Raw genomic sequence first — 57,223 nt, 5'->3', positions numbered from 1 at the left:
GCAGTCCGAAGGCGCGCCGGTGCTGGCGCTCGGGCGCGGCGGTGCACGCGAGTCGATCCTCACCACGGGGCCGCGGCCGACCGGCATGTTCTTCGGCTCGCCCGAGCCCGCGGCGATCGCGGCCTGCGTGCGATCGTTCGTGGCCAAGGAGAAGTCGATCTCGCGTCTCGATTGCCGCCAGCGCGCCGGCTTCTTCTCGGCCGAGCGCTTCCGCAGCCAGTTCGTCGCGGCGGTCAACGAGGAGCTCGAGCATTTCCGCGCCGGCCATCAGGGCCGCGCGACACGGCTGATTGCGTAACGTTCGGATGTGGTGCGGGTGCAGATCATGAGGCAGGCGGGTCTTACGGAAGCCTTGTCCGGCCTCGACGCGTTGGGGCGGATCTGGCGCCGTCGCGGCGTGTTCGCCATCGTGGCCGGCGCCGTCCTCGCGATTGCGGTGATCGCCCTCGTCGTATTGCCGGTGCGCTATCTCGCCACCGCCTCGGTGATCATCGCCGAGCAGGAGCCCGGCGCCAACACCTCGGCGGCGTGGGCGCAGAAGGTCGGCGACCCCGCCGACATGGAAAGCCAGCTGCTCGTGATCCGCTCGCCGCGCCTGCTGCGGCAGATCATCTCGTCGCCGGGTGTTGCCGACGCGGTCGTCAGCGAATGCGAGCGCGGCCGCCTGCTCGGCTCGACGGATGCGTGCCAGCGTCTCAAGACGGATGTCGGCGCGTTCATCGACCACGTCGAGAGCCGTTTCAGCGTCGCCTCCGCCGGCCGCTCGCGCGTCATCAACATCTCCTATCAGTCTGGTCTCCCCGACGTCGCGCAGACGCTCGCCAACGCGCTGACGCAGACCTTTCTTGAGGACCAGCGCACCGAAGGCGCCAACAGCCGCGAGGTCGCGAGCTCCTGGCTCTGGCAAGAATTGAAGCAGCTCGACCAGCAGCTGCGCGAGGCCGACGACAAGATCCAGAAGTTCCGCCGCACCAAGGGGCTGATGCGCGGCGCCAACGCGCCGATCTCCTCGGAGCGGCTGACGAGCATCGGCCAGCAATTGTCGCAGGCGGAGGCCGCGCGGGCCGAGGCTGCGGCGCGGCTGCAGGAGATCAAGTCGGAGCAGGAGCGCGGCCCGACCGATGCGCCTTCGGTGCTGCAGAGCCGGACCATCGCCGACCTCAAGCAGCAGCTCACGACAGTGAGCGCGCAGCTCGCGAGCGCCGCCGGCGTGCTCGGTCCGAAACATCCCTCGATCCTGGCGCTGACCCGCGAGCAGGGGAGCATCCAGCAACGTCTCGTCGACGAGATGCAGTCGATCGCCGCCAGCGCCCAGAAGGCGTTCGATGCCAACACAGCGCTGGTCAATTCGCTCAAGAAGCAGATGGAGACCGCCAAGGCCGAGGCCGGCTCGGCCACGCTGGACGAGGCCTCCATCGAGAGCATGGTGCGCGACACCGAGATCAAGCGCCAGCAATATGCCGAGCTCTACAAGAAGGCGAGCGAGCTCGAAACCGAGCGGCGCGTCCTGCGCGGCAGCACGCGGCTCGTCAGTCTCGCTGAGCTGCCGAGCAAGCCGTTTTTCCCGAAGAAGATTCCGTTCCTCGCCGCCGGCATGACGCTCGCGTTGATCTTCGGTGTCGGCGCTGCGCTGCTCGCCGATCAGCTCGGCGCGCGCCTGATCAGCCCGCCCGTGCCCGTCACTCCGGAAGCGCCGGCCCAGCAGGTCGAGGCGCCCGCTGTCGCCGAAGCTCCGGCCATCGTCCCTGAATTGGCCGAGGGTGTGACCGCACCGGAGACGGCGACGCCACCGGCAGCGCCCGAACGAAGCTCTCATCTCCCGAGCGTCGCCGACGTTTCGATCCTGGCCTGCTTGCCGCGCCTGAAGAGCCTGCGCGAGATGTCGGCGCTCGGCGCGATCCTGCAAGGCCATCAACCGCTGGCGATCCCGCGCGTCTTGCGCCTCGCCTCCGAGGACACTGATTTTCAGCACACGCTGCATGATCTCGTCCACGAACTCGGTTTGAAGCGGTCCGCGCGATCGCAGCGCATCGTCGTGACCTCTCCCGATGCAGGAGATGGCAAGACGACCACGGCCTGTGCGCTGGCAGAGCACCTCGCGGCCGCAGGCCGGCGCGTGCTGGTCGTCGAGTGCGACGTCTCGCATCCCGCCTTTGCCGAGATCATGGCCCTGCCGGCAAGCCCCGGATGGCTCGGCGCGCTGGAGCGCGGGACGCCGCTCCGGGACATGATTCTGCCGACCGCGCATCCCTCGCTCGACGTGCTGCCGATTGGTGCGACGACCGGTCCGGTCGGCGACATTCTCGACGCGATCAGCCTCGACGGTCTCCTCGCTGGTCTCGATGGCTATGATGCCGTGATCGTCGACACACCATTGCCGTCGCAACGGAACGACTTCCTTGCCGGTACGGACTGGGCGATCGTCTGCGTGCGCAGTGACCGGTCGTTGATCGAGCCGGCGGTCGTGACGGTGAACAGGAGCAGGGCACTCGGAGCCCGCGATGTCGGCATCGTCGTCACCATGACCGACGTCGAGCACCGCAGCACGCCTGTGGTCCAGACCGCGCCCGTGGCAGCCTACGCCGGAGCCGGGTGATGTCGACCGAGCGTGTCCTGTTCGTCGATCACACCGGGCAGATCGGCGGCGCCGAGTTGATCCTGCTCGATGTCGTCCAGGGCCGCAAGGATTCCGCGGTGTTCCTGTTCGAGCCGGGCCCGCTCGGCAAGGTGTTGGCTGAGCGCGGCATGTCGGTCATCACGTCGCGCTGGGGCCGTGGCCTGGGGCATTTCAGACGCGACAGTTCGTGGCTCAAGGTGCTGCCGCTGTTCGGTCGACTCGCGGCAATCACCGCGGAGCTCGCTCATGTCGCACGCAAGCATGACGTCCTCTATGCCAATTCGCAGAAGGCCTTTGTCCTGTCGGCCATCGCCAACATCGCGGCACGGCGGCCGTTGATCTGGCATCTGCACGACATCATCAGCCCGGCTCATTTCGGCGCGCTGCAGCGTCGCATGCAGATCTTTCTCGCCAACCGCTTCGCGGCGAAGGTCGTCGTCCCCTCCGAAGCCGCCGCAGCCGCCTTCATCGAGGCCGGAGGTCGACGCTCTCTCGTCGAGGTCGTGCCCAATGGCCTCGCCGTCGAACCCGTGCGCGCATCGCAGCAGGAGCTGCGGCAGCGACTCGGCCTGCCCTCCGCACCTCTGGTCGGCGTCTTCAGCCGGCTCGCCCAGTGGAAGGGCCAGCACGTCCTGATCGAAGCGCTGGCCAAACTGCCGGGTGTTCACGGCATCATCGTCGGAGATGCCCTGTTCGGCGAGCAGGACTACGCGGCTGAGCTGAGACGGCTGGTCGCGGAGCTGGGCCTCGGTGATCGCGTTCACTTCCTTGGACATCGCAGCGACGTGCCGCTGCTGATGCAGGCGGTGGACGCGATGGTGCATCCGTCGATCGATCCCGAGCCGTTCGGCCGCACCCTCGTCGAAGCCATGCTCGCCGGCGTGCCGGTGATCGCCACCGATGCCGGCGCTGCGCCGGACATCCTCGAACATGGCCGGGCCGGCCTGCTCGTGCCGCCTGGAGATGCGCGTGCGCTGTCCGAGGCTTTGGACGCGGTGCTGGCTCAACCCGAGATCCTCGCGCCACAGCTCGACTACGCGTCGCGCCGCGCGCGCACCCATTACAGTCTTGCCCGCATGCTGGACTCGATCGGGCTTCTGATCCGCAACGTCGGTGCGGGAGCGGCGGTGTGAGCACGATCGTCACACCTGCCCCGTCCTCCGAGCGGCGTATGGTCGATCTCGTCGCGGACTACGATCCGCTCGGCCCGCTGTTCGCCATTCTCGCGCCGGTGCTGTCGTGGCCGAAACTGCTCGAGGACGGACAAGTCCCTGCGCGATGGAAAGGGCCGCCGGCCGTGTCGGAGGACGCCGCATGAGCGCCTCCGGTCCTTCGCTCAAGCGCTTCAGTGCGCTGCTGATCAGCGGTGCGCTGGCGAGCAAGATGCTCGGCTTCGGCCGCGAGGTGCTGATGGCGCATGTGCTGGGCGCCTCGCTCATCGCCGACGGCTTCCGGGCCGCGATGGCGGCCGTGCTCATCCCGCTTGCGTTCCTGCAGAACGAGAGCGTGCCGGCGATCATGATCCCGATGCATCGCGAGGCGCTGCAGCGGCCGGATGCCGCGCGCAGCCTCGGTGCGCTGACGATCGTCATTGCCACCGTGTCAAGCGCGGTGACCGCGATCATCCTGCTGCTGGGTGAGCTCTGGGTGAACGCCGTCGTCGGCGGCTTCTCGGCGGAGGGGCGTGAGCTCACTTTGCATTTCGTGCGCATGATGGCGTTCGGCATGCCGGCGTCCGCGGTCCTCAACGTGCTGGCGGCCGGCGAGATCGCGCTCGGGCGCACGCGGCTGACCAATGTCCGCGCCAGCCTGCTCAACGTCGCAGTGATCGGCGGAATCGGCCTGCTTGTGCTGACCGGCGACGCCTACATGCTCGCCTGCGCCTTCACCGTTGCTTTCAATGGCCTCGCCGCCTGGGGTCTGGTCTCGCTGTGGCGCGAGGGCGCGCTGAGCGTCTCCGGCCTGACCGCCGGCATGGTGATCGACAAGGGTGTCGAATTCTTCCGCCGGCTGCGCGTCCTGCTTGCGTTGCCGCTGGCCGAGCAGGGCAATGTCTGGATCGAGCGCTTCACGGCGTCGCGGCTGACGACGGGCGCCGTCGCCTCGCTGGACTACGCGCGCTCGCTGACCGAGAGCGCGCTGCTGCTGATCAGCCAGCCGCTCGGCATGGCGGTGCTGTCGCAGCATGCCCCGCACGATCCGCGCGCGCAGACCGAGGCGCTGCTGCGGCCGCTGCTCGCACTGATCTTGCCGGCCTCGGCGTTCCTGCTGGTCTTCTCGACCGACATCGTCCGCCTGATCTATTTCCGCGGCGCGTTCGGCGACGAGGCCCTGCTGCTGACCTCGCATGCGCTCAAGGGCATCGCCTGCGGCGTCTGGGCTGCGACCCTCGGCTGGATCCTGATCCGCCTGCTCAACGGCGCGGGGCGCAACGGCGTCGCCGCGCTGATCATCGTCTCTGCCTATCTCGCCAACATGGGTTTCAACCTGCTGATGCCGCTGTTCGATCCGTCGCCGGCGGCCGGCATGCAGTTGCTCGGAGTTGGCGAAGCGATCCGCAGCCTCGTGCTGCTGTCGGGCGTGGTGTTCGTGCTCGGCGATGCGCGAAAGCTCCTGCTCGTGATCGGCTTGGCCCTGCTGCCGACCGCACTGATGGCCGTGCTCGGCCTGATGATTCAGACCTCCGTGCCGGGCCTGCTGCCGCGCCTGTTCGCCGGCGGATTGGCCTATCTGCTCTGCCTGGCCTTCGCGATCGGCATCCTGCTGCCGGCCGTGGTGGGCACGGCGCTCCGCCATGTTCGTCGTACGTTCAAGATGAAGGGAGAGCTGAGTTGACCCTGTTGGCCCTCGCTGCCGCCAAGGCCATGATGGCATCCGGTGCCTTCGTCCTTCCGCTCGCCAAGGCCGCCGATCGTGTGCTCGGCCCGCGCGGCTGTTGTTTGACGTTCCATCGCACCGCGCCGGCAGAGCAGTGGGAGCGTCTGCCCAATCGCGACTTCTACGTCGATGCCGACTTTCTCGATCGTTTCCTCGGCTATGTCCTCGACCAGGGTTGGGATGTCGTGACGATCAGCGAGGCGCTGCGCCGGCCGGCAAGCGCCGAGCCGCCCGGCCGCTACGTCAACTTCTCGATCGATGATTGCTACCGCGATACGTGCGAGCTGCTGGTGCCGGTGTTCCGCAGGCACAAGGTGCCGGTGACGCTGTTCGTGACGACCGGCATTCCCGACGGCACTTTGCCGCTGTGGGCCGCTGGCTTGGAGGATGCGCTGCTGCACAGGGACCACGTCACGGTCGACGATGAGCGGATCGCGCTGTCGAGCGCCGAGCAGCGCCGCGCGGTGTTTGCGCAGGTCGCCTCGCGCTGGGATGGCCCGCAGGCCGCGGATCGTTACGCCGCGTTCTGTGCCGCCAACGCCATCGACAGCGATGCAATGCATTGGAAACATGCGATCTCCTGGGACATGCTGGAAGCGCTGGCGGGGGATCCCCTCATCGAGATCGGAGCCCACACCGTCTCGCATGCGCGCATCTCGTCGCTGCCTCCGGAAGCCGCCCTGCGCGAGCTGGCCGGCGCGCGGCTGCGATTGAACGAGCGGCTCGGCATCGACGTCCGGCACTTCGCGTTTCCTTACGGGCGCGCCGCCGATTGCGGGCCGCGGGACTTTGCGCTGGCGCGGCAGGCCGGATTCGCCAGTGCTGCGACCACGCGCAAGGGCCTTGTCAAAGCCGGGCAGGATGCGTTTTCGATTCCGCGCAACACCATGAACGGCGCGCATCGCACGCTGGCGGCGATGGAGCTGCATCTCACCGGCTTCAGCGGGACTGCAGCGAAGGTGATGGGCCGTGTCTAGCAGGGGCCGCTTGCGGATCGTCTCGATTGCGCATCCTGCCACCAGCAGCGAGGCCGGCCGGCTGCGCTACCGCCATCTCGCCTCCCGGCCCGACGTCGATCTGCATCTTGTGATGCCCGAAGTGTGGAAGGAATTCGGCCGCACCATTACCGCGCCTCACTCCAACGAAGGGTTTCCCGTCCATCGGCTTCCGATCCGGCTGCCGAACGCCGGGCCGATGAAATGGTACCTGCACTTCTATCCGGCGCTGCGCCGCCTGCTGCGCGAGCTCGATCCCGACGTGATTCACCTTTGGGAAGAGCCCTGGAGCATCGTCGCGCTGCAGGCGCAGATGCTGCGCGGCCGTGCGGCGGTCGTGCTCGAGGTCGACCAGAACATCCTGAAACGGCTGCCGCCACCATTCGAGGCGATCCGCAAATTCGTCCTCGGCCACACCGCTCACATCCTGTCGCGCAGTCCCGACGCGACTGAGGTCGTGAGGGCGCGTGGCTACACGGGTCCGGTGACCCCGATCGGCTATGGTGTCGATCTCGCGACCTTCATGCCGGCGGATGATCCGTCGAATGCGACGACCGGCTCGCCGCTGCGGCTCGGCTATGTCGGCCGGCTGGTGGTCGAGAAGGGTCTCGACGATGCGCTCGATGCGCTCGCACGGAGCAAGTCGGCGGCCACGCTGAGCATCATGGGTGAAGGTCCGCACGAGCCGCATCTGCGCCGGCGCGTGGCCGAACTCGGCTTGAGCGGGCGCGTCACGATCCAGGGCTGGGCTTCACCCGCCGCGGTCGCGGCCTTCCTGCGCGGCCTGGACGCATTGCTGCTGCTGACGCGAACCACGGACGCGGTGCGCGAGCAGTTCGGCCGGGTGATCATCGAGGCCCAGGCCTGCGCCATTCCGGTGATCGGATCAACCTGCGGAGCGATTCCGGATGTCGTCGGCGACGGCGGCTGGATCGTGCCGGAGCAGGATCCCGGCAGCCTGTGTCGGCTCATCGATGAGCTCAGCGGCCAGTGGGCGGAGCTCGCCGTTCGCAGTGAGGCGGCCCGCGCAAACGTGCTCCGGCGCTTCACCTATGATGCGGTCGCGGCGGCGATTGAAACGGCATGCCGTGCGGCCCATCAGTCGAGAACCGCATCCCGCCTCGCCCGCCCACAGCGGCTGCAGACGAATTAGCTAGGCCTTCAGCGGCAGTGCAATCACTGCGCGGCCAGGCTGTCGCTTGGCGGCATCGATCTGCTTGAGCAGCTCGATGTATTGCAGCCCGATCTGGTCCCAGCCATAGGTCTGCGCGGTCGCATGGGCGCCGTCCTGCAGCCGGCGCATCAGTGCGGGATCGGCGAAGACCGCCGCGAGCTTGGCGGCGATGTCGTCGGCGTCGGCCGCGATGCGGAAGCCGTTGACGCCGTCGTGCAGATAATCCTCGATTCCGCCGACCGGCGTTGCGAACACCGGCACTGCGCAGGCCATGGCCTCCATGCAGACCAGCGAGAACGTCTCATAGCTCGTAGGTAGCACGAAGGCATCGGCCGCCGAGTACAGCGCCGGCATGTCCGAGCGTGGGCCGGCGAAGATCAGTCGTTGCTGGGCGTTGCGCGTCAGTCTGCGGTAGGGCGCGGGATTGTCCGAGCCGACGACCAGCAGCCAGACGTCGTTGCCGAGCCGATCGAGCGCGCCGATCGCATGCGCCAGTCCCTTGCGGTTGAATTCGTGGCCGGCGAACAGCAGCAGGCGCGCATGATCCGGGATGCCGAACTCACGCCGGATCGCCTGGCCGCTGGTGGTATCGCGGTTGAATCGCGCGAGATCGATGCCGTTGGAGATGACGTGGATGCGGGCGGCCGGCACGCGGAAGAAGCGCTGCAGCTCCGCGGTGACGCGGGAGGACACCGCCACGAACGCCTGATACCGCAGGCCTCCGATCATGAATCGGTCGCGCAGCGCGACCCACAGATGCATCGGGTTGAGCATCCAGCGCCAGCTGCCGGCGGCGCGCTTCTCGGCCAGGCTCTGCGCATTGACCGCATGCACGATCAGCACGTCGCCCTTGAGACTATCGCCGTGGCTGACGACGACGGCATCGGGGTGCCGCGCCAGCGCCCGTGTCGCGGCGAGCGTGAACAGCGGCACGACCACGGCGCGGCCGATGTGCCGAAACAGTCCGCGAGTCGGAATCCGCGCCAGCCATGGCGCAACGCGCTCGACCCTTATCGTGTGTTCGAGATTGTCCGCGACGGTGCTCGCGAGCACGACGTTCGATAAACCATTCCGGCCGAAAACGCGCGCCAGCTCGATAGCAACGGTTTCCACGCCGCCCGCATTGCTTATCTCTTGAACGATCTGGACAATCTCAAACGTCATAACGGAAATCTAAGGGATCAGACATTGCGACTTCGTTCCAATCTGCTGGTCATTAGCACAGCCCTGTTAACGTTTGTCACGTCGCCATGGCCGAGCGCCGTTCGCGCCGGCGAAACGAACGCCTCGGCGTTGCGGATCGACGAGCGCATCGGCGGCGGCAATCTGGTCACGCATCTGGCCGGCAAGAGCACGCAGATCTATCAGGCGCTGCACGGTGTCGGTGCCAGGATGGGCCGAATGGATTCCTACGGCTGGCGGACGTTAGCGCGGGTGCCCACGCCGCACGACTTCGATGCCGCCATGCTGGAGGCGCACAAGAACGGTATCATGCCGCTGATCCTGCTGGAGTACGAAGGCAGCTATCAGAGGTTGGATCCGCCGCAGCCGATCGGATCCTATCAGGACTGGTTCGCCGCCGGGCAGGCGATGGCGAGACGTTTCCGTCCCGGTGGCGATTGGGGCCGCGAGAACGGCATTCCCGATTGGGGCGCAACCGTCTTCACCGCGATCAACGAGCCCGACGTGCAGGCCACGATCCCGCGCCAGGACTATCACGACGCGCTGGCTGGGCTTGCGGACGGTGTTCACAGCGTCGACCCCAAGCTGCGGGTCGTTCCCGGCGGCTTTGCCACCTGCAACTCGCATGGCGATGCGACGTTGCGCGGCTACGGTCCGGCGATCGCCGATCTGCTCGAGGACGGCCGTCTCGACGGCATCGACCTGCATACCTACTACAATGATAAATGGTATCCGATGACCCGCGGCCGCGAGTTCTCGGTGCAGACCTGCTTCGACCGCATCAAGCAGGCGATGGGGCTGAGCCGCGACATCAACTTCTACGCAACCGAGTTCAACGTCGCGCGGGCCGGCGCATGGGATAGCGAGCCGGACGCGGCGAGACTGTTTCTCAATGCGATCTGGGACCAGCTTGCGGTGGTCGGCAAGGATGGCAGCTCGCCAGTGTCCATGCTGGCGTTTCCTTGGAATCTCGGCGACACGCCCGATGTCGACGGTCTGGCCTATGCAATGGCGGCGGGCAAGGATCCCTGGACCCCGGAGGCGCGCAGCCTCGTGGTGAAGACGGTGTTGCAGCTCGCCGGTCACATGAGGATCGTGTCCATCGACCGGCGGCTGGCGCTGTACACGCTGCGCGGATCGGATGCCGATTTGATCGTGTGGCAGAACATTGCCGGCTGGACCGACCGGCCGGGCCGCGCGGTCGAGCTCGAGCTGCCCGCATGGACGCGCAGCCTCGAGGTCTGGGGCTGGGACGGGCTGCGGCGCCGCATCGAGGCGAAGCCCGGCCGCTTCTTCGTCGACGGCTTCAATGCCGATGAAACCTACATGTTTCGCGTGCCGCGGCCGTGAGTGATGACGCCAGTCGCGAGGGTCACCGTGAGGGGGGCGAGTGACAACACCTCGATGTGGTTCGCGAATCCCGTTAACTGAAAAGTAAGGTCAGCGCGACGTGGTTCACTGCCACCTGACCTTTTTACGATAATTGCAGCCGTGACAATCCCGCCGCGCGACGGGTGACGCGCTGGACCTCTCTCGGGTGATGCTGGAATGCAGCCGATCAAAAAGGCCGAGATTGCGAACGACAAGCCGGTGCCGGCGCAGGCCGTGACCGGGGTTCGCATCCGAGAGGTCCGCACGGCGGATCTGCCGGCGGTCGCTGCGCTGCTGACGCGCGGATTCGCCTTCCGCAGCGAGGCCTATTGGCTGCGCGGACTCGAACGTCACGCGGCGCGCCCGCGGCCGGCCGGCTTTCCGGCATTCGGCTATTGTCTCGACCATGGCGGCGTTCCCGTCGGCGTGATCCTGCTGCTGTTCTCCGAGCTCCACAGCGGCGGTAAGCCGATCGTCAGGGCCAATGTCTCGAGCTGGTATGTCGAGCCGGCGTTCCGTGCCTTCAGCTCGATGCTGGTGCGCGCGGCGACCCGCGACAAGACGGTGACCTATTTCAACATCACGCCGGCTCCGCACACTTGGCCACAAGTCGAGGCCCAGGGCTTTTCGGTCTACTGCAAGGGACAGGTCTACGCCGCGCTGGCCCTGTCGCGATCGCGCTCGGATGTCCGTATCGAAGAATTCTCCGAGGGCGATGTGCATGGGCTCTCTCCCGACGCGGCCGATCTGTTGCGGCAGCATGCGCAATGGGGGTGTCTCAGTCTCGTCGCGCGCGAGGCCGATGCGGCGTATCCGTTCGTGTTTCAGAAGCACCGGGTGATGAACGCGCTGCCGGTGTATCGCCTGCTGTATTGCCGGGATGTCGCCGACCTCGTGCGGCTGGCCGGCAACATCGGCCGGTTCCTGCTGCGGCGGGGCGGCCTGCTGGTGCGGCTCGATGCGAACGAGCCCGTTGCCGGGCTGGCCGGCTGGTACTCGGACAAGCGCGGACGCAAATATGCCAAAGGTCCGCATCCGCCGTGTCTCGGCGATCTCGCCTTTACCGAGGCCGCGCTGTTCGACGGCTGAGAGGTGGCAATCGATTGGGTTGCATGGTCCCGCTGCGGCGGCCGGGATACTGGCTCACGCGGTCTATCGGACCGATGTGACGGCACGCACAGTCTGGGCTTCCGGCCTGCGCCATCCTCCTGGCAAGGGAGGTGGTCATCCATGTCTTACGTTTTCGAACTCGCGCTGGCGGCGATGCTGCTGTTCTTCCTGTTCCTGCCGATCACCGATCGCAGGACGGTCATGATGAAGCTCTGCATGATCATGGCAGTCGCCATCCTGTTCACGGTTACGCTTGCCGTCCCGCATGGCGTTGCACCCTCCGCCCAGGTTCTGCGGCTGACGGCGAACTGATGTGGCGCGGGTGAGCTCGGGCCTTGCCGCTCCAGCATGAAGTTTGGACGGGGCAATCCGGACGGTACGGCTCGCAGACCGAACGGCCGGCGGTTGGCAGTCCGCCCCTCATCGTGTAGCACCGGCTGAACGTCACGCCACGCTCAGGGGATCCGGATGCCTGCTCTTGCCCATGCGCTGCTTGCCGCCCTGAAGGACCACGGCGCCCGCGAGATCTTTGGCATTCCCGGCGACTTCGTGCTGCCGCTGTTCAAGGTCATCGAGGAGAGCAACATCCTGCCGAGCGTCACGCTGAGCCATGAGCCGGCGGTCGGCTTCGCCGCGGATGCGGCCGCACGCTATCATGGCGGCCTCGGCGTCGCCGTCGTCACCTATGGCGCCGGCGCCTTCAACGTCGTGAACGCGGTCGCCGGCGCCTATGCCGAACGCTCGCCGGTCGTGGTGATCGCGGGCGCGCCCGGCGCGCGTGAGCGCGTCTCCGGTTTTCTGCTGCACCACCAGGCCCGCACCGTCGACACGCAGCTCGCGGTGTTCAAGGAGATCACCTGCGATCAGGCGGTGCTGAGCGATCCGGCCACGGCGCCGGCCCAGATTGCGCGCGTGCTGCGCAGCGCGAAGGAGATGTCGCTGCCGGTCTATCTCGAATTTCCGCGCGACATGGTCGATGCCGAGGTCGAGCCGGTGGTGCCGCTGCCGCCGCGGCGGGCCAGCCGCGAGGCGCTCGACGAATGCGTCGAGGAGATCCTCGCCCGCATCGCGCAGGCGGAGCGTCCCGTGATCGTCGTCGACGTCGAAATCCGGCGCTACGGCGTCGAGGACAGGATCGCGGCGCTCGCGCGCAAGCTGGGCCTGCCGCTGGTGACGACCTTCATGGGCCGCGGCCTGCTCGACAGGGCCGACGATGTCGTCGCCGGCACCTATCTTGGCGCCGCGGGCAACCCGGCGATCACGGAACTGGTCGAGAATGCCGATCTCGTGCTGATGCTGGGCGTCATCCTGTCGGATACCAATTTCGCGCTGTCGAACCGGGCGCCGGACCCGCGCCGCATGATCCTGGCCGCCAGCCGAGAGGTCCAGATCGGCCATCACGCCTATCGCGACATGCCGCTCGGCGATCTGATCGATGCGCTGGACGAGCGCGCGGCACCGCGGGCCGCAGCTCCCGGCCTGCCGCGGCAGCGCTCGGTCTATCCGCGCGGCCTCGCTGCCGATGGTGCGCCGATTGCGCCTTCGGACATCGCGACCGCGGTCAACGACATGTTCGATCGCCATGGCCGGATGCCGATGACCTCCGATATCGGCGATTGCCTGTTCACCGCGATGGAGATCGACAATACCGCGCTGGCCGCGCCGGGCTACTACGCCGGGATGGGCTTCGGCGTGCCGGCCGGCATCGGCGTGGCCGCGACCGGCCTTCGTCCGCTGATCCTGGTCGGCGACGGCGCATTCCAGATGACCGGATGGGAGCTCGGCAACTGTCGCCGCTACGGCCTCGATCCGATCGTCGTGCTGTTCAACAATTGCAGTTGGGAAATGCTGCGCGTGTTCCAGCCGGAGTCGCGGTTCAACGATCTCGATGACTGGCACTATGCCGACATCGCCAATTCCATCGGCGGCACCGGCGAGCGCGTCGCCACCCGGAGCGAGCTCGTCGCTGCGTTGGAGCGCGCGGTGCATCGGCGCGGACGCTTCTCGCTGATCGAAGTGATGCTGCCGCGCGGCAAGACCTCGGACACGCTGGCGCGCTTCGTGGCAGGATTCAAGTCGGCGCGCGAGCGCATGGCTCAGGGCTAGGATGGCCGGAAGGGCGCTCTGAACGCGCGGCCGTCAACCGGTTGCCGACCGCAGCACCGTCTTGATCGCGTCACGGCCCTTCCAGGCGAAATAGGTGAGGCGGCCGCCGAACGAGCGATGGCTGCGCAGCCGGTTGGAGCCGAGCACGTGCCCAACTTCTGCGGGGAAGCGCTTGACCTCGGCCTGCACCATTCTGTCGGTATTGGCCATGATGGCGTTCAGGCGCGTGCCCCACTCGGACTCGTCGATGCGATCGATGCGGACCTGGATCGCATACTCGATGTCATAGATGCTGGTTAGGATTTCCTTGGCGGTCACGACGCGGTTGTTCTTCAACGCGACACGAAGCGCGAGCCGCTTGTCCTCGAGCTGATCGAGCACCATCGGCACGGTCATGGCGTAGGGCGCCGCGATGACATCCGCGACGTTCTTCGAGCGCGCCGCCTTGGTCGCCAGCCGCAACACCTGCCAGGGCTCCTTCAGACGCTTGGCGACCAGCGTCAACGCAAAGGGCACGGCTTCCGGCTGCCTCTTGCGCAGCGCATCGAGCAGCAGCACCATCTTCTTCACCTGCGGATCGTCGAACTCAACGATCCGGTCCGGCAGCGAATCGGCGAACTTAGCGAGTTCCTCGCGGGCGCGCAGCGCCTTCAACAGCTTGACGACGTCGTCGAACACCGACGGCGAGGCCGTATAGGCCTTCAGCTTGCTGCGGACCTGCTCGATGCCCTCGGCGCGCGCCAACGTGCCTTCCAGCGACTTCGTCACCTTGGTCTGGAACGCGCTCGCGACCTGGCGGATCTCGCGCTGCTTGTCCCCGGCGATCAGGTCCTTCATCTGCGCGTTGTAGTCTCGCGCCATGGTCGGCAGCAGATCGCGCGAGATCCATTCCCAGATCGGCGTGAGGGAGCCGCGGGCAATGCGGCCCTCATTGGCATGCTCCGGCGAACCGTCGATGAGAAGCTGCTCGACGGGCATGAAGAAGTAGCGCGACGGATTGATGGTGCGGTGGCCGCCGGCGCCATTGTTGTTGCGGATCTCGGCGCGCAGCCGGGCCTGGAGGTCGGCGGATCCCGGCATGTCGACGCCGCTCAGCTCCAGCCGTTCGAGCTCGCTGAGCAGGCAGCTTCGTGTCAGCGGTGACAACCGCTGCAGGAATTCCCAGATCCGGTCGACCGGTCCCATTGGCGTCAGGCTGTCAGCTATATGTCAAGGTCGCTCGTCTCCACGGACGAGCACGGAGCTCATCGAAGCACGAAACAGTTGGTGCGAAATTAATGTCAGTAAACAATCGTAGCATTGCACGACATCGTGGACAGGCGTCGCGGCACGCGCCGGGGACGGGTCTCCCGAAGCACGGCATCACGCCCGGCTTAACCATTTCAGATTGTAACTTTTGGGAAAATTAGCGGCGGTTGCGCGAGTTGCCGGGAAAAATCCCGTATTGCTACGGACGGTATAATTAACCATGTTAAAGTTGCCGCCGCGTCAGAATGAGGCATGGCACAGCTGAACAACAGCCTTTCCGACGCTCACGCCGCACCTGCTCCGGGCGGCCAAGGAGTTAACGACCCGGACCTCCTGGCGACCCGTTCCGGCACATCTGCGCCGCTCGCGATGGGACGTCACGACGACCAGGGCACGCTTGCTTTGGCGCGTCAGCTGAACGGTTCGCTCACCGCCCTGATGCTCTACATGGAGGAAATCAAGCAGCGCAGCGACGAGATCGCCAGGACGCCCGGCGAGCGCCGGCATGTCCAGGTGGTCGTCGACAACGCGTTGCTGCAGACCGAGCGGATCTGCGCCCTGGTCAACCAGATGTCCGGCGCGCACGGGCAGTTAAGACCGCTGTCGCGGATGGTGCCGGCTCACGAGCAGGGCACGGCGCCCGCGCGACCACCCGGCCGGGCCAGCAAGTCGCTGACCCCGCGCGAACACGAGGTCCTCAAGCTGATCAGTGAGGGGCATTCGAACAAGGAGGGCGCCTTGCGCATGGGCATCAGCCCCCGCACCTTCGAGAGCCATCGCGCCGAGGCCATGCGCAAGGTTGGCGCGCGCAACACAGCCGAACTCGTTCGCGCAGCACTTCTCAACCAGATCGGATGACGGCGGACGAGCGCGAATGCCGCGCTCGCGCTTTCGACCCCCGCGGTGCCCCGCGCTGCAGGCAATGAAGATCGGCGTCCGACCGGCTCGGTCGAACGCGCTGAGCGGGACGCGGACGTCCGTGCTGTCAGAAATAATCCTCGGCGAAGGGGCGAACCCGGGAGGTCGGGCGCAGCGGCGCCTGCGCCTTGGGCGGTGCCGGCACGATCGTAATGGTCCAGCGCGGCGGTACGCTCGCTTCGTTCTCCATGACTGAACGGACGTGGCCGGTGATCGTCGATCCGCCGGATTTCACGGTCGCGGTCCGGCCGTTGAACTGCGCAATTCGGAAACGCCTGACTTCCTTCTGGTCGGCGGTTTCAAAAGTAAACATGGGACACATCTCCTATGTGACCCCGAGTCTCGCAGCTCATGATTAGTTGATTGTGAAAATCGTGAGCCGTAGAAGTACGGCGTCAACTTATTGTAAGGGAATATGAAGATCAGGTTCAGCGAATCCGCGTCGTGAAGGTCCCGTTTGCCATCTCGGTCGTCCGAGCCCGTCGCGGCGGTGCGGCGTGCGAGACGCCGCGCAGATCGGATTGCGCCATGGAGGCCTGCGGCCTCCCCCGCTTCAATATTGCAGCTCCTGGGCGCGGGCGGCGGCGTAGGCGGCCTCGATGTTGTCGAGCAGCTCGGCATACTCCTTGGCGGACAGGCGTGGCGCGCTCTTCTCCAGCGCGAGCGCGTAGGTCGCAAGCCGGCGGTACCCGAAGGTTCCGGCTGCGCTCTTCAGCGAATGCGCCTCGCGGCCGATCTTGATGCGCTCGCCGTCGAGCGTCAGCTGGCGGAGCTGCTTCAGCCGCGCATCCGTCTCGCTGAAGAACACGTCGCGGATCTCCTGCGCGGCCTCGTCTCCGATCTCGCCGACCAGCTCGGCATAGGCTTCGCGGTCGAGCGCGGCTTCGGGAGCAATTTCGGTGTCGGCGGCAATGTCGGCGGCCCTGGCATCCGGCTGGGCCGGCACCAGCGGGGCGTCTGACGCCACGGTGTCCAGCACCGGCACGGGCAGGGGCAGCACGCGCAGGATGGCTTCCACGAGCGCTTTCTTGCGGGCCGGCTTGACGACGAAGTCGTTCATCCCGGCTTCCCGGCAGGCCCGAATATCCTCCATGAAGGCGTTCGCCGTGAAGGCGATGATCGGCACGTTGGAACGGCGCTCGCCTCGCGCGCGAATGGTCCGGGTTGCCTGGAAGCCGTCCATCTCCGGCATGCGGACGTCCATCAGGATCAGGTCGTAGTTGAAGCGGCTGGCGGCGGTGACGGCCTCGGCGCCGTCGCAGGCCGTGTCGGTCTGGATGTCGAAATCCTTGAGCATCTTGGTCGCGACCAGGCGATTGGTCGGATTGTCGTCGACCACGAGGACGCGCAGCGGCCGGCCGAACGCCGCGATCCGGTTCTGCAGCGAGGTGTAGATGCCGTCGTCGTTCTGCTCTGGCACCGCGATGGTCTCGGCAATCGGCAGCGTCAGGCGGAACGAGAAGGTGGATCCGCTGCCCAGCGTCGAGGTGACCTTGATGTCACCCCCCATCTGCTCGATCAGGCGCTTGCAGATCGCCAGCCCGAGTCCGGAGCCGCCGAACCGGCGGCTGATCGAATTGTCGGCCTGGACGAAGTTCGCGAACAGCGAGCCGATCTTGTCGGCGGCAATGCCGATGCCGGTGTCGGTCACCGTCCATTCCACCGTCGCCTTCTCGTCATCCTTCTCGATGCCGCGCGTCGTGACGACCACTTCGCCTGACGAGGTGAACTTGACCGCGTTGGACACCAGGTTGAGCAGGATCTGGCGAATGCGGCCGGCGTCGCCGACCAGCGCCGGCGGCACGGCCGGGTCGTTGACGCTCCTCAGCTTCAGGTCCTTGGCGGAAGCCCGCGGACCGATGATGCTCAGCGTGTTGTGGACCAGGGCCTCGGCGGAGAACGCGATGTCCTCGAGCGAGAGCTGGCCGGATTCGAGCTTGGAGAAGTCGAGAATGTCGTTGAGGATCTCGAGCAGATTGTCGCCGGCATTGTGGATCGCCACCACCGAGCGGCGCTGCTCGGGATCGAGATTGGTCTCCAGCAGCGTCGTGGCGAGGCCGAGCACCGCGTTCATCGGCGTGCGGATCTCGTGGCTCATCATCGCGACGAAAGTGGACTTCGCCGCGTTCGCGGCCTCGGCGGCCTCGATCAGGTGCTCGTGGCGTTCCCACCAGCGTGAGATCAGGACGGCGGCCGCGAACACGGCCATCGCGCTCACCAGGGACACGATGACCAGAAGCGTCGCCATGTCGCGCCAGGCCTTCAGGACGTCGTGCTCGAACACCGACACCACGATCATCGCGGGATAGTTCGGCAGCATCTTTGCCGCCCGCCGGCGCATCTCGCCGGTTCGTGCGGAGGGTTCGCGCAGCACGCCGCCGGCCGACAGTGCGCGCTGACCGAAGCCGGAGGTCGGCTTGCCGATCTCGCTCGTGGGCGGAAAATGCGCGAGCAGCGTACCGTCCTCGCGGATCAGCGACACCGCGGCATCGAGACCCTGCGCGGTGGAGCCGAAGAAGTTCTCCAGATAGGGCACGGACATGGCGCCGAGCATCATGCCCATGAACTCGCCATTGGAATCGTCGAGCCGGCGGGCAAAATAGATGTTCCAGGTGCCGTCGCCGCGATTCTGAACCGGCGTGCTGAGGAAGGTCCGCAGTGCAGGGTCGGCCTTCAGCGCCTTGAAATAGTCGCGGTCGGCGATGTTGACGTCCGGGATCGGCCAGTAGCGCGAGAAGTTCAGGAGCCCGCCTTGTGCGTCGATCAGCGTCACCGCATCGATCTGCGGCAGTCCCGCGATTTTCTCCTTGAGCAGGAGGTGGGTCTGATGGTCTGACGCGACCTTGCGAAACGCTGCAGCGTCGATGGCGCCGCCGCGCACTAGGTAGTCGCGCACGCTGGTGAGCACGAGGTCGACCGATTTCACCGAGCGGTCGGCGTTCTCTGCAAGCGTGAGGCTATGGCGGCTGAGATCTTCCTCGGCGTGCTGAAGCGCGTTCTCGCGCAGGTTGGTGAGGAAGAACAGGTTGCTGCCGGCAATGACGCAGATGAGGATCAGCGCGATCGCTGCAGGCGCTCCCAGAAAGCGCTTCTTGTTGCTCATCGCCTGCTACCAGCCCGCCGCTCTGACCAGCCGCCGGCAATCGGTCTCCTGCGCGATCTGCTTCAGAGTCTGCCGGGGCCGCATCAGATCGATCGGCTTCGAGAAGGGAGGATCTATGTTCAGCTCGAGAACCTCGGTGCCGGGGCGGTTGTCCAGCGAGAGGTCCGGCATGACGCAGTCCAAGTTCCTCTTCTGCAGGACGATCGAGGCTGCGTCGACCGGGCTCACGTCCGTCGTGTTGAAGCCGGCCTGTGCTGCGATCTTTCGCAAGATGGACAGATGCACGGCGGCATCTTCGATCACGAGGAGGTCGTTGCGCATGAATTCCCTGTCCCTTTGCCACCCTGACGCGGTCATCGGCAAGCAGGATTATGTCTATCGGCCGGCTCTGACCCCCTCGTAAATTTTGGTTTCCGTACGACTACGGGGAGGGCACGGCGATGTATGCGTCCTGCAGTCGTCAACCACGCGGAGTTCGCCCGCCAAAGAGAAAGCGGCCGAACACCGGTCCGGCCGCCGCGCAGGACATTCCCAGGGAGCTCGGCTATTCGGCCGGGCCGAACACGGCTTCCATCTTGGTCTTGAGCGTCGCCGCATTGAACGGCTTGACGATGTAGTTGCTCACGCCGGCCTTCTTGGCGGCGATGACGTTTTCGGTCTTCGACTCGGCTGTGATCATGATGAACGGGGTCTTCGACAGCTCCGGGCTGGCCCGCACCTCCCGCAGCAGGTCGTAGCCGGTCATCGGTTCCATGTTCCAGTCGGAGATCACCAGACCGTACTTCTTCGCCTGCATCTTCGAGAGCGCGGCCGATCCGTCGCTGGCGTCGTCGACGTTCTCAAATCCGAGCTGCTTCAGCAGGTTGCGGATGATCCGGATCATAGTGGCGTAGTCATCGACCACCAGGATCGGCATCGACAGATCAAAGGCCATGTCATTACTCCGCGCGTTTGGTCAAAAGCCGAACACGGGCGAGGTATATCAGCACGAAGATTATTCGACGCCTCTTGGAACTCGCGCTCGTCAGCACGTCGACAATTATCAGCGCCCGTTGAACAGCGCGTTAATTCCAGCGGTGCCGACGATGGGGATCATGCCACGGGCCGTAGTTGTACGGAGGCAAGGGCGCTCGGCGAGGCAACGGCGCGCGACGAGCGAGGGCCGGACCGACGCCTGCTCACGGCACGCTGCGTGGCCGGACCAGATTCTCGTAGTGGGCCTTCACCGTACCGTAGCACTCGCACGCCGTCTTCTTCAGCCCGTCCAGATCGATGATCTCGATATGGCCGCGGCTATAGTGGATGAAGTCCGCCTGCTGCAGCGTGCTCGCCACCAGCGAGACGCTGTTGCGCCGGGCGCCGATCATCTGCGCCAGGGCCTCCTGGGTGATGTAGAGCTTGTTGCCGCCTGAAAGGTCATGCGTCTGCAGCAGGCAACGGGCGAGACGCGACTCGACGGTGTGGGCGGCGTTGCAACCGGCGGTCTGCTGGCTCTGCACGTAGATGGCGAGTGCGTGGCGCAACATCAGCGCGCGAAACGAGGGGCTCTGTTCGGCGGCCGCCCGTACCTTGTCGATGTCGACGACCGATGCTGCACCGGGAACGAGGACCGCCGCGCTGTTCAGCACCACCGGATCGCCGCCCGCGAGCAGGGACATGCTTCCGAAGAGACTATCGCGACCGATCATCGCCACCTGAACGCGCTCTCCGCGCGCGAGGTTCACGACCAGCGAGATGACGCCGCGATGAGGAAAGTAGATGCGCGAAAGCTTTTCGCCGACCTCGGCGAGAATGGAGTCTTGCACCAGATCCACGGTCCGCAGATAGGGTCGGATCAGCTCGAAGTCATCGTCGGTCAGTGACGACAGGAAGCCGTTCGGAGAACGCAAGCTGGGGTCCAAAGCCATCTCCTGCATTGCAGTAACGGAGCCTCGCAGATCTCAATGCACTCATGGTTCCATAGAACTGCGTCCCATCCGCTGACAAGAAGAATCACGGGTAATATTCCCAGTAAAGGCCATTCGTTCCTGCTGTGCTCGTTGTCGTGCAGACGGGCGCGGATGCGCGGTTGCGCATTTGGCCATCAACATGTGTGCGATGTGCTGATCTGATAGCGCGCTGTTGTATACAGTCGGCACGCATCGGCCTCGCCTGGTGAAAGCAGCGTATCGCGCTTGCGGCGAGCCTCCTTCTTGCTCCGGCCGCCGCAGCTCCGGCGGGCACGAACACCACGTAGCATGCGGCCGCAATTGACAGCGGACATCTTGAAGCCAAAATCGCTAATAAGCGCGCTGATTCGTTGACGGATCTTTTTCTGTCGGATGCAACCCTCGTCGCGAGTGGAGGCATCGGCCGGTGTTTTGCGACTGGCGGTGACGAGGTTGTCGTCATTGCAGGAGCAGGAGTCCGCCTGATGCTGCATCCAGCTGGAGCGCGATCGATGGTCAGCGATGAGACTGAGCGCCAAGACGAAGCTGAACGTTGCAGCGGCGTCCGTTCGTTTGCGTCCCGATAGCCCCGCCGTCCTCCCCCCCCCAACAGGTAATGCAGGATTCATGGCCTCTTCCACCTACCAGCGGTCCAACCAGTCGTTGCCGAGCGCGGGCGTAGACATTCCGGCCGCAGCGACGCCGGACATCCACCCAGGAATGGCGATCGTCGGTCAGGTTGCCGGTGGCCTGCTGCACGACTTCAACAACATTCTCACCGTGATCACGGGGACCATCGACATTCTCGCCGAAGCGGTCGAGGACAAGCCCGAACTGGCGGCCGTCGCGCGTCTGATCGACGAGGCTGCGACTCGTGGCGCTCGATTGACCTCGCAGCTTCTGTCGTTCGCAAGAGGCCGGCCGCCGCTGCCATGTGCGGTGGAGTTGAACGAGCTCCTGATCGACGTCGCTCGTCTGCTTCGTCCGACATTGGGCACCGAGGTCGAGGTGACGACATCGGTGGGCGCGGACGTGCCGGCCGTCTTCGCCGATCCGGGACAACTGATGGCGGCACTGCTGTGTCTTGCGATCGGGGCCCGACATCGATTGGAGCATGGCGGCCGCATCGACATCGAGGCAAGGCGCATGCGTGCGGACGCCTCGGGTGCCGACGGCATTTCCTCCGACGTGCTGATCGTGTTGACGGCGTCAGTGAGCGCGGCGGATGCCTCTCCAGCCGATCCCGCCTTCTCGGAGATCCGCATGGTCGAGGATTTCGTCAGGCGTTCGAACGGACGTCTGGAGCTCAAGGAGCCGCGCGGCCGGACCGCCGGCGTCGAGATCGTCCTCCCGCGCGCCGACCGCGTCCCCTCGTAGTCGGCCGCTCTTCCGCAAGCTCATAGTTAGCGCTGCCTTAACGGTAGCACCGCGCATCGGTGCACGCCGACCGCGAGGCCGTGTCAGCGCGCCACTTTACCGCGAGTCCCTGCGGTCTGCGCGCATTTGATCGAACTGATTAGCGGCCAATTAGGATTAACGGCGGCGGCGGACGCCGCGCGCGGCCGTTCCGGGATCAATTTAACGAACGGGTAGGATTCCGCGGACCAGTCTGCGCCATCGCCGACAGAACGGTGCGGCGATGTTTACTCATGTTCATCCAGAAGGGAATGACAATGTCAGGTATCGTCCTCTCCGCGTCGGTTCGCCAGAACCTGCTCTCGCTCCAGTCGACGGCTCAGCTCCTCGCGACCACGCAGAACAACCTCTCCACGGGCAAGAAGGTCAACTCGGCGCTCGACAATCCGACCAACTTCTTCACCGCCCAGGGTCTCGACAACCGCGCTTCCGACATCTCCAATCTGCTCGACGGCATCGGCAACGGCGTGCAGGTGCTGCAGGCCGCCAACACCGGCATCACCTCGCTGCAGAAGCTCGTCGACAGCGCCAAGTCGATCGCCAACCAGGTTCTGCAGAGCGCGGTGGGTTACTCCACCAAGTCGAGCGTGACCTCGGCGGCTCTGACCGGCGCGACCGCCACCGACCTGCTCGGCTCCAGCTCGACGGCTGTGACCGGCTCGGTCGTGAACAACGACAATACCTCGAGCGCGGTGGCGATCACCGGCTCGACCAAGCTGTCGGGTACGGCAGGCACCGCGTCGAACAACCTCGCCACCGGCATCACCTCCGGTGAGACGCTGGTCGTCAACGGCACCACCTTCACCTTCGTCACCGGCACGTCCTCGTCCGGCACCAACATCGGCATCGGCGACAGCGTCAGCAACCTGCTGTCGGCGATCCAGACCCAGACCGGCGTCACCGCGTCGATCACCGCGGGTGCGATCACCTTGACGCCGCCGGCGGCGGGATTGACGCTCTCGGGCAGCACCGGCACCTTGGGCAAGCTCGGGCTGACTGCTGTCGGCGACGGCTTGTCAGGTCAGACCTTGACGGTCGGCGCCACAGGAGGTGGCACGGCGACCAGCATCACGTTCGGTCTAGGGACAGGACAGGTCAAGTCGCTGAACGATCTCAACGCCAAGCTCGCAGCCAACAACCTGCAGGCCACGGTCGACTCGTCTACCGGCAAGATCTCGATCACCACGACCAACGACGCGGCTTCGGCCACGATCGGCGCGATCGGTGGTACGTCGGCTGCGGCCAGCCAGGCCTTCAATGGTCTGACGGCGGCGGCTCCGGTGGCGGATGCGACCGCGCAGACGCAGCGCGCAAGCCTGGTCTCCCAGTACAACAACGTGCTGGCGCAGATCAACACGACCGCTGCTGACGCTTCGTTCAACGGCATCAACCTGCTGAACGGCGACACGCTGAAGCTGACCTTCAACGAAACCGGCAAGTCGACGCTGTCGATCACTGGTGTCACGTTCAACTCGGCGGGCCTCGGCCTCTCGACGTTGACCTCGGGCACCGACTTCCTCGACAACAGCTCGGCGAACAAGGTCATCGGCGTGCTCACCACCGCGAGCTCCACGCTGCGCAACGAGGCCTCGACGCTGGGTTCGAACCTCTCGGTCGTGCAGGTTCGTCAGGACTTCAACAAGAACCTGATCAACGTGCTGCAGACCGGCTCGTCGAACCTGACGCTGGCCGACACCAACGAGGAAGCGGCCAACAGCCAGGCGCTGTCGACCCGCCAGTCGATCGCGGTGTCCGCGCTGTCGCTCGCCAACCAGTCGCAGGCGAGCGTGCTGCAACTCCTGCGCTAAGGCGCGGGCGGCACCCACGAACATCGGAGGCGGCGGGGCTTGCCCCGCCGTCTTCGGCTCTAGAATATTCGAAGATTGACGTCGCTCGGCTTCGGCGTCTGCGGCGCCGGATCAGCCGGACAGCGAGCACGAGAGCAACGTCGTGTCGACGCGAATGCAGCCTGCCGACGACGCCGCTCCCGAGAGGAGACTCCCGAGAGGAGCCTTCTGAGAGGAGAGTTGGGCCATGCCCCTGCGGGTCGAGCTGAAGCCTTTCGAGCGCATCGTGATCGGCGACAGCGTCATCGTGAATTCGAACACGCGCGCCCGCTTCATCGTCGAAGGCGACGCGCCTATCCTCCGCGAACGTGACACCGTCACCGCCGAGACCGCCGATACGCCGGCCAAGCGCCTCTATCTCTGCGTCCAGACAATGTATCTGAAGAACGACGCGATCCGCTATCGCGCGTCCTATCTCGCCTGCATGAACGAGTTGCGCAGGGCGATTCCGGAAGCCGCCGGCCAAGCCGAGACGGTGGATCGCCATGTCACGGAAGGAGCGCTGTACAAGGCGCTGAAGGAGATCAGGGCGCTGATCGAGCGAGAGGATCGCGCAGTCGCGCCGGCCGAAGCGATGCCTTGACATTCCGGCCGCCGAAGGGGCCGGGCTCGCCGCAGCCTGAGAGGTTGATGCTACGTCCGTATTAGCACGGACAATAAAATTAACGGGACGGATAAAAGCCCCACCTAACGATGGCACGGACAGAAAGTCTGTTCAGCCCAGTCAGCGAGGGCCGGGTATCGATCCGCGCGGCTGGTGAAGGCTGGGACCGACCGTTGCTCTGACAGGGATCAGCGGTCGCCCCGTGACCGCGGCGCCAATTCTTGGAAGGCCAGTTTCATGGATGACCTGTTGCGTGAGTTTCTGACGGAGACCAGCGAGAGCCTGGACACCGTCGATAATCAATTGGTGCGGTTCGAGCAGGAGCCGAACAACGCCAAGATCCTCGATAACATCTTCCGGCTGGTGCACACGATCAAGGGGACCTGCGGCTTCCTCGGCCTGCCGCGGCTCGAAGCGCTGGCGCATGCCGCCGAGACCCTGATGGGCAAGTTCCGCGACGGCATGCCGGTCACCGGCGAGGCCGTGACGCTGATCCTCACCACCATCGACCGCATCAAGGACATCCTCGGACAGCTCGAGGCCAACGAGGCCGAGCCCGAGGGCGAGGACCGCGACCTCATCAGCGAGCTCGAAGCCATGGTCGAGCGCGGCATGGCGGCAATGGCCGCGTTGGCGGAGCCGATCGCGATGGCCGGCGAGACCGCGCCACCGCTTGCGCCTGCAGCGCCGGCCGCGCCCGCGGTCACGCACGGCTCGCTGATCGACCAGACGCTGGAGCGTCCGCTGCGTCCGGGCGAAGTGTCGCTCGACGAGCTCGAGCGGGCCTTCCGCGAGACCGCGATCGAGTTGCCGCCCGCGCATGAGAAGGCGCCTGAGCCCAAAGCCGCTGCCCCGGCGACGGTCGCCAAGGCCGGGCCTGCCAAGGCGGAAGCAGAGGCCAAGGCCGAGGCGCCGAAGAAGGCGGCGCGCGCCAAGGCCAATGCCGATGGCGAGGTGCACGAGAACGACAAGGTCGCCAACCAGTCGATCCGCGTCAACGTCGACACGCTCGAACATCTGATGACGATGGTCTCGGAGCTGGTGCTGACGCGCAACCAGCTGCTCGAGATCGCCCGCCGCAACGAGGACACCGAGTTCAAGGTGCCGCTGCAGCGGCTGTCCAACGTCACCGCCGAGCTGCAGGAGGGCGTCATGAAGACGCGCATGCAGCCGATCGGCAATGCCTGGCAGAAGCTGCCGCGCATCGTCCGCGACCTCGCCACCGAACTCGGCAAGCAGATCGAGCTCGAGATGCACGGCGCCGACACCGAGCTCGACCGCCAGGTGCTCGACCTGATCAAGGACCCGCTCACCCACATGGTGCGCAACTCCGCCGATCATGGTCTCGAGACGATGGCCGAGCGCGCCGCGGCCGGCAAGGCCGAGCAGGGCACGATCCGGCTGTCCGCCTATCATGAAGGCGGCCATATCATCATCTGCATCGCCGACAACGGCCGCGGCCTCAACACCGAGCGCATCAAGGCCAAGGCCTTGGCGAACGGCCTCGTCACCGAGGCCGAGCTCGAGAAGATGACGGAAGCGCAGATCCACAAGTTCATCTTCGAGCCGGGCTTCTCGACCGCGGCCGCCGTTACCTCGGTCTCGGGCCGCGGCGTCGGCATGGACGTGGTGCGCACCAACATCGACCAGATCGGCGGCACCATCGACATCAAGTCGGTGCTCGGCGAGGGCACCTCGGTCACCATCAAGATCCCGCTGACGCTCGCGATCGTCTCGGCGCTGATCGTCGAAGCCGGCGGCGACCGCTTCGCGATCCCGCAATTGTCGGTCGTCGAGCTGGTGCGCGCGCGCGCCAACTCCGAGCACCGCATCGAGCGCATCAAGGACACCGCGGTGCTGCGCTTGCGCAACAAGCTGCTGCCGCTGATGCATCTGAAGAAGCTCTTGAAGATCGACGACGGCTCGTCGACCGATCCGGAGAACGGCTTCATCGTGGTGACGCAGGTCGGCAACCAGACCTTCGGCATCGTGGTCGACTGCGTGTTCCACACCGAGGAAATCGTGGTCAAGCCGATGTCGACCAAGCTGCGTCACATCGACATGTTCTCGGGCAACACCATCCTGGGCGACGGCGCCGTGATCATGATCATCGATCCGAACGGCATTGCGAAAGCGCTCGGCGCCGCCGGCTCGGCCTCGCAGGCGGTGTCGGACGAGCACGCCGCGCATCACGCGATCGGCGGCGAGCAGCTCACCTCGCTCTTGGTGTTCCGCGCCGGCACGGCGCAGCCCAAGGCGGTGCCGCTGGCGCTGGTCACGCGCCTGGAGGAGATCGCGGCCGACAAGATCGAGATCTCCAACGGCCGCTACATGGTGCAGTACCGCGACCAGCTGATGCCCTTGGTGCAGATGGAAGGCGTGTCGGTGCAGACGTCAGGCTCGCAGCCGATCCTGGTGTTCGCCGACGAGACCCGGGCGATGGGCCTCGTGGTCGACGAGATCATCGACATCGTCGAGGAGCGGCTCAACATCCAGGTCTCCGGCGCCAAGGACGGCATCCTCGGCTCGGCGGTGATCAAGGGCCAGGCGACGGAAGTGATCGACGTCGGCCACTTCCTGCCGATGGCGTTCGCCGACTGGTTCATCCGCAAGGAGATGGCGACCGAGTCGCAGACGCAGTCGGTGCTCTTGGTCGACGACTCGCCGTTCTTCCGCAACATGCTGGCGCCGGTGTTGAAGTCGGCCGGCTACAAGGTGCGCACGGCGGCGTCGGCGATCGAGGGCCTCGCCACGCTGCGTTCCGGGCACAGCTTCGACATCGTCGTCACCGACATCGAGATGCCGGAGATGAACGGCTTCGAGTTTACCGAGGCGATCCGCGCCGACCAGAACCTGAACCAGATGCCGGTCATCGCGGTGTCGTCGCTGGTGTCGCCGGCGGCGATCGAGCGCGGCCGCCAGGCCGGGCTCTACGACTACATCGCCAAGTTCGACCGGCCCGGCCTGATCGCGGCGCTGAAGGAACAGATCGAGGAACGGGCGCGCGCCGAAGCCAACCGGCGGGCCGCGTGACAGCAAGCGGACAGGAGTAGCGTGCGATGAGCAGCAAGATCGAAACCACCGAAGGCGCCGCCGTCGAATACGTCACTGCGATGATCGGCGGTCAGCTCTTCGGCCTGCCCATCTCCCGGGTGCAGGACGTGTTCATGCCGGAGCGGGTGACGCGGGTGCCGCTGTCGTCGGCGGAGATCGCCGGCGTCCTCAATCTGCGCGGCCGCATCGTGACCGTCGTCGACATGCGGGCGCGGCTCGGCCTCGCCCGCGCCGAGGACGGCAAGCCGCCGATGGCGGTCGGTGTCGATCTGCGTGGCGAGTCCTATGGTCTCCTGATCGATCAGATCGGCGAGGTGCTGCGGCTGCCCGAGGAGAGCCGGGAGGAGAACCCGGTCAATCTCGACCCGCGCATGGCGAAGCTCGCCGGCGGCGTGCACCGCCTCGACGGTCAGCTGATGGTCATCCTCGATGTCGATCGCGTGCTCGAGCTCCTGCCGAAGGCAGCAATCGCCGCCTAGTCCGTCAACCGTCCCATAGGGGAGACAACAATGAAGAGCTGTCTGGTCGTGGATGACTCCAGCGTCGTGCGCAAGATCGCACGCCGTATCCTGGAGGAGCTGGGCTTCTCCGTCGTCGAGGCGGAGGATGGCGAGCGGGCGCTCGAGATCTGCACCAAGAGCCTGCCGGACGCCATTCTGCTCGACTGGAACATGCCCGTCATGGACGGCTATGATTTCCTCGGGCGCCTGCGCCGGCTGCCGGGCGGCGAAGGCCCGAAGGTGGTGTTCTGCACCACGGAGAACGACATCGATCATATTTCGCGCGCGCTGAACGCTGGCGCCAACGAATACATCATGAAGCCGTTCGACAAAGAGATTGTCGCCGCCAAATTCCAGGAAGTCGGTCTCATCCAGGCGCTGTCAGCCGAATCCGCCTGATCCCTTCGTCTGCCCAGAAGAGGCCGTCCGTGAACCAGCCTGATTATGAGTTCCTGCGCAAGCTGCTTCGAGACAAATCGGGTCTCGATCTGTCTGCCGACAAGCAATATCTGATCGAGAGCCGCCTGCTTCCGCTCGCGCGCAAGGCCGGTCTCGCCAGCATCAGCGATCTCGTCCAGAAGCTGAAGGACGGGTCGAGCGCCCTGATCAGTCAGGTCGTCGAAGCGATGACGACCAACGAGACGTTCTTCTTCCGCGACAAGGTCCCGTTCGATCACTTCCGTGACGTGATCATGCCGGAGCTCCTCAAGGCCCGCGCCAATCGCAAGTCGATCCGGATCTGGTGCGCCGCGTGCTCGACCGGCCAGGAGCCGTATTCGCTGGCGATGTCGCTCAAGGAGATGGGATCTGCGCTCAGTGGATGGCGCATCGAGATCATCGCCACCGATCTCTCCCAGGAAGTGCTCGAGAAGTCGAAAGCGGGTCTCTACAGCCAGTTCGAGGTGCAGCGCGGGCTGCCGATCCAGCTTCTGGTCAAATATTTCAAGCAGGCAGGCGAGCTCTGGCAGATCAATTCCGACGTGCGCGGCATGGTCCAGCATCGGCAGCTCAATCTGCTGCACGACTTCTCCCAGCTCGGCACGTTCGACGTCGTGTTCTGCCGCAACGTGCTGATCTATTTCGATCAGGACACCAAGATCAACATCTTCGGCCGGCTCGCCAAGCAGATGGAGCCGGACGGCTTCCTCGTACTCGGTGCTGCGGAGACCGTCGTCGGCCTCACCGACGTGTTCAAGCCGCTCACGGACCGGCGTGGCCTGTATCGCCCGAGCGGGATCGCTTCCGCGGCGAAGGCGCCCGCTCCGGGAATGCCCAGGGTCGCGGCCGCGGGCAACTAGATGTTCCCGCAGCCCAATAGAGCAGGACGCGAAGATGTCTGACGAGAACAAAGGTACGGAGCGCGTCACCTTCAGCCGCGGCTACGATGTCTGCATCATGGGCATCGACGGGACCTGGCGCAGGGACTGCCAGCTCAACGCCATCTCGGACAACGACGCGGTGCTGACGGTCGAAGGATCGATCCAGGGATTGAACCTGAAGGAGTTCTTTCTGCTGCTGTCCTCGACGGGGCTCGCCTACCGCCGCTGCGAGTTGGTCCGGGTCAACGGCTCGGAGATGGACATCCAGTTCATCAAGGGAAAGAACAAGAAGAAGCGTGGCAACGCTTCCGCCGGCCAGGAAACGACCGTCAACTAATTCGTCTTCCGGCAGCGCGGCGCATTGCGCGCCCACCGCTCGGGAAGCTTCCGCGCGCGAAGCGACGAGGAGACGCGCCGCCCCGGATCCTGCGCAAGTCCTAAGGCCGGGAGCCAGTTTTCGGAGAACCGCTTTACGCCGCCGCAGGGTCGGACGTGTATGACAATGACCTCGGTCAAATTTTCCAGGAACGACCAATGCCGGTCATGAGTTCGGAACTTGCACCCAGCCGGCCGGAGCGCGCGGACGATGGCGAACGGCGCGCGTTGCAGCTCTTGGTCGTCGACGACGACGCCGCGCAGCGGACGCTGATCGCGCTGGCGGCCAAGCAGGCCGGCCATGCCGTGACGGTCGCGGCCACCTGCAGCGACGCGATCCGCGAGGTGCGCAACAAGCGCTTCGACTGCGTGACGCTCGATCTCATGTTCGAGGATGGCGACGGGACCGAGGTCCTCAAGGTCATCGCAGATACCCGCTTCGCCGGTTCCGTGATCGTGATCAGCGGCATGGATGCGGCGAAGCGAATTGAGGCCCGGCTGCTCGCGCGCTCGCTCGGGATCGACCTGCAGAGTCTGCCGAAGCCGGTCGATCTGGCGGCGCTGCGCATCTGCCTTGCCAATCTCGGCAAGACTGCGCTCGGCCTGCCCGTGGTTCACACCTGGGGCGGCGTCGCAGCCGAAAGTGTTGCCGCGAAGCATCGGTCCTGAGAGACCTGCATCGGCACAAGCCGCGGTCCAGAGTGCACATGCTGTGCAACGTCCAAATCCCGCCGATCTCTGATCAAGACGAGGGCAAGGCTGGCTGAGGACTGCACGTCTTGTGTCAAATGCCGTGCAGATTTTCGTGGCAAGAGCCGTGCAATGGTCTGGCACCGAGCATGCCCGTTCGGCGTGGTGCAAGCCGGCAACGCCGATGCGATCAGAGTTTGACGTCGATCATGACGCTGTCGACGTTGATGTGTTTTGCAAAGCAGCATGCCGCTCACGACGGCTGCCTTGAGATCGTGTCCAGATCGTGGTCTCGTGAAGGCGGTCACCGATCTGCAGCTACTACTTGTGGGTTAGGACCATAAACCGTACAAATACGGGTGCCCAAAGCACCCGACGAGTATGGTATCATAAGACGCGCTTTCATTGTTTCTTCTCCTTTGCAAGAGCAATCGCCCATGGCCGAACAAACAACTTCCCGCGGTGAGATCTTTGTCGTCGATGACGATCCAGCCGTGCGTGACACCCTCTCGATGGTCTTGTCGGCGGGTGGGTATGAAGTGATCTGTTTTGCGGACGGCGCCGCGCTCCTGGCGGTGGCGCGGAGCAGGACACCGGCCTGTATCCTGCTCGACGTGCACATCCCCGGAAAGTCGGGTCTCGACATTCTCAGGGAACTGCACGGCGAGGACTATCCGGCTCCGATCTTCATGATCTCGGGCCAGGGCGACATCCCGATGGCCGTGAACGCGATCAAGAACGGGGCGCTCGACTTCATCGAGAAGCCGTTCCGCGGCAGTGAGATCGTGGCCCGTCTGAACGAGGCGATCGGCGCGTTCGCGCGGCGGCAGAAGGAGAATGCCTCGCCAAAGATCGGCTCGCTGCATTTCCCCGGCCGCGAGCCGCTGACGCGGCGCGAGCGCGAGGTCCTGGAACAGTTCACGGCGGGGGCCTCGAACAAGGAGGCGGGGCGCACGCTGGGCATCAGCCCGCGCACGATCGAGGATCACCGCGCCAACATCATGAAGAAGCTCGGCGCGCGCAACGCGGCCGATCTGATCCGCATCGTGATGACGGCGTCGCGCGCCAATTGAGCCGATGGCCGGGCCGCCCGCACGTGGCCTCGCTCTGGAGCAGCGGCAATCGCAAGCGCCAGGACGCGTTGGTCAGGCCGCATGGTCAAGCCGCATTGCTCAAGCCTCGGTGGCGGCGAGCGCCTTGCGGATCATCTTGGCGAGCTCGGATTTGCGGTACGGTTTCGCCAGCAGAAGAATTCCCTCGTCGAGCCGACCGTGATGCACCACGGCATTTTCGGTGTAGCCGGAGGTGAATAGGACCCGCTGCGCCGGGCGAATCCGCTGGATCTCGGATGCGAGCTGGCGGCCGTTCATCGTCCCCGGCATGATGATGTCGGTGAAGAGCAGATCGAACGGCTCTCCGGCATTGGTGATCGCCAGCGCTTCGGCGGCATTGGCCGCCTCCAGCGTCGCATAGCCCAGCGCATGGAGCTGGGCGAGAACGTAGCCGCGCACCAGCCGATCGTCCTCCACCACCAGGATCGTCTCCTGGCCGCCCTGGATCGCCGGCGCGGCGCCCGATGGCTCCGTGACCGCCTCTTCGCTGCCCGGCGGCAGGTACATCCGGATCGTGGTGCCGTGGCCTTCTTCGCTGTAGATCCTGATGTGTCCGGCCGATTGCTTCACGAAGCCGTACACCATCGACAATCCGAGGCCCGTCCCCTTGCCCGGCCCCTTCGAGGTGAAGAACGGATTGAACACCTTGTCGATGATGGCGGCCGGAATGCCGCTGCCACTGTCGCTCACCGCGATCATCGCGTAGCGACCGGGCCGCACGTCGTCGTAGAGACTTACGTAGTTCTCGTCGAGGTCGGCCCAGCCGGTCTCCAGGATGAGCTTGCCGCCATTCAGCATCGCGTCGCGGGCATTGAGCGCGAGGTTGATGACCGCCGTGGCGAGCTGGTTCGGATCGACATGCGCCACGCAGGTCTCGTCCTGGAAGACGGACTCGATCTCGATCTGCTCTCCGAGCGTCGGCCGCAGCAGCTTGGCCGTGTCGATCATCAGCGTGTTGACGTCGACCTCGCGCGGCTGCAGCGGCTGCCGGCGCGCAAAGGCGAGCAGATGCTGGGTGAGATCGGCACCGCGCGCGGCGGCCTCGTCGATCATCCTGGTGATCGCGGCGAGCTGCGGCTCCTTGGCCACGGCCGCGGCGAGAATCTCGATCGTGCCGGTGATCACGGTGAGGATGTTGTTGAAGTCGTGCGCGATGCCGCCGGTGAGCTGGCCGATCGCCTCCATCTTCTCGGACTGGCGGATCCGCTCCTCGGTCGCGATCTTGTCGGTGAGGTCGCGGAAGAAGCCGTTCAGCACGAAGCCGTTGCGGGTCTTCAGCGCGGTCACGCTGAGCTCGGCCTTGAACTCGCGGCCGTCGCGCCGCTTCACCATGACCTCGCGCCGACGGCCGACCCCGAGCGCGCTCGCTTGTCCGGTCATCAGGATGCGGCCGAGCGCCTCGCGCAGCTCCTCGCCGACGTCCCCGACCGTGATCACGTCGAACACGTCCTTGCCGATGATCTCGGCGCGCGACCAACCGAAGATCTTCTCGGCCTGGGAGTTCCAGTTGAGAATGGCGCCGTTGTCGTCGACCTGGACGAAGGCATCGAGCGCGGTCTCGATGATGTTGCGGGCGAGCTGCTCGCTCTCCCGCAGCGTCTCCTGCGCCAGCCGGCTCTCGGTCATGTCGCGCCCGATGAAGAAGTGGCGCTGCACCGGCTCCGACCAGTTCGAGGTCCAAGACAGAGTCACCACGCGGCCGTCCTTGTGGACGTAGCGGCAGTCGGAGGTGCGTGCGCGCAGGCCGAGGCGCGAGGCGCGAAGCTCCTCGCGTGCTTTGAGCAGATCGCCGGAGTGGATGAAATCCGCGCCGCTGCGGCCGATCATCTCGGCCGGCGTATAGCCGAGAATCGTCTCCACGCTCGGTGAGACCTGGACCAGGATGCCATTGCGGTCGGTGATGAGGATCAGGTCCCGCGACGTCTCGAAGATGCGCCGCCGCTCCTCGGTCTGCTGGCGCAGCGCCAGCTCGGTCCGGCGGCTCTCGGTGACGTCGCGTGCGATCTTGGAGGCGCCGATGATCTGGCCCGTCGGCGACTTGATCGGCGAGACGCTGAGCGAGACCTGGACCAGCTCACCGTCCTTCCGGATCCGCACCGTCTCGAAGTGCTGGATCCGCTCGCCGCGGGCCATGCGCGCCAGAATGTCCTGGGCCTCGGCCATGCGCTCTGGCGGCACGAGGAAATCCGCACGGCGGCCCACGGCCTCCTCGGCGGAGTAGCCCAGCATGGCCTCGGCTGCCGGATTCCACGCAGTGATGGTGCCGTCCAGCGACAGCGTCACGATCGCGTCGTTCGACGATTCCACCGCTGCACTGTAGAGGCGTTCGCGGGCGGCGAAATGGTCGCGCGCCGCTTCGGTCAGGTAATGCTCCTGGACTTCGCGCTCGAGCTCGGCGGTCTTGGTGCGAACCTCGTCCAGCACGCGGGCAAAGGCGCGCGCCAGCACGCCGGTCTCGCCGACCGCCTCGAGCGGAATGTTCACCGCCTCGCCGCGGCCCACGCCCTCGACGGCCTGGGTCAGCTGGTTGATCGGCCGCGTCAGCGAGCGCGCGACCACGAAGGCGAGCGCTGCTGCGCACAGCATCGCGATCAGGCCGACCTCGATCGCCGTCTTGCGGATGGCGAGGGCGGGCGCCATGAAGGCGGTGTTCGGGATCGTCTCGATCACCGCCACCCATTCCTGTCCCGCGAGCAGCGCCGGAGCAAAGGCGACGCCGCCGGGACGATCGGCCTCGTCGTGCAGGATCCGCGCGAAACTCTCGGCGCTGCCCGTCGCGCCGGCGAGCGTCGGAAAATCGTCCTGCCATCGCGTCGATCGGCCGCGTTTGGAGGCGAATTCCCGGTCGGATTCGGGATGGAAGAGATAGTCGCCGCGGGCGTTCACCACGTAGAGCTGGGCGCCCGGCCGGGCCGCGGCGCGCAGATGCGCGAAGATCGGGCGCATGTCGAGATCGATCATCAGGATCGCGTACGGCTTGCCGTCCGGCGCGAACACCGGCGTGCCGACGCACAGCATCGGCACGCCTGTCTTGGGATCCGTCGTGTTGCCGTCGAGAATGATCGGCGAGAGTCGGATGCCGCCGGGCGGCAGGCTCAGCGTCTCCTTGATGTAGTTGCGCTCGCCGCGCGTGATCAGCTCGTTCTCCGGAACGATCCGCACCGTGTTGCCCGGCCCGAGCCGGTCGACCCGGATCAGCTCGCGATAATTGTTCTCGATCCCGACAAGGCGGATCATCGCGTAGGTCTGCTTGGCCTGCAGCTCGGCGAAGTAGCGCATTGCGACCCGCTCGCGCCACGACTGCGCCGGCAGCCCTTCGCGGGGATCGGGAGCCCCCGTCTTCAGCGTGCGTATCAACGTTGCCAGATTTGGCGAGGCGCGATAGCCGTTGATGTCGTTGCGGGCGCCGCCGACATAGTTTTCGAGCTCGGTCGCCATCAGGCGCGAATGCGACTCGATTCGATCGAGCGCGCGCGGCAGCAGCGCCCGCTCGAGGCTGCGGTAGCCGAGCCAGCCGACGGCGAACACCGCGATCGCGACCAGCAGGATCATCGCGACAGCCAGTCGCGTCGTCAGCGTGATGCGGCCGCCGAGCCGCGGACCCTCGCTCGCGGGCTGCGCGCCGCTCAGCAGAGGCTCTTCGCTTCGGCTGTCAGGAGTTCGGAACAGCATCGTGGCCTGGCCTGGGTCGAGTAGCCTGATCGCCTGCCGATGCCAGGCAATCGGAAACCATCGTCAGGAGGGCTGCCGGCTTGAACGGCTTGGGCAATGCGGAAACCGCTCCCAGCTTGGTGGCCATGGCAAGATAGTCGGGCTCTGACATCGAGGTCGGGGTGTGGGGACGTCCCGAGGTCATGATGATCGGAACACCCGGCGTTTGCTTGAGGATCATGCGCATCGCCTCCAGCCCGTCCATGCCCGGCATGAAGATGTCCAGGATCACCAAGTCGAAGCTCTCGCTTTTGAAGCGGACGAGCGCCTTCTGGCCGTCACCGGCGATGCCGACGACGTGACCGGCCCGTTCGAGCACGCGCTGAATTGTCAGCTGCATGAGCGGATCGTCGTCCACGACCAGAATCTTCGCCACGCTCCGCATCTCCCGATTGGCTGGCAGCAAGACCAACGGTCAGTTGTAAAGGTTTTGCCCAATTCGCGGCGCGCCGCAAGCGCTTCGCCGCGCAAGTCACATGCAGGATGGGACGCGGTGATCGATGTCCCGTGCGGGCGAAGGGTGGAGCATCCGGGCGCCGTGCCTGCATTCGAGGCGCTCGCGCCGTAGTTGCATGGCGCGGAGCGCTTCACAATCGCCTCGTCCCGGCGAGGGCAGTCGCGCTGAATGCACAATATTTGAGCACATGTCTAAGGTCGACGATCCCGGGCGGCGCGACGGGTGGGAGACGATGCGGACCTGCACGGGACGGAGTGGCCACAGGGCGACATGCCGGGGTGCGGCGTGACACCGCTTACGTCCTCCGATTGGGCGGGCCGCTAGCTGCTGAGATAGTCCGGCCAGCGGCCGCGAATGGTCGCGAGGTCGCTCAGCGTGCCGGTCAGGTGCTCGCGCAGATGCGTCTGCGCCTCGTCCGGCCGGCCCGCGGCGATCGCGTCGACGATCTGCTTGTGGTGGCGCAGGATGGTCTGCGCCTTGCCGGGCGAAGGCAGATGCAGCCGGCGCAGCCGGTCGATGTGACCGCTGCGGCTGCGGACCAGACTCCACAGCTCGTGCTTGTCCGCGGCGGTGTAGAGCCGCTCGTGGAATGCGTTGTCGACGATCGTGAACGAGGTGAAGTTGCCGTCCTTGGCGAACCGTCTCTGCTGGGCGATCAGGGCATGCAGCTCGTCGATCGGGGCCGCCGCCGGTGTCAGCGCGAGCAGCCGCACGATCTCGAGCTCCAGCGCCTGGCGCAGGAACTGCGCCTGCTGCGCGCGAGCCACGTCGATGCGGCTGACCAGGGTCGCATGCTGCGGGAAGACGTCGACCAGGCCCTCTTCGGCCAGCCGCATCAGCGCGTCCCGGATCGGTGTCGAGCTGAGGCCGAACTCGGCTTGCAGCGCCGGCCGCGACAATGGCGCTCCCGGCGGCAGCGCCAGCGCGATGATCTGGTCGCGCAACCGCTCGAAGACCTGCGGTGCCGCGCGCCGGCTCGGATCGAGCCGTTCGGGCGGGAGAACCGCAGCAGGCGTCGCGGGCAATGCCATTTGGTCGGACGTCCGGCTCGAATGTCGCAGGGCAGAACAGCCCTTGTCAGAGATGCACTAATGCATTAGTGCATCTCTCCGCCGGCCGTCAAGAAGGAGCCGGCACGCGAGGAGGGATGTCCCATGTTCGAGAAGTTCGGGCGCTCGGCCGCACGAGCCGCCGGCCTGCTGGCCGCGCTGCTGATCGCGGCGGCCTGGAATGACGCGGCACAGGCCCAGCAGAAGACCGAGGTCTCGCTGTCGCGCCAGCCCGGCATCTTCTACATGCCGAGCCACATCATCGAGAAGAACAAGCTGATCGAGAAGCATGCTGCCGCGCTTGGCGTGCCTGGCATCACCACCAAATGGCTGACCTTCTCCGGCGGCGGCGCGCAGACCGATGCGCTGCTGTCGGGCAGCGTCGACATTCTCAACACCGGCACCGGCAATCTGCTGTTGTTGTGGGACCGTACCCGCGGCGGCGTGAAGGGTATCGTCGCGACCTCCGCACAGCCGATGACCCTGATCAGCCGCGATCCCAACATCAAGTCGATCAAGGACTTCGGTCCCAGCGACAAGATCGCCGTGCCGACCGTCAAGGTCTCGACCCAGGCCATCGTGCTGCAGATCGCGGCCGCCGAGGCGTTCGGCGCCGATCAGTGGAACAAGCTCGACGCCAACACCGTGCAACTCGGCCATCCCGACGCCTATACCGCGCTTTCGAACCCGCAGCACGAGGTGCACAACCATTTCTCGATTCCGCCCTATACGTTCCTCGAATTGAAGAACGTCCCCGGCGCGCACGTCGTGATGAATTCGCCCGACGTGATGGGTGGACCGCTCAGCCAGGCGCAGTTCTTCACCACGACGAAGTTCGCGGACGCCAACCCGAAGATCATCCAGGCGGTCCGCGACGCCACCAAGGAGGCGCAAGACCTGATCCGCAGCGATACCCGGACGGCGGTGGAGATCTACAAGGAGATCACCGGCGACAAGACCTCGGTCGAGGATCTGCTCGCCTGGCTCAAGGAGCCCGGCATGATGGAGTGGAACCTGGAGCCGCAGGGCACGATGAAGTTCGCCGCGCATCTCGCCAAGATCGGCACCATCAAGACCCAGCCCAAGGCCTGGACCGACTACTACCTGCAGGTCGCCCATGATCTGAAGGGCAACTGATGTCTGCGCTGCTCGATGTCGATGGCGTCACTTTGCGCTACAAGACCTCCAGCGCCGTGATCACGGCGACCGAACGCGTCGGCTTCTCCGTCGACCGCTCCGATCGCTTCGTGCTGCTCGGACCGTCCGGCTGCGGCAAGTCCACCCTGCTGAAGGCGGTCGGTGGCTACATCAAGCCGAGCGAGGGACGGATGCGCATCAACGGCCGCGAGATCACCGGTCCCGGCGCCGACCGCATGATGATCTTCCAGGAGTTCGATCAACTGCTGCCGTGGAAGACCGTGCTCGCCAACGTGATGTTCCCGCTGCTGACGGCGCGGCGCATGCCGCGCAAGGAGGCCGAGAGCCGCGCCCGCGCCTATATCGAGAAGGTCGGGCTGACGCGCGTCGTCGATGCCTATCCGCATACGCTGTCGGGCGGCATGAAGCAGCGCGTCGCGATCGCCAGGGGCATGGCGATGGAGCCGGACATTCTCTTGATGGACGAGCCGTTCGCGGCGCTCGACGCGCTGACGCGGCGCACCTGCCAGGACGAGCTGTTGCAGCTCTGGAACGAGACCAAGTTCACGGTGCTGTTCGTGACGCATTCGATCGCGGAAGCCATCAAGATCGGCAACCGCATCCTGTTGCTGTCGCCGCATCCGGGCCGGGTCAAGGCCGAGGTCATCGACGTCGACAAGGTGTCGGCCGAGGATGGCAGTGCCGCACGCCTGGAGAAGCAGATCCATGACCTGCTGTTTTCTGAACCCGCAACGGCACATTGAGGGCCGCTCCCATGGCTGACGCAAAGATCATCCTGCGCGACACGGCTGCGGCGAGCGCGTCCCCGGCCGAGGTCGAGCGCAAGCTCAGCATGCTCGAGCTGCTGTGGAACGACGGCTTCGTGCGCAAGACCCTCATCATCGTGGTGCTCGCCGCGGTCTGGCAGGCGTATGGCAGCTATCTCGACAATCCGCTGCTGTTCCCGACCTTCTCCGACACCATCGTCGCGCTCTGGGAGAAGGTGCGCGACGGCACCATTCCGATGCGCGCCTGGACCTCGCTGAAGGTGCTGTTCATGGGCTATGCCGCCGGCATTACGCTGGCGGCCATCCTGACCGTGCTCGCGATCTCGACCCGCATCGGCACCGATTTCCTCGAGACCGTCACGGCGATGTTCAACCCGCTGCCGGCGATCGCGCTGCTGCCGCTGGCGCTGATCTGGTTTGGGCTCGGCAGCGGCAGCCTCGTCTTCGTGCTGATCCATTCGGTGCTGTGGCCGGTCGCGCTCAACACCCATTCCGGCTTCAAGAGCGTGTCCAACACGCTGCGCATGGTCGGCCGGAACTACGAGCTGAGCGGCTTCTCCTATGTTATTCGCATCCTGATTCCGGCGGCGTTCGGCGCCATCCTCACCGGCCTCAAGATCGGCTGGGCGTTTGCGTGGCGGACCCTGATCGCGGCCGAGCTGGTGTTCGGCGTGTCCTCGGGGCAAGGCGGCCTCGGCTGGTTCATCTTCGAGAACCGCAATTTGCTGGAGATTCCCGCCGTTTTCGCCGGCCTCTTGACCGTGATCGTGATCGGCCTCGTGGTCGAGAACCTGATCTTCCGCACCATCGAGCGCCGGACCGTGCTGACCTGGGGGACGCAATCATGAGCGAGCGCAAGCAACCCGATCAGCTGCGCAGCGCGCGCTGGTTCGCGCCCGACGATCTCCGCTCGTTCGGCCACCGCTCGCGCGTGATGCAGATGGGCTACGCCCAGGAGGAGTGGAAGGGCCGGCCGGTCATCGCCATCGTCAATACCTGGTCCGACGCCCAGCCCTGCCACATGCACTTCAAGCAGCGGGTCGACGACGTCAAGCGCGGCGTGCTGATGGCCGGTGGCTTCCCGATCGAGCTGCCGGCGCTGTCGCTGTCGGAGTCGCTCCTGAAACCAACCACGATGCTCTATCGCAACATGCTGGCGATGGACGTCGAGGAACTGCTGCGCAGCCATCCCGTCGACGGCGTCGTGCTGATGGGCGGTTGCGACAAGACCACGCCGGCGCTGCTGCTCGGCGCCACCAGCATGAACCTGCCGGCGATCTATCTCCCCGCAGGGCCGATGCTGCGCGGCAATTGGAAGGGAAAGACGCTCGGCTCGGGCTCCGATGCCTGGAAGTACTGGGACGAGCGGCGTGCCGGCAAGCTGTCGGATGCCGACTGGAATGCGATGGAGGCGGGCATCGCGCGCAGCCACGGCACCTGCATGACCATGGGCACGGCCTCGACCATGACCGCGATTGCCGAGGCCATCGGCATGACCTTGCCCGGCGCCTCGTCGATTCCCGCCGCCGATGCCGAGCACATCCGCATGAGCTCGGAGTGCGGCCGCCGCGTCGTCGAGATGGTGTGGGAGGACCTGACGCCGTCGAAGATCCAGACGCGGCCAGCGTTCGAGAATGCGATCGCGGTCGCGATGGCGATGGGCTGCTCCACCAACGCGATCATCCACGTGATCGCGCAGGCACGCCGCGCCGGCGCCGATATCGGCCTCGACGATTTCGAGGCCGCGAGCCGCAAGGTGCCGGTGCTCGCCAATGTCCGGCCGAGCGGCGACACCTATCTGATGGAGGACTTCTACTACGCGGGCGGGCTGCCCGGCCTGATGAGCCGGATGAAGGAGCATCTCCATCTCGACTGCCTTACCGTCAACGGCCGCACGCTGGGCGACAACATCGCGGGCGCCGGCGTCTACAATGACGATGTCATCCGTCCGCAATCCAATCCGATCTATCGCGAAGGCGCGCTGGCCGTGCTCAAGGGCAACCTTGCGCCGGATGGCTGCGTCATCAAGCCGTCGGCCTGCGATCCGCGATTCCTGAAGCACACCGGCCCGGCGCTGGTGTTCGACGACTATCCCTCGATGAAGAAGGCGATCGACGATCCCGATCTCGACGTGTCAGCCGATCACGTGCTGATCCTGCGCAATGCCGGGCCGCAAGGCGGGCCGGGGATGCCGGAATGGGGCATGCTGCCGATCCCGACCAAGCTCGTGCGCGAGGGCGTGCGCGACATGGTCCGGCTGTCCGACGCGCGCATGAGCGGCACCAGCTATGGCGCCTGCATCCTGCACGTCGCGCCGGAGGCCTATGTCGGCGGTCCCCTGGCGCTGGTGAAGAACGGCGACCGCATCACGCTCGACGTCGCCGCGCGCACAATCAATCTTGATGTGCCTGAGGACGAATTGGCGCGCCGTCGCGCCGCCTGGACACCGCCAACGCCGCGCTTCGAGCGTGGCTATGGCTGGATGTTCGCCCGCCACATCAAGCAGGCCAATGACGGCTGCGATTTCGACTTCCTCGAGACCGGCTTCGGCGCCGCGGTCGGGGAGCCCGCGATTTATTAGTTCATAGCGCCGCGTTAGCCCGCGCTGTTCCGCGCACCCGGTGCGCTCCCTCCCCCCTTGCGGGGGAGGGTCGGGGAGGGGGGTACCCCAAGCGACACCGTTGATGTGGACCCCCACCCCCAACCCCTCCCCGCAAGGGGGAGGGGAGAACTGCGAGCACCGACCGCATGACCAGACTCAGCACCGCCACCCGCAACAAGCTCAAGACCGTTTCGACCGCGACCGTCGCCACCGCGCTGTTCAAGCGCGGCCTGCGCATCCAGTGCATCCAGAACGTCCACCCGCTCAATCCGGGGCAGCCGACCATGGTCGGCGAGGCCTTCACCCTGCGCTATATCCCGGCGCGCGAGGACCTCAACACCATCGAGGTGTTTCGCGACCGTGCCCATCCGCAGCGCAAGGCCGTGGAGGAATGCCCGCCCGGCGCCGTGCTGGTGATGGACAGCCGCAAGGATCCGCGCGCCGCCTCGGCCGGCGCGATCCTGGTGAGCCGCCTGCAGCAGCGCGGCGTCGCCGGTGTCGTCACCGATGGCGGGTTTCGCGATGCGGCCGAGATCGCCAAGCTCGGCATCCCCGCGTTTCATCAGCGCCCGAGCGCGCCGACCAATCTCACCCTGCATCATGCGATCGAGATCAACGGCCCGATCGCCTGCGGCGACGCGCCGGTGTTTCCCGGCGACGTGATCCTCGGCGATTCCGACGGCGTCATCGTCATCCCCGCCCATCTCGCGGACGAGATCGCGGAGGAGACGTTCGAGATGACCGCGTTCGAAGATTTCGTCGCCGAGCAGGTCGCGAACGGCCGCTCCATCCTCGGCCTCTATCCGGCGACCGATCCGCAGACGCCGGCGGATTTCGCCGCGTGGCGCGCGAAGAACGGCAGGTAACCGTCACACACTCCGCTGTCGTCCCGGCCTTGAGCCGGAACCCAGAAACACAGGCGGATGTGACTACGAAGAAGGTGGCTCCAGCCTGCCCAACAACCGAGGACGGTGGTTATGGGTCCCTGCGTTCGCAGGGACGACACTGTTGGTCGGGCGAGATCCCGCTACACATCTCGCTGTTGCTGTCAGTCGCCGCGCTCACGCGCTTCTATCCGCCAAGCCCACCGCCCACAGCGCGAACGCATAGACGATCGCGACCTCATCCAGCCGGTTGAAGCGGCCGGAGGCGCCGCCGTGGCCGGCGCCCATGTTGGTGCGCAGCACGACAGGGCCGCCACCGGTCATGGTCGCGCGCAGCCGGGCGATCCACTTCGCCGGCTCCCAATAGGTGACGCGCGGGTCGGTGAGACCGGCCATCGCGAGGATCGCGGGATAGGGCTTGGCAGCGACGTTGTCGTAGGGCGAGTAGGACAGGATGGTGCGAAAATCCGCTTCGCTCTCGATCGGGTTGCCCCATTCGGGCCATTCCGGCGGCGTCAGCGGCAGGCTGTCGTCGAGCATGGTATTGAGCACATCGACGAACGGCACCTCGGCGACGATGCCGGCGAACAGCTCGCCCGCGCGGTTGGCGACTGCGCCCATCAGCATGCCGCCGGCGCTACCGCCATGGCCGACGATGCGCTTCTCGCTGGTGTAGTTGGCGGCGATCAGCGCCCGCGCACAGGCTGAGAAATCGTCGAAACTGTTGGTCTTCTTCTCGCGCTTGCCGTCGAGGTACCAGCCCCAGCCCTTGTCAGTGCCGCCGCGAATATGCGCGATGGCATAGACGAAGCCGCGGTCGACCAGCGACAGCCGGTTGGTGGAGAACGACGCCGGCATGGCATGGCCGTAGGACCCGTAGCCGTAGAGCAGCAGCGGCGCTGACCCGTCGGCCTTGAAGTCGCGCCGATGCAAGAGCGAGACCGGCACCTCGGCGCCGTCGTCCGCCTTCGCCATGATGCGCGTGGTGACGTAGTCCGCCGGATTGTGCCCCGACGGGATTTCCTGGCGCTTGCGCAGCGTTCTAGCGCGCGTCACCATGTCGTAATCCCACACCTCCGACGGCGTCGTCATCGACGAATAGGCAAAGCGCAGGTTGGTGGTGTCGAACTCGTAGGAGCCCATCGCGTCGAGCGAATAGGCACCCTCGTCGAAGGCGATCGCGTGCTCCTCGCCGGATTTCAGGTCGCGGATCACGATCGACGGCAGCGCATTGGCGCGCTCCAGCCGCACCAGATGGCCGGCATAGAGATCGTGGTCGAGCACATAGATGCCGGCGCGATGCGGAATGAGGTCGCGCCAATTGGTGCGCTCGGGCGCGGCCAGCGGCGCGGTCACGATCTTGAAGTCGATCGCGCCGTCGGCATTGGTGAGAATGAGCAGCTCGTCGCCGCGATCGGCGATCGAATATTGCACGCCGTTCTCGCGCGCGGCGACCAGACGCGGCGGCGCATCGGGATGATCGAGATCGATCAGCCGCTGCTCCGAGGTCTCATGGTCGCCCCCGGCAATCACGCAGAACCGGCCGGAGGTCGACTCGTGCACATGGGTGAACCAGCCGGTGTCCTTCTCCTCATAGACCAGCAAATCGTCTGATTGGTTGGTGCCGAGCTTGTGCCGCCACACCTGCATCGGGCGGTGATTGTCGTCGAGCTTGACGTAGAAGAAGCTCTTGCAGTCACGCGACCACACCACGCCGCCGTCGGTCTCCTCGACGAGATCGACGAGATCGTTTCCACCGTCCCAGTCGCGGACGCGGATCGTGAAATATTCCGAGCCCTTGGTGTCGGCGCTCCAGGCGGCCAGCTTGTGGTCGTGCGAATGCCGGCTGCCGCCGAACTTGAAATACTCATGCCCGCGCGCCAGAGCATCGCCGTCGAGCCCGATGGTCTCCGCCCCGCCGTTGCGCGGCGTGCGGCAGAACAGCTCGTGCTGGCCGCCCTCGCGGTACTTTCGGAAGTAGGCGTAGGGCCCGTCCGGCGATGGCACCGAGGAATCGTCCTCCTTGATGCGGCCGCGCATCTCCGCGACGAGCTTCTTCTGCAGCGGTGCGGTATGGCCGAGCACGGATTCCGCATAGGCGTTCTCGGCCTCGAGATAGGCGCGGATGTCGGCGTCGAGCAGCGACGGATCGTGCAGCACCTCCTGCCATCGCGCATCCTTCAGCCAGGCATAATCGTCGCTCACGGTGATGCCGTGGCGGGTGAAGGAATAAGGGCGGCGCGGCGCCACCGGCGCACTTGTGCTGCTGTCGGTCATGTCGTCCTTTACGGGGTCACGCTCTCGCCGAGCCATTGGATCGCGGCGTCGAGGCCGCCGCGGCCATGCGGAATCTTCAACGCCACCAGCGCCATTTCGATCACGCCGAGCGTGCCCAGCACCATCGGCGCGTTGACATGGCCCATATGGGCGATGCGGAACGCCTGGCCCTGGAGGTCGCCGATCCCGGTGCCGAGCACGACGCCGCACTGCTCCTTGCAGTAGGTCTGCAGTACGGCCGGATCATAGCCGCCGCCGACCAGCACCGTGGTCACGGTGTTGGAACGCTCCGCGGCGTCTGCGATATTGAAGCCGATCACCTGGCCCTCGCTCCACTTCGCCACGGCGCGACGCACGGCCTCGGCGAGCAGCGCATGGCGCCGGAAGGCGTGCGGTAGCCCCTCGGCGAACAGCATGTCCATCGCCTGGCGCAGCGCGAACAACAGATGAACCGGGGCGGTGCCGCCATATTTGCGATAGTGCTCGGCGCCCTCGCGCTCGCTCCAGTCCCAATAGGGCGTGCGCATGTTGGCGCGCTTGTGTGCCTCGAGTGCGCGCGCGTTCGCCGCGACGAAGCCGAGACCGGGCGGCGTCATCAGGCCCTTCTGCGAGCCGGACATCGCGACGTCGATGCCCCAGGCATCCATCTCGAACGGCATGCAGCCGAGCGAGGCGACGGTGTCGACCATATAGAGCGCCGGATGGCCCGCGGCCTTGATGGCGCGGCCGATCGCCTCGACATCGTTGACGACGCCCGAGGCGGTGTCGATCTGCGCCACCACGATGGCCTTGATGGTGTGCTCCTTGTCGGCGCGCAGCCGCGCCTCGACCTCGGCCGGGCGCACCGCGCGGCGCCAGTCGCCCCTGAGAACCTCGACCTCGGCGCCCATCGCGCGCGCCGCATGGCCCCAGCCGATCGCGAAGCGGCCGCTCTCCAGCACCAGCAGCTTGTCGCCGCGCGACAGCACGTTGGAGAGCACGGCCTCCCAGGCGCCATGGCCGTTGGCGATGTAGATGTAGGTCTTGCCCTTGGTCGCGAACAGGCGGCCGAGATCGGACATGATGCCGTCGGTCAGCTCGACCATCTGCTTGGAGTAGATGTCGAGCGCCGGGCGGTGCATCGCCTGCAGCACCTCGTCCGGCATCGTGGTGGGTCCCGGGATGGCCAGAAACTCCCGGCCCGCGCGAACGGTCATTGTCAGTGTCCTCGGCGATGTGGTTTGGCGGTTGAGGGTGGTGGCGGGCTCTCGCACACGGCTGGCCCATGGTCGTTTTACGTGGCGCGGCGCATTAAGAAAAGCCGGAGAAGCCGGGGGGCTGGCATGCCCCGGCAGGCCGGCGCGTCAGGCCGTCAGCGCCTCGTCTCGCGGCAGCCGGCGGCCTCGGCCTCCTCGACCGAGCAGAACCAGCGCGTGCCCTTGGCGACGTGCATCTTGATCTGAGCGTACCAACGGCTCTTCGGCGTGTGATAGATGCACTCGCCGGCGCCGTTGACGTTGCCCTTGATGGTGCAGTCGGGCGACGGAGCGACCGGTCCCGAGGCCGAGGCGAGCAGGATGGCTTTCGCGCTGTCCGGCGGCTTGGTGGCGCCGAGGATCGTGGTCTTCTTGTTGCGCACCCGCCAGTCCCACGGCGCGATGAATGCGCCCTGCCACATGCCGGCCTTGGCGGCCCGCGCCTCCGCCTCGTCGGGCTCGTAATCGTGCGAGATGGTGCGATAGGCCAGCGCCCAGCCGCTGCGCACCAGCCATTTCTGGATGTCCTCGCCGTCGACGTCGCAGCGCGCCACCTGGCGACCGCGGCGATCGATCGAACGCGGATGACAGGTCCAGCTCTTGCCGTCGGCGTGCTTGATCAGTTCGTCACGCGCGGCCACGCCGCAGGTCCAGCGCTCGCCGTTCTTGTTCAGGCAGAGCTGATCGACGGCGGGCGCGTCGATGCCGCCGAGCCGGATGCGGGTGGTCCCGATCGTGATCCCATCGGCCTCACGGACCTTGGGAATCCCGGCGATGTCGGCCGCGGACGCGACGGACGGCAGCAGCAGCAGGAGCGCGAGCAGGGCTGGTTTCATCGACATGAACGGGCGCGGATCGTCCTTGGGGATGGGAGGGCTGAGGCAATTGTGCGGCGGATCGCCCGGTTGTTCCAGCGCCGTGATTGCCTGACCCGCTCAACTTCACGCGATGGTGGGGACGTTTCGACTCAAGCTATCACAACAACGGTCGTGCGCTCCCCTCCCCGCAAGGGGGAGGGGAGTGGACCGACACCGTCGACACAGAGCTTCGGCCTCACCGCACCACGACCCTTCGCGCCAGCGCCAGGCCCATCAGCACGAAGGCGGATGTCACCTCGGGGCCGCCGACCAGGATGCGGGTCGGGGTCTTCATCTTGTTCCATTCATAGGCGCGGTACGGATGCCGCCGGCCGCCCTCGCCGAACGACGTCACGATGCAATGCACCGCGGGCGCGAAGCTCGCCGCAGCGCCGCCGAGATGGCCGAGCGCAATCAGCGCCAGCGCGGCGTCGAACGGGTTCATCTCGCGGCCGATCAGCTCGTCCTCGACATAGCCGAGCACGCGCAGACGTATGAGCTCGAACGCGCCGTCGGGATCGATCGCCCGCCGCGCGGCGGGCGGCAGTGCCATGAAGGCGTGGTAGCAGCGGCCGAAATAGGCGCAATACAGCTCCGGCAGATAATAGATGTGCGCGCGCGGGTCGGCGAAGGCGCCGCTCAGCACCAGCCGCTGCTGGAAGCCGACGATTCGCCTGACGACGTCGAGCCGGGCTTGCGTCTCCAGGATCTGCCAGCGTGCGAGGTTGCGGAACGACACTTCGAGCACGTCGAGGTTCAGCGTCGGATCGAGATCGTTGCCGTAGGGCCGCTCGCCGGCCAGACTGTCGATCCAGGTCGCGACGCCGCCTTCATAGTCGATGTTGTCGTTGATCGGCACCGTCACGCGCGGCTCATTGCCGCCGGCGCGCACCTGATAGCCGGCATAGAAATCCAGCAGCGGCTGGTTCAGCATCGGATCGTCCGAGCCGGCCTGCGTCGCCGCCGAGAACGAGCACGCCGTGGTGTCGCAATCCGGCACGTAGACGCCGAAGCCGAGGTCCTGCTTGATCTGGGTGAAGAAGCGCGAGAAGCGCGGATGCGGCGGCGGCGCCAGCGCGGTGACGACATTGTAGCTCTTGCCGTCGGCGCCGCGCACCTCCTCGCGGCTGACGGTCAGGCAGAACTCGACCATGGCCGAAATCGCCGTGCGCGCCGCGGTCGTCTGCTCCGACGAGGCGAGGCCGGTCTCCAGATAGCTCAGCAGCGCCTCGGTGAAGAACGCGTCGTAATAGGCCGAGCGGTGGCGGATCTGCACCGGCTCCCACATCGGCTCGGCGATGCCGCGCCACGGCGGATTGATGACGGCCGCCGCCGGCGAGCGCGCGATGAAGACGCGGGCGAGGTTGAACAGCAACGTCGAGTTCTTGTAGCCGCGCGCGTCCAGCCCCTGCAGCGCCATCTTGACCTCGCGGCCCTTCATGTCGGGATCGCCGATCAGGTTGAAGGCGGCATAGGTCGGGATGAAGCCATTGCGGCTGAACGAGCCGAGCAGGTCGGCGCCACAGGCCCGGATCACGCGGTCGATCTCGCCTTCCGGCGGCATGGCCGCCGCCGCGGTCCGGCGCGGCGGGGCAGGGTGATGCAAGGCGACGCTGTCGACCAGATCGGCGATCGGGCGGCCGACCTGCTCCCAGTCCGGCGTCGGATTGTCGCGGGCGAGAACCAGCGCGTCGCGCAGCGCATTGAGAACAGCGGGATCGTTCAACTCGGGCAGGCCGGCACGGCGCAGCAATGCGCGCAGCGCGGGGTTCCCCAGCGCGGTCCGGTAGAATTTCGACAGATGCGGGTCGCCGCTGCCGGGCCGGCGCAGGATGGGATCGCAGACCTCGTACAGCGAGGGCCCATCCTTCCGGGCCGTCAGTGCGCGGCAGGCCGCGCCGGCGAAATACTGGAAACTCAAGCGAGGACTCGCAGGTTGTCGGAGGCGGGACGAACGGCATGCGCTGCTCGAAACGCCCGGCAACGGCGCGTCACGCGCATGCATGGGTCAAACTGACACGCTGGACGGCCAAAGACAACGTGACGGCGGTCACGGCGCGAGGCGGATTGGGCGGCAATATGGCCTCCCGGCGGTCCGCCCAGGGCCCTTTGGAGATCGGCGCCATGGTTAAATTTGCGTTTCTCTTCAAGTGCTTGAAAAGTCAAGGCTGTTCCGATGTTGCTTGGGATGCGGGTTCGGGTTAAGCCTTTCCTCGTTGCGGTGCCGCAAATTGCGCGCAATTCGACGACACATCGTCTCGCAACCCCTCAAACCTCAGAGGCGCCAGCGCGACCAAAGGGTGCGCCCCTTGGGTCACGCTTGGGCAGGCTCGGACCAGGATTGACGTGATGACCGCAAGGCAGCCTTCTCTCTCCCGCCGATCGGCCGTGATCGCCGCCGCGCTTCTCTGCACGGTGTCGCTCGCGATCGGTGCGCATGCTGCCCTCAACAAGCGTTCGCTCGAGGCGCCCAAAGCGGCAGCCTCCGAGCAGAGCAGCGTGGCGACCGGCAACGGCGCGCGCCTCGCGCTGGTCATCGGCAATGGTCATTACCCCGATGCGAATGCGCCGCTCGTCCAGCCGATCAACGATGCCCGGGCGCTGACCGGCGCGCTGCGCCGCGACGGCTTCGACGTCGATGTCGTCGAGGATGCCAACAAGGACGACATGATCCGCGCGGTCGAGCGCCTCAAGGCCAGGATCAAGCCCGACTCGGTCGTGATGCTGTTCTTCGGCGGCTACGCCATCCAGGCGGGACGCGAGAGCTACATGATCCCGGTCGATGCCAAGATCTGGAAGGAGGCCGACGTGCGCCGCGACGGCACCAGCATCGAGGGCCTGCTCGATACGGTCCGCGAGCAGGGTGCGCGCGCCAAGCTGGTCGTGATCGACGCCGCGCGCCGCAATCCCTATGAGCGCCGCTTCCGCGCCTATTCGCACGGCCTGGCGCCGATCAATGCGCCTGCCAATGCGCTGATCCTGTCGTCGGCGACGCCCGGCAAGGTGCTGGACGATCCGAAGGGCCAGAACAGCGTGCTGGTCGGCGAGCTGCTCAATCAGCTCGGCAAGAGCCCGAGCGCCGAGGCCGTGTTCAACAAGACCCGCAACGCCATCGCGCGCAGCTCCGACGGCGAGCAGGTGCCGACCGTGTCGTCCTCGCTGGTCGAGGACATCCGCTTCAGCGCCGACGTCGCGAACGCCGGCAGCTGAGCTTAGCCTGTCCCGCTCCTGAGATGCTCCGCCCTCTCGGCGGTCTCCCATCCTCTCCTGGAGGGGGAGGGTCGCCTCACGGCGAGCGAAGCGAACCGTGTGGCGGGGTGGGTGATCTCTCCACTTGCACCGTCATCCGTGGCTCCACCCCACCCCGTCGCACGTCGCTGACGCGCCGCGCGACGACCCTCCCCCTCCAGGGGAGGGTGGGGCCGCGTGCCCCTCAGACCCTGCGACGTTGCGTCGCTCAATTGCTCGCCATCACCGGCCGCACCGGGTCGCCTTCGCGCAGCAGCGCGCCGGCGCGGGTGACCACGACGTCGCCCTCGGCCAGGCCGTCGCGGATCTCGACCTGGCCGCCGGCCATCAGGCCGATCTCGACCCGCTTGGTCTCGATGCGCTGGGCGCGGACCACCTGCACCACCGTGCCGTCCGGGTCGTACAGCACGGCGGTCAGCGGCACCGCGACGCCGCAGCTCTGGCCGATCTTGATCACGGCGCGCCCGAACGAATTCACCAGCAGCCGCGCCGTGCCGTTGATGCCGATGAAGGCCTGGCCGAGCTGGCTGTTCGGCTCGACGGTCGGCGCGACCCTTCGAATCTTGCCTTCGACCTCGCCGGCCCCGACGATGCGAATCCGCGCCGTCTGGTTGACCGCGAGCTTGGCGAGCTGCGCGCTCGGCACCAGGCCGACGAGATCATATTCATTGCGGGCGAGAATGGAGAACAGCGCCTCGCCGCGGCCGGAGGCGAACGCGCCGATGGTGGCGCTCGACGACAGGATGGTGCCCGCCACCGGCGCCTGGATCATGATCGTGCCGCCCTCCGGCGGCGTCAGCCGCGCCAGGTTCTGTCCGGCCGTGACGGTGTCGCCGGCATCGACCAGCACCTCCGCGACCTTCAGTCCGGGACGGTCGGGCCTGACCGCGGTCTCGTCGCGCGCCAGCACCATGCCGGACACCTCGACGGTGTTGTCGAAGCAGGCCTTGGTCGCCTTGAGCACGCTGACCGCGGCGCCCCTCGGCGCGGTGTCCTCGGCCGCCGCCGCAGCCTGGATCATCGCCAGCAGGCCGGCGGCGGCGAGCATCGGCATCCGGCGCATCGTGGCGGCAATTGCGGCATGTCCCATGCGAAACCGATCCTCGCGAAAACCCATTCATTCAACGGCCGTGGTCGAGATAGCAGACGCGCCGCCGCCGGGCCAGCCGACCCGCGTCCCTGGTAGTCGCGCCAGGACGCCGCGACGTTCAGCCGACGCCCCCCGAACTTCTCGGCAGCGTCCACGTTGACGCTGCCGATGTCAGCCATCTCCACTTGGGACTCACGCTCATGCTTCGGCCCTGGATACCGCTTCTGCTCTGCGCCGTCGTCGTCACGCCTGCGGTCTCCGCCGAGCTCACCGCCGACGCCGTCAACGGTGCCGAGCTGCGCAAGCGGCCGCCGGCCGAGGAGAAGATGGACCCAGTGGCGATCCGCGCCCAGGTGCTGCTCGATCGCGCGCGCGTCTCGCCGGGCGAGATCGACGGCCGCTTCGGCGACAATGCGCGCAAGGCGCTCGCCGCATTCGCGCGCGCCAAGGGGCTTGTGGGCGATCAGGGCCTTGCCGGTGATGCGAAGCTGACGCCCGAGCTGTGGGATGCGTTGCTGCGCGGCGACCAGGCGCCTGCCATCGTCTCCTACACGATCACCCGCGACGATGTGAAAGGGCCGTTCCTGAAGAAGCTGCCGCAGCACATGGAGGACATGAAGGACCTGCCGGCGCTCGGCTACACCTCGCCGCGCGAGGCGCTGGCCGAGAAATTCCACATGAGCGAAGCGCTGCTGTCGGCGCTCAATCCGAAGGCCGGCTTCGACAAGGAGGGCGAGCAGATCTCCGTCGCCAATGTGATGAAGCCGGACGACGCCGCGCCGAAAATCATGCGGCTCGACATCAGCAAGGACGCCGGCACCGTGCAGGCGTTCGACCGGGACGGCAAGCTGGTGGCGGTGTTTCCCGCCACGGTCGGCAGCGAAGAGAAGCCGACGCCGGTCGGCAGCTTCAAGGTGATCTCGATCGATGCCAACCCGAACTACCGCTATAACCCCGACTACAAGTTCAAGGGTGTGAAGGCGCGCAAGCCGTTCACCATCAAGCCCGGCCCGAACAACCCGGTCGGCGCCTATTGGATCGGCCTGTCGGTCGGCATCGGCTACGGCATCCACGGCACCGCCGAGCCGTCCAAGGTCGGCAAGTCAGAGTCGCATGGCTGCGTGCGGCTGACCAATTGGGACGTGCGATTCCTCGGCGACCACCTGGCGAAGAAGGCGAAGGTGGAGCTGCATTAGTAGATCGGTTAGTTAAAGACAGTCGTTGTTCCGGGATCGGAACTATTACAAAAGTCCGTCAGAAAACATGGACTTCTGCGCTTCGACGATATCCGATCGCAATCCATAAATTGAGCAAATGCCTTTGATGAAATCCGATTGTCCACCGTAGCTAGGGTGCCGAACCCCACTTGCGGCGATTCCCATGTCGGCCAATGCCTGTTCGGCATCGCGGCCGATCGCTACTACGAGTTTCGGCCGTAGGCCTGCGATGAGTCTCACTAGGAGAGGCCGACAGACTTCTCGTTCAAGGCGAGTATGGCATCTATTTGACCGAGGATCATTCGCCTCGTGGGGATGAAGGGGAAAGACGTTCCATAGGAAGATCGGCCGATCTATCAGCTTTAAGGTGTGCCAGATAACCTTTGCCGTTCTTTCGACAACAACGGGACCCTTCGTCGCTCTCTCCAGCGGCAGATCTCCATAAAGATGGGAATGATCATGGAGATGGGCTTCATCTGTCAGAGCAAGACCAGTTCGGCGTCCTCCACGATACCCGAGATCGCGAGCAATCCACAACGTATCAACTGATGTCTGAAGTGCCTTGTCGATAACAAGTCGCAGGTTTTTCTGTCTAATTCGCGGCGCGTCATGGCGATCAAATTCCTTGCATCGCTCGGAATATGGGTTGAACACATCCTCGAATCGCAAGCCGGCGAGTTCCTTCACAAACATTGCCGAATTCATGTAGATAGGCCCTCGATGGTCATCGAGCGCTTTATCAGGTCAACATGCAAAGTTCCACGGCGGTGGATACGCAAAAATCTAAACGCCTTGTTGCCTTGAAGGATAGCTTCCTCCCATAGCCAAAGGGGCAATCGATCGACTTCGTAGCCGCGCACGAACTGTCGGACGTTCTTCAAGAAGGTAAAACTTAAATCGCCGGGCTTCTGGCCATCGAAAAAGTCAAAATCTTTCGCAACGCCGAAAACATACGAAGCTACTCCTTCCTCAATGAGGACGGCACGCGCGCCGTCTTCGCCTTCGTCGACGCGCGTCTCGCTCTTCCGCTTTCGCCGCAGTAGAGCGCGCATCACTGGCGACCAGCCCAGAACAGCAGCATAGGCGTAATGGAATACATCATGGAACCGATAGTCATCGGGCAGCATGATATTATCAGTTAATCTGTCTCCGATGAATAGGTCGTTGCAGCGCTGCAGTACGTATCGTTTGCCGTTCGCCGCTTCGCGCTCATAGATGTCGATGGAAAGCGATCGCGGCAGCCGCTCCTCCTCGGGGAAGACATCATCAAATAGTGCTGGATAAATCCTCTCTCTCGGCCAGCGATCATTTGCCTTTGTTAGACTTATCGACGCCGCTGCCTCGAGCGTCACGCTCGCCTCGTCCGATGCGAGAATAAGCAGATCGAAGATCCTTCGCAATTGAGTCGCTATTGCCTGTCTGCTAGTTTCGTGTGAGCCTCCTACAATTCCACCAGCTAGGGTGCCACCAGCGGCCGCGAGATTAAGCAACGTTCGTTCAAACTGCGCGGCTGGAGTATTCAATCTTAATACATGCTGAGGCTGCAATGACGAGAAGCGCACATCATCGCCAGTCTTCACTCCGGCCTGCGCCTCGTCAAATAGGGAAGCTAAGGGAATGTCGTAAATTCGAGCAATTGTAGCAAGATACCAGAGGGTATCGCCCAATTCCTCCAAGACCGCGCTCTCGTAATTTACGTATGCCGCTGTGTCGCGTTGCTTCTTCTTAACTTCGCTGAGAAGGCTTCCGATCTCTCCGACAAGTCCGAGCGTGGGTAACGTCGGTCCCTTTTCCGCAAATCTATCAGTCTCCGAGGCACGAAGCTGATACTCGTTGAGGCCCATTGCGCTTGTCTCCATGCTCAAGCCTCCTCCAACGAACTGAGCTACGTCTTAGTTCTAAGATCAAGCCACTCATACGGAGGGCTTCGATACCCCAAATTGCCGAGGGACTGGATCCAGAGCTCAAACTCTTCCAAGAGGTGAGGATCGTCGAAGCGAGACTGTCCGACGCTTGCATGAACGATGCCTCTCCCGCGCCTGTCCTTCAGGCCGGTCGGTACGCTAGGGCCGTCTCCTCCGAAATAGATAAAGTGATCGCTGATTAGAACTCGATTCACGCTAGTGTCACGGCCAATGTGTTTGGGGTTGGGGCGGCCATCGGGCAAACTGTGAAACGAGTCGCGCTGCTTCCATGGTCCTGGCGAGGTCTCACGAAAATATATGTTGTCTCCACAGCTCTGCTTGCGGCTACCCGTTCGGTACGGCTTCTTCTTAAGAAAACGCGCATCGGCATCGTATTCGTCGAATGACAAAGCTTCGGTTATTCGCATGGCGTAGACGAGCGTTCCCGCTCGTCCGATTTTCTTCTCGCCGCTGCCGGTCCCAAGCAACCAATCTCCGATAGTCGCGTACTTGCGGATCTTTGGTTTGCAAGTTGCAAGAGTACAAAAGCCGTAGAATGGATTCGGAGCAAAGCCGCTGTCGTAGCGGACGATATATGTGTGTAGGGGCATGAATTCCCCTCAGCAAGGATGGCGCTTTAACGAAACGGCGTCCTTGGGACTGCCGTCCGGCTTTTCCCACCCGTCCTTCCCCGACACGATCGCATCGACAATCGAGCTGCCGTGCCAGCCGACCATGGCGTCACCGTACTCAAGTAGGGCCGCCGGTAGCTCGCATTCCTGAGCGCCGAACTCCCAGACGCCAACTATATGCTTTCCCTGCTGGGCGGCATATTCGATTTCCCAGTTGACCCAATCACTGTCTTTGGTCTGTGGGGAGACGTAAACCACCAGTGTACCGGCCCAATTTATCTGAGGTGCGAGTATCTGGTTCTTGATGTAATCCTCGCTCTTAGCGTTGTTGGGGTTGTTGGAGTTTATTGACGAGTCTCGAATCTCCATGCCGTTCTTGGCCAAGAGATCCTTCAGCTTCCCGAGGCCTGCATCGTCTTCGTGGATGTGACTTATGAAAACGTTCTTAGTGAGCTTTTCCATGACAATGGGTACTTCTCTAGCAAGGGAATCCTTTATTCATATAGTTTTAATTTGACACATATTTCTATTTACACAAGGAGAAGTTGAGTCGAGAATTGCATGCCAGCGACAAGCTGTGGGCGCCGACCGGGCGTTGGCGGGCGTCCCACAATTCGCCTGTATATTAGCAAGCGGGGGCATGGATTGAATTCGTCAAGTTCGAGCATCACGTGGCGGCAGCATTTCGCGGCCTCGAACTCGGAATTTGTGAGCATTGTTGACGCCGACTTTCTTGACCGCTTTGGTGGTCGCCCTTGGCGTCCGTCCAATGCGGATAAGGTGGCAGCGCACATATTCCACATCGAGCTCATCTCAAGGGTAGCAACTCAACCGCTTGGGTATTCGAATGGGGTTGAGAGGCGAGCGCTCGCGAGCATCTTCGAACTTTTCGGTCGTGCGAGAGCAATTGCACAGCAAGAGCCGGACTGCCAAGTGTTCGAGACTATCGTGTGGCATGTTTTGAATACGCGTGTCAGGCCATTCACAGCGAGATGGCACGTAAGAAGTGAGTCGGGAGATCTCGATGCTTTGGACGGCAGCGACATCTTTCGCGCTGAGCTTCAAGTCGTTCAAAAGAGCCTAGTTGGACTTGATGGTCTGTTGAATTCCATCCGGAATTGCGAAGGGCTAGCAGCGTCGATCGAGAACCGATCAATAAACCGGGCCGTCAGGTTGGAAATGGAACGGCCCGTGGGATGGCGGCCATTCGGTGAAATTGCACATGGTGATCGGTCGTCCCTAAGCAAAGCGGAGGAAGATAGAGTACGAAAACGGCGAAGGTACTACGGCGTTGAAGATCGAGACTGGGCCGCCGGTTTGGCGCTTTCTGGAGGTGGAATTAGAAGCGCAACCTTTGCGATGGGAGTCATGGTCGCTCTTTCAAGGCGAGGCCTTCTCCCGCAGTTTGACTACCTTTCGACTGTTTCAGGTGGAGGCTATGCTGGATCGTTCTTGACGCAGCTGCTTGGGATGGCTGTGCCTGAGAATAACTTAAGCCTTCGAGCAACTGACTTGCCTTTCAGAAGAATGGAAGGCGAAACTGCACTACTGCGCAAGATTCGGCAGGGCGCGAGCTATCTATCTGGGTCGGTCTGGGAACGCTTCGCGCTCGCAATGGCGCAGGCTCAAGGTATCTTCCTGACGCTCGTCGTTGTCTTATCTCTAATTTCTGTTGTTGCCTTCGGTGATTACTTGCTTCGCTCGGAGATTCCAGACGGGATTTGGCACAAGATCGCGCTGTACTCTTCGATGGGGCTTATCGGGCTCTTCATAGCGGTGCCGCTGCTGCGCGGCTGGTCGGGCCAATCGTTAGCTGGCGAAGCGAATTGGATGGCACTCATTGGCGCGTTGTTCTTGGTGCCGCCCGTTTGGGTTGGATTAGGCGGCTTTCACCGCTTAATTGATCTGCTGCTGTTCGAACCGTTAGGTGTCGAGCGATTGATCGTCGTTTGGACGATTGTCGGCTCAATTTTCGTCGTCCTCGGTGCCGCATTTGATCGCATGAGTCTTTTTCGGCCTGCGATTCTGACGATCGTAAGTATTCTGTCGCTCGCTGTGGCAGAAGCGTTGGCGTACAGAGCGTTTCAGGTAGCGGGTTCTGTATCAGCCGCATTATTTACAGCGGGAGCAGTCTTGATTTCGACTGTGTTGTCGTTTGTCCTCGATGTCAACGCAACTTCGCTGCATAACTTCTATCGGACGAAGCTGGCAAAGGCATTCTTGATTGACGGGCAATGCCAGCCTGCGATCCCTATTAGGCTTAGCGCAGTGGATAGCTCCAGGTCACTGTTTCCGATCTTGAATTGTGCGTTGAACGTTCCAGGTTCAGTTGATCCAAGGATGCGCGGTCGCCATGCCGACGTGATGTCATTTACTCCCGTAGCCGTCGGCGCTGCGTTAATTGGCTATTCGCCGATCTTGGATTGGGAGAGTGCAAATCCCCAGCTTGATCTTGCGACCGCAATGGCTCTGTCTGGAGCAGCGGTGGACTGCACCCCTGAAGTGAGACACGATAATTTCTGTGACAGTGGGGTTGCCACGACGACTATCGTGCCTTGTTTTGCGCGAACGCGGCTTCGAACTCAATA

The 57,223-nt window shown here is 65.0% G+C and carries 50 protein-coding genes (1 of these 50 cut by a window edge); 30 read left to right on the top strand and 20 right to left on the bottom strand.

Annotated features, from left to right (window positions below):
* The 7 genes in view from QX124_RS17895 to QX124_RS17865 are tightly spaced (at most 27 nt apart) and all read left to right on the top strand, a layout consistent with a single transcriptional unit that may run on beyond the window.
* Nucleotides 1-298 carry the end of a glycosyltransferase gene (locus QX124_RS17895; RefSeq protein ID WP_315797862.1) on the top strand. 857 nt of this gene lie to the left of the window's left edge, so only the last 298 of its 1,155 coding nucleotides appear in the window; the start codon falls outside the window, past its left edge; its stop codon occupies nt 296-298.
* Nucleotides 299-325: 27 nt separating this feature from the next.
* Entirely contained in the window at nt 326-2,596 is a 2,271-nt protein-coding gene (locus QX124_RS17890) for an exopolysaccharide transport family protein (RefSeq protein WP_315797861.1), read from the top strand.
* Nucleotides 2,593-3,750: a glycosyltransferase family 4 protein gene (locus tag QX124_RS17885; protein ID WP_315797860.1), complete on the top strand. Its 1,158-nt coding sequence runs from the start codon at nt 2,593-2,595 to the stop codon at nt 3,748-3,750. Before QX124_RS17890 ends, QX124_RS17885 begins: the two co-directional genes overlap by 4 nt.
* Nucleotides 3,747-3,935: a hypothetical protein gene (locus tag QX124_RS17880; protein ID WP_315797859.1), complete on the top strand. Its 189-nt coding sequence runs from the start codon at nt 3,747-3,749 to the stop codon at nt 3,933-3,935. Before QX124_RS17885 ends, QX124_RS17880 begins: the two co-directional genes overlap by 4 nt.
* Nucleotides 3,932-5,452, top strand: coding sequence for a lipid II flippase MurJ (locus QX124_RS17875; RefSeq protein ID WP_315797858.1), 1,521 nt, complete (start codon nt 3,932-3,934; stop codon nt 5,450-5,452). Before QX124_RS17880 ends, QX124_RS17875 begins: the two co-directional genes overlap by 4 nt.
* Nucleotides 5,449-6,471 (top strand): polysaccharide deacetylase family protein, encoded by a 1,023-nt coding sequence (locus QX124_RS17870; RefSeq protein ID WP_315797857.1) that lies wholly within the window; start codon nt 5,449-5,451, stop codon nt 6,469-6,471. The genes QX124_RS17875 and QX124_RS17870 overlap by 4 nt, the downstream gene beginning before the upstream one ends.
* The gene (locus QX124_RS17865) at nt 6,464-7,642 is read left to right on the top strand and encodes a glycosyltransferase (RefSeq protein ID WP_315797856.1); all 1,179 of its coding nucleotides are present in this window, start codon (nt 6,464-6,466) and stop codon (nt 7,640-7,642) included. The genes QX124_RS17870 and QX124_RS17865 overlap by 8 nt, the downstream gene beginning before the upstream one ends.
* Here the strand turns inward: QX124_RS17865 and QX124_RS17860 are convergent, their stop codons facing one another.
* Complete coding sequence (locus QX124_RS17860; RefSeq protein ID WP_315797855.1) at nt 7,643-8,827, bottom strand: glycosyltransferase family 4 protein; 1,185 nt, start codon at nt 8,825-8,827, stop codon at nt 7,643-7,645.
* 147 nt (nt 8,828-8,974) lie between these two features.
* Here QX124_RS17860 and QX124_RS17855 point away from each other — a divergent pair, with 147 nt between their 5' ends.
* The 4 genes from QX124_RS17855 to ipdC all read left to right on the top strand — a co-directional run bounded on the left by QX124_RS17855 (nt 8,975) and on the right by ipdC (nt 13,432).
* Nucleotides 8,975-10,195 (top strand): hypothetical protein, encoded by a 1,221-nt coding sequence (locus QX124_RS17855; protein ID WP_409997713.1) that lies wholly within the window; start codon nt 8,975-8,977, stop codon nt 10,193-10,195.
* A gap of 198 nt (nt 10,196-10,393) precedes the next feature.
* On the top strand, nt 10,394-11,305 hold the full coding sequence (locus QX124_RS17850) for an acyl-CoA acyltransferase (protein WP_315797854.1): 912 nt from the start codon (nt 10,394-10,396) through the stop codon (nt 11,303-11,305).
* A 141-nt stretch (nt 11,306-11,446) separates the two neighbouring features.
* On the top strand, nt 11,447-11,638 hold the full coding sequence (locus tag QX124_RS17845) for a hypothetical protein (protein WP_315797853.1): 192 nt from the start codon (nt 11,447-11,449) through the stop codon (nt 11,636-11,638).
* A gap of 156 nt (nt 11,639-11,794) precedes the next feature.
* The gene (gene ipdC, locus QX124_RS17840) at nt 11,795-13,432 is read left to right on the top strand and encodes an indolepyruvate/phenylpyruvate decarboxylase (protein ID WP_315797852.1); all 1,638 of its coding nucleotides are present in this window, start codon (nt 11,795-11,797) and stop codon (nt 13,430-13,432) included.
* Between the two features lie 33 nt (nt 13,433-13,465).
* Here ipdC and QX124_RS17835 read toward each other — a convergent pair whose 3' ends face one another.
* Nucleotides 13,466-14,617: a hypothetical protein gene (locus tag QX124_RS17835; RefSeq protein ID WP_315740797.1), complete on the bottom strand. Its 1,152-nt coding sequence runs from the start codon at nt 14,615-14,617 to the stop codon at nt 13,466-13,468.
* Between the two features lie 315 nt (nt 14,618-14,932).
* Here QX124_RS17835 and QX124_RS17830 point away from each other — a divergent pair, with 315 nt between their 5' ends.
* The gene (locus QX124_RS17830) at nt 14,933-15,538 is read left to right on the top strand and encodes a LuxR C-terminal-related transcriptional regulator (RefSeq protein WP_315797851.1); all 606 of its coding nucleotides are present in this window, start codon (nt 14,933-14,935) and stop codon (nt 15,536-15,538) included.
* Between the two features lie 127 nt (nt 15,539-15,665).
* Here the strand turns inward: QX124_RS17830 and QX124_RS17825 are convergent, their stop codons facing one another.
* The 6 genes from QX124_RS17825 to QX124_RS17800 form a co-directional block, all read right to left on the bottom strand.
* Entirely contained in the window at nt 15,666-15,911 is a 246-nt protein-coding gene (locus QX124_RS17825; RefSeq protein ID WP_315740795.1) for a hypothetical protein, read from the bottom strand.
* 240 nt (nt 15,912-16,151) lie between these two features.
* On the bottom strand, nt 16,152-18,701 hold the full coding sequence (locus tag QX124_RS17820) for a hybrid sensor histidine kinase/response regulator (RefSeq protein WP_315797850.1): 2,550 nt from the start codon (nt 18,699-18,701) through the stop codon (nt 16,152-16,154).
* 6 nt (nt 18,702-18,707) lie between these two features.
* A complete protein-coding gene (locus tag QX124_RS17815) occupies nt 18,708-19,022 on the bottom strand; it encodes a response regulator (protein ID WP_315797953.1) in 315 nt (104 codons plus the stop codon).
* A gap of 223 nt (nt 19,023-19,245) precedes the next feature.
* Nucleotides 19,246-19,635 (bottom strand): response regulator, encoded by a 390-nt coding sequence (locus tag QX124_RS17810; protein WP_008968243.1) that lies wholly within the window; start codon nt 19,633-19,635, stop codon nt 19,246-19,248.
* Between the two features lie 244 nt (nt 19,636-19,879).
* Nucleotides 19,880-20,602, bottom strand: a complete 723-nt coding sequence (locus QX124_RS17805; RefSeq protein WP_315740838.1) for a Crp/Fnr family transcriptional regulator — start codon at nt 20,600-20,602, stop codon at nt 19,880-19,882.
* 182 nt (nt 20,603-20,784) lie between these two features.
* Nucleotides 20,785-21,258, bottom strand: a complete 474-nt coding sequence (locus tag QX124_RS17800; protein ID WP_315797849.1) for a hypothetical protein — start codon at nt 21,256-21,258, stop codon at nt 20,785-20,787.
* Between QX124_RS17800 and QX124_RS17795 the strand changes: the two genes are divergently transcribed.
* The 10 genes from QX124_RS17795 to QX124_RS17750 all read left to right on the top strand — a co-directional run bounded on the left by QX124_RS17795 (nt 21,257) and on the right by QX124_RS17750 (nt 31,507).
* Nucleotides 21,257-22,006 (top strand): histidine kinase dimerization/phospho-acceptor domain-containing protein, encoded by a 750-nt coding sequence (locus tag QX124_RS17795; RefSeq protein ID WP_315740793.1) that lies wholly within the window; start codon nt 21,257-21,259, stop codon nt 22,004-22,006. The two genes, QX124_RS17800 and QX124_RS17795, sit on opposite strands and share 2 nt — an antisense overlap.
* A gap of 296 nt (nt 22,007-22,302) precedes the next feature.
* Nucleotides 22,303-23,853 (top strand): flagellin, encoded by a 1,551-nt coding sequence (locus QX124_RS17790; RefSeq protein ID WP_315740792.1) that lies wholly within the window; start codon nt 22,303-22,305, stop codon nt 23,851-23,853.
* Nucleotides 23,854-24,079: 226 nt separating this feature from the next.
* A complete protein-coding gene (gene flbT / locus QX124_RS17785) occupies nt 24,080-24,475 on the top strand; it encodes a flagellar biosynthesis repressor FlbT (RefSeq protein WP_315740791.1) in 396 nt (131 codons plus the stop codon).
* A 258-nt stretch (nt 24,476-24,733) separates the two neighbouring features.
* Entirely contained in the window at nt 24,734-27,529 is a 2,796-nt protein-coding gene (locus QX124_RS17780; protein WP_315796963.1) for a hybrid sensor histidine kinase/response regulator, read from the top strand.
* Nucleotides 27,530-27,555: 26 nt separating this feature from the next.
* A complete protein-coding gene (locus tag QX124_RS17775; protein ID WP_315740790.1) occupies nt 27,556-28,029 on the top strand; it encodes a chemotaxis protein CheW in 474 nt (157 codons plus the stop codon).
* A gap of 30 nt (nt 28,030-28,059) precedes the next feature.
* On the top strand, nt 28,060-28,449 hold the full coding sequence (locus QX124_RS17770) for a response regulator (protein WP_315716971.1): 390 nt from the start codon (nt 28,060-28,062) through the stop codon (nt 28,447-28,449).
* 29 nt (nt 28,450-28,478) lie between these two features.
* Nucleotides 28,479-29,348: a protein-glutamate O-methyltransferase CheR gene (locus QX124_RS17765; RefSeq protein ID WP_315797848.1), complete on the top strand. Its 870-nt coding sequence runs from the start codon at nt 28,479-28,481 to the stop codon at nt 29,346-29,348.
* A 34-nt stretch (nt 29,349-29,382) separates the two neighbouring features.
* Complete coding sequence (locus QX124_RS17760) at nt 29,383-29,706, top strand: PilZ domain-containing protein (RefSeq protein WP_315740788.1); 324 nt, start codon at nt 29,383-29,385, stop codon at nt 29,704-29,706.
* Between the two features lie 197 nt (nt 29,707-29,903).
* The gene (locus tag QX124_RS17755) at nt 29,904-30,413 is read left to right on the top strand and encodes a response regulator (RefSeq protein WP_315781508.1); all 510 of its coding nucleotides are present in this window, start codon (nt 29,904-29,906) and stop codon (nt 30,411-30,413) included.
* A gap of 458 nt (nt 30,414-30,871) precedes the next feature.
* The gene (locus tag QX124_RS17750) at nt 30,872-31,507 is read left to right on the top strand and encodes a response regulator transcription factor (protein ID WP_315717165.1); all 636 of its coding nucleotides are present in this window, start codon (nt 30,872-30,874) and stop codon (nt 31,505-31,507) included.
* A gap of 99 nt (nt 31,508-31,606) precedes the next feature.
* Here QX124_RS17750 and QX124_RS17745 read toward each other — a convergent pair whose 3' ends face one another.
* The 3 genes from QX124_RS17745 to QX124_RS17735 form a co-directional block, all read right to left on the bottom strand.
* Nucleotides 31,607-35,218, bottom strand: coding sequence for a PAS domain S-box protein (locus QX124_RS17745; RefSeq protein ID WP_315797847.1), 3,612 nt, complete (start codon nt 35,216-35,218; stop codon nt 31,607-31,609).
* The gene (locus QX124_RS17740; protein WP_315777231.1) at nt 35,199-35,633 is read right to left on the bottom strand and encodes a response regulator; all 435 of its coding nucleotides are present in this window, start codon (nt 35,631-35,633) and stop codon (nt 35,199-35,201) included. The genes QX124_RS17745 and QX124_RS17740 overlap by 20 nt, the downstream gene beginning before the upstream one ends.
* A gap of 401 nt (nt 35,634-36,034) precedes the next feature.
* Nucleotides 36,035-36,745, bottom strand: coding sequence for a GntR family transcriptional regulator (locus QX124_RS17735; protein ID WP_315740784.1), 711 nt, complete (start codon nt 36,743-36,745; stop codon nt 36,035-36,037).
* A gap of 123 nt (nt 36,746-36,868) precedes the next feature.
* On the opposite strand from QX124_RS17735, the gene QX124_RS17730 reads away from it, so the two are divergent.
* The 5 genes from QX124_RS17730 to QX124_RS17710 all read left to right on the top strand — a co-directional run bounded on the left by QX124_RS17730 (nt 36,869) and on the right by QX124_RS17710 (nt 42,156).
* On the top strand, nt 36,869-37,900 hold the full coding sequence (locus QX124_RS17730) for an ABC transporter substrate-binding protein (protein ID WP_315797846.1): 1,032 nt from the start codon (nt 36,869-36,871) through the stop codon (nt 37,898-37,900).
* Complete coding sequence (locus QX124_RS17725) at nt 37,900-38,664, top strand: ABC transporter ATP-binding protein (RefSeq protein WP_015663656.1); 765 nt, start codon at nt 37,900-37,902, stop codon at nt 38,662-38,664. Before QX124_RS17730 ends, QX124_RS17725 begins: the two co-directional genes overlap by 1 nt.
* An 11-nt stretch (nt 38,665-38,675) precedes the next feature.
* Nucleotides 38,676-39,536 carry an ABC transporter permease gene (locus QX124_RS17720; RefSeq protein WP_315797845.1) on the top strand — a complete coding sequence of 287 codons (861 nt, stop codon included), beginning with the start codon at nt 38,676-38,678 and terminating at the stop codon, nt 39,534-39,536.
* Nucleotides 39,533-41,269, top strand: a complete 1,737-nt coding sequence (araD, locus tag QX124_RS17715; RefSeq protein WP_315797844.1) for an L-arabinonate dehydratase — start codon at nt 39,533-39,535, stop codon at nt 41,267-41,269. The genes QX124_RS17720 and araD overlap by 4 nt, the downstream gene beginning before the upstream one ends.
* Nucleotides 41,270-41,436: 167 nt before the next feature.
* A complete protein-coding gene (locus tag QX124_RS17710; protein ID WP_315777227.1) occupies nt 41,437-42,156 on the top strand; it encodes a ribonuclease activity regulator RraA in 720 nt (239 codons plus the stop codon).
* A gap of 195 nt (nt 42,157-42,351) precedes the next feature.
* Here the strand turns inward: QX124_RS17710 and QX124_RS17705 are convergent, their stop codons facing one another.
* From QX124_RS17705 to QX124_RS17690, 4 genes are all read right to left on the bottom strand, one after another.
* Nucleotides 42,352-44,451 (bottom strand): S9 family peptidase, encoded by a 2,100-nt coding sequence (locus tag QX124_RS17705; RefSeq protein WP_315773913.1) that lies wholly within the window; start codon nt 44,449-44,451, stop codon nt 42,352-42,354.
* An 8-nt stretch (nt 44,452-44,459) separates the two neighbouring features.
* Nucleotides 44,460-45,647: a pyridoxal-phosphate-dependent aminotransferase family protein gene (locus QX124_RS17700; protein WP_315740778.1), complete on the bottom strand. Its 1,188-nt coding sequence runs from the start codon at nt 45,645-45,647 to the stop codon at nt 44,460-44,462.
* 155 nt (nt 45,648-45,802) lie between these two features.
* A complete protein-coding gene (locus QX124_RS17695; protein ID WP_315773911.1) occupies nt 45,803-46,528 on the bottom strand; it encodes a thermonuclease family protein in 726 nt (241 codons plus the stop codon).
* A 211-nt stretch (nt 46,529-46,739) separates the two neighbouring features.
* A complete protein-coding gene (locus QX124_RS17690) occupies nt 46,740-48,464 on the bottom strand; it encodes a hypothetical protein (protein ID WP_315797843.1) in 1,725 nt (574 codons plus the stop codon).
* Nucleotides 48,465-48,892: 428 nt separating this feature from the next.
* Between QX124_RS17690 and QX124_RS17685 the strand changes: the two genes are divergently transcribed.
* Nucleotides 48,893-49,753 (top strand): caspase family protein, encoded by an 861-nt coding sequence (locus tag QX124_RS17685; RefSeq protein ID WP_315740775.1) that lies wholly within the window; start codon nt 48,893-48,895, stop codon nt 49,751-49,753.
* 247 nt (nt 49,754-50,000) lie between these two features.
* Here QX124_RS17685 and QX124_RS17680 read toward each other — a convergent pair whose 3' ends face one another.
* Nucleotides 50,001-50,882, bottom strand: a complete 882-nt coding sequence (locus QX124_RS17680) for an efflux RND transporter periplasmic adaptor subunit (RefSeq protein WP_315740774.1) — start codon at nt 50,880-50,882, stop codon at nt 50,001-50,003.
* A gap of 200 nt (nt 50,883-51,082) precedes the next feature.
* Between QX124_RS17680 and QX124_RS17675 the strand changes: the two genes are divergently transcribed.
* Nucleotides 51,083-52,078 (top strand): L,D-transpeptidase family protein, encoded by a 996-nt coding sequence (locus QX124_RS17675; RefSeq protein ID WP_315777221.1) that lies wholly within the window; start codon nt 51,083-51,085, stop codon nt 52,076-52,078.
* Between the two features lie 45 nt (nt 52,079-52,123).
* Here the strand turns inward: QX124_RS17675 and QX124_RS17670 are convergent, their stop codons facing one another.
* From QX124_RS17670 to QX124_RS17655, 4 genes are read right to left on the bottom strand one after another with little or no spacing between them, the layout of a single operon-like run.
* Complete coding sequence (locus tag QX124_RS17670; RefSeq protein ID WP_315797842.1) at nt 52,124-52,792, bottom strand: uracil-DNA glycosylase; 669 nt, start codon at nt 52,790-52,792, stop codon at nt 52,124-52,126.
* A gap of 8 nt (nt 52,793-52,800) precedes the next feature.
* On the bottom strand, nt 52,801-53,958 hold the full coding sequence (locus tag QX124_RS17665; RefSeq protein ID WP_315797841.1) for a nucleoside triphosphate pyrophosphohydrolase family protein: 1,158 nt from the start codon (nt 53,956-53,958) through the stop codon (nt 52,801-52,803).
* A gap of 26 nt (nt 53,959-53,984) precedes the next feature.
* Nucleotides 53,985-54,614, bottom strand: coding sequence for a hypothetical protein (locus tag QX124_RS17660; RefSeq protein ID WP_315797840.1), 630 nt, complete (start codon nt 54,612-54,614; stop codon nt 53,985-53,987).
* Nucleotides 54,615-54,623: 9 nt separating this feature from the next.
* Complete coding sequence (locus tag QX124_RS17655) at nt 54,624-55,097, bottom strand: TIR domain-containing protein (protein ID WP_315797839.1); 474 nt, start codon at nt 55,095-55,097, stop codon at nt 54,624-54,626.
* A 99-nt stretch (nt 55,098-55,196) separates the two neighbouring features.
* Here QX124_RS17655 and QX124_RS17650 point away from each other — a divergent pair.
* Nucleotides 55,197-57,223, top strand: a 2,027-nt coding sequence (locus QX124_RS17650) for a patatin-like phospholipase family protein (RefSeq protein WP_315797838.1), incomplete at its 3' end; no start/stop codon positions are given.

The organism is Bradyrhizobium sp. SZCCHNRI3043, from assembly GCF_032377735.1.
Taxonomy (GTDB): domain Bacteria; phylum Pseudomonadota; class Alphaproteobacteria; order Rhizobiales; family Xanthobacteraceae; genus Bradyrhizobium.
Note: the sequence above shows the minus strand (reverse complement) of the source record. Positions and strands in the feature narration are given on the sequence as shown.

What these genes read in the sequence shown, in the direction of transcription:
- QX124_RS17655 (WP_315797839.1), bottom strand. Translation starts at nt 55,097, where the DNA reads ATGGAAAAGCTCACTAAGAACGTTTTCATAAGTCACATCCACGAAGAC.
- QX124_RS17730 (WP_315797846.1), top strand. Translation starts at nt 36,869, where the DNA reads ATGTTCGAGAAGTTCGGGCGCTCGGCCGCACGAGCCGCCGGCCTGCTG.
- QX124_RS17790 (WP_315740792.1), top strand. Translation starts at nt 22,303, where the DNA reads ATGTCAGGTATCGTCCTCTCCGCGTCGGTTCGCCAGAACCTGCTCTCG.
- QX124_RS17760 (WP_315740788.1), top strand. Translation starts at nt 29,383, where the DNA reads ATGTCTGACGAGAACAAAGGTACGGAGCGCGTCACCTTCAGCCGCGGC.
- QX124_RS17795 (WP_315740793.1), top strand. Translation starts at nt 21,257, where the DNA reads ATGGCCTCTTCCACCTACCAGCGGTCCAACCAGTCGTTGCCGAGCGCG.
- QX124_RS17835 (WP_315740797.1), bottom strand. Translation starts at nt 14,617, where the DNA reads ATGGGACCGGTCGACCGGATCTGGGAATTCCTGCAGCGGTTGTCACCG.
- QX124_RS17800 (WP_315797849.1), bottom strand. Translation starts at nt 21,258, where the DNA reads ATGAATCCTGCATTACCTGTTGGGGGGGGGAGGACGGCGGGGCTATCG.
- QX124_RS17850 (WP_315797854.1), top strand. Translation starts at nt 10,394, where the DNA reads ATGCAGCCGATCAAAAAGGCCGAGATTGCGAACGACAAGCCGGTGCCG.
- QX124_RS17890 (WP_315797861.1), top strand. Translation starts at nt 326, where the DNA reads ATGAGGCAGGCGGGTCTTACGGAAGCCTTGTCCGGCCTCGACGCGTTG.
- QX124_RS17750 (WP_315717165.1), top strand. Translation starts at nt 30,872, where the DNA reads ATGGCCGAACAAACAACTTCCCGCGGTGAGATCTTTGTCGTCGATGAC.
- QX124_RS17815 (WP_315797953.1), bottom strand. Translation starts at nt 19,022, where the DNA reads ATGCGCAACGACCTCCTCGTGATCGAAGATGCCGCCGTGCATCTGTCC.
- ipdC (WP_315797852.1), top strand. Translation starts at nt 11,795, where the DNA reads ATGCCTGCTCTTGCCCATGCGCTGCTTGCCGCCCTGAAGGACCACGGC.
- QX124_RS17660 (WP_315797840.1), bottom strand. Translation starts at nt 54,614, where the DNA reads ATGCCCCTACACACATATATCGTCCGCTACGACAGCGGCTTTGCTCCG.
- QX124_RS17845 (WP_315797853.1), top strand. Translation starts at nt 11,447, where the DNA reads ATGTCTTACGTTTTCGAACTCGCGCTGGCGGCGATGCTGCTGTTCTTC.
- QX124_RS17780 (WP_315796963.1), top strand. Translation starts at nt 24,734, where the DNA reads ATGGATGACCTGTTGCGTGAGTTTCTGACGGAGACCAGCGAGAGCCTG.
- QX124_RS17735 (WP_315740784.1), bottom strand. Translation starts at nt 36,745, where the DNA reads ATGGCATTGCCCGCGACGCCTGCTGCGGTTCTCCCGCCCGAACGGCTC.
- QX124_RS17670 (WP_315797842.1), bottom strand. Translation starts at nt 52,792, where the DNA reads ATGTTTGTGAAGGAACTCGCCGGCTTGCGATTCGAGGATGTGTTCAAC.
- QX124_RS17710 (WP_315777227.1), top strand. Translation starts at nt 41,437, where the DNA reads ATGACCAGACTCAGCACCGCCACCCGCAACAAGCTCAAGACCGTTTCG.
- QX124_RS17810 (WP_008968243.1), bottom strand. Translation starts at nt 19,635, where the DNA reads ATGGCCTTTGATCTGTCGATGCCGATCCTGGTGGTCGATGACTACGCC.
- flbT (WP_315740791.1), top strand. Translation starts at nt 24,080, where the DNA reads ATGCCCCTGCGGGTCGAGCTGAAGCCTTTCGAGCGCATCGTGATCGGC.
- QX124_RS17695 (WP_315773911.1), bottom strand. Translation starts at nt 46,528, where the DNA reads ATGTCGATGAAACCAGCCCTGCTCGCGCTCCTGCTGCTGCTGCCGTCC.
- QX124_RS17680 (WP_315740774.1), bottom strand. Translation starts at nt 50,882, where the DNA reads ATGGGACATGCCGCAATTGCCGCCACGATGCGCCGGATGCCGATGCTC.
- QX124_RS17830 (WP_315797851.1), top strand. Translation starts at nt 14,933, where the DNA reads ATGGCACAGCTGAACAACAGCCTTTCCGACGCTCACGCCGCACCTGCT.
- araD (WP_315797844.1), top strand. Translation starts at nt 39,533, where the DNA reads ATGAGCGAGCGCAAGCAACCCGATCAGCTGCGCAGCGCGCGCTGGTTC.
- QX124_RS17860 (WP_315797855.1), bottom strand. Translation starts at nt 8,827, where the DNA reads ATGACGTTTGAGATTGTCCAGATCGTTCAAGAGATAAGCAATGCGGGC.
- QX124_RS17825 (WP_315740795.1), bottom strand. Translation starts at nt 15,911, where the DNA reads ATGTTTACTTTTGAAACCGCCGACCAGAAGGAAGTCAGGCGTTTCCGA.
- QX124_RS17720 (WP_315797845.1), top strand. Translation starts at nt 38,676, where the DNA reads ATGGCTGACGCAAAGATCATCCTGCGCGACACGGCTGCGGCGAGCGCG.
- QX124_RS17700 (WP_315740778.1), bottom strand. Translation starts at nt 45,647, where the DNA reads ATGACCGTTCGCGCGGGCCGGGAGTTTCTGGCCATCCCGGGACCCACC.
- QX124_RS17755 (WP_315781508.1), top strand. Translation starts at nt 29,904, where the DNA reads ATGCCGGTCATGAGTTCGGAACTTGCACCCAGCCGGCCGGAGCGCGCG.
- QX124_RS17685 (WP_315740775.1), top strand. Translation starts at nt 48,893, where the DNA reads ATGACCGCAAGGCAGCCTTCTCTCTCCCGCCGATCGGCCGTGATCGCC.
- QX124_RS17775 (WP_315740790.1), top strand. Translation starts at nt 27,556, where the DNA reads ATGAGCAGCAAGATCGAAACCACCGAAGGCGCCGCCGTCGAATACGTC.
- QX124_RS17725 (WP_015663656.1), top strand. Translation starts at nt 37,900, where the DNA reads ATGTCTGCGCTGCTCGATGTCGATGGCGTCACTTTGCGCTACAAGACC.
- QX124_RS17770 (WP_315716971.1), top strand. Translation starts at nt 28,060, where the DNA reads ATGAAGAGCTGTCTGGTCGTGGATGACTCCAGCGTCGTGCGCAAGATC.
- QX124_RS17875 (WP_315797858.1), top strand. Translation starts at nt 3,932, where the DNA reads ATGAGCGCCTCCGGTCCTTCGCTCAAGCGCTTCAGTGCGCTGCTGATC.
- QX124_RS17705 (WP_315773913.1), bottom strand. Translation starts at nt 44,451, where the DNA reads ATGACCGACAGCAGCACAAGTGCGCCGGTGGCGCCGCGCCGCCCTTAT.
- QX124_RS17665 (WP_315797841.1), bottom strand. Translation starts at nt 53,958, where the DNA reads ATGGAGACAAGCGCAATGGGCCTCAACGAGTATCAGCTTCGTGCCTCG.
- QX124_RS17675 (WP_315777221.1), top strand. Translation starts at nt 51,083, where the DNA reads ATGCTTCGGCCCTGGATACCGCTTCTGCTCTGCGCCGTCGTCGTCACG.
- QX124_RS17745 (WP_315797847.1), bottom strand. Translation starts at nt 35,218, where the DNA reads ATGCTGTTCCGAACTCCTGACAGCCGAAGCGAAGAGCCTCTGCTGAGC.
- QX124_RS17820 (WP_315797850.1), bottom strand. Translation starts at nt 18,701, where the DNA reads ATGAGCAACAAGAAGCGCTTTCTGGGAGCGCCTGCAGCGATCGCGCTG.